This window comes from Streptomyces sp. UG1, from assembly GCF_049974585.1.
In the GTDB taxonomy this organism is placed as follows: domain Bacteria; phylum Actinomycetota; class Actinomycetes; order Streptomycetales; family Streptomycetaceae; genus Streptomyces.
Map to the genome: position 1 here is coordinate 57127 of NZ_JBNGGG010000017.1, position 55551 is coordinate 112677.

Below are 55551 nucleotides of genomic sequence, written 5' to 3' on the forward strand. Positions count from 1 at the left end.
GGGTCCGCCCCGACGCGCACATCGCCCAGACCCTGCGCCTGGGATGGCGCCCCTGGCGCTGGGCGGCCGGCCTGATGCTGGGTCTGGCCATCGGCACCAAGTGGAACGGCCTGTACTTCCTGGTCGCCTTCGGCCTGCTGACGGTGGTGTGGGACATCGGCGCCCGCCGGGTCGCCGGCGCCCGCCACCCGTACGAGGCGGTGCTCAGGCACGACCTGGGCCTGGCCTTCCTGGCGACGGTGCCGGTGGCGATCGTCACCTACATCGCGTCGTGGACCGGCTGGATCCTCTCCCCCACCGACGGCAGCGGCGGCTACTACCGCGACTGGGCGACCGCGAACGGCCGCACCAGCAGTTGGTCCTGGCTGTTCCCCGACTGGTGGCTGAGCCTGTGGCACTACGAGTCCCAGGTGTACGACTTCCATGTCGGCCTGTCGTCCCCGCACACCTACCAGTCCAACCCGTGGAGCTGGCTCGTCGTCGGCCGCCCGGTGTCGTACTTCTACGAGTCCCCCGCGCCCGGCAGGGACGGCTGCCCCGCCGACGCGGGCGAGAAGTGCGCCCGCGAGGTGCTGGCCCTGGGCACCCCGCTGCTGTGGTGGGTGGCCGCCTTCGCGGTGCTGTACATCCTGTGGCGCTGGCTCTTCCGCCGCGACTGGCGCGCCGGCGCCATCGCCTGCGCCGTCGTGGCCGGCTACCTCCCCTGGTTCCTCTACCAGGAACGCACCATCTTCTTCTTCTACGCCATCGTCTTCCTGCCCTTCCTCTGCCTGGCCGTCGCCATGCTCCTCGGCGCGATCATCGGCCCACCGGGCTCCAGTGACACCCGCCGGGTCGCGGGCGCGACGGGCGCGGGCGTGCTGGTGCTCCTGATCGCCTGGAACTTCATCTACTTCTGGCCCATCTACACGGGCACGGCGATCCCGATCGACGACTGGCGGTCACGGATGTGGCTGGACACCTGGGTGTAGGCCAAGAATCGGTCACACATTCGGACACCAAAAGGAAACAAGTCCCCCAGGTTTCCCTCATGTCACTTACAGTTCGGTGGACATAACGGGGAGGGGACATGTCCAAGGGGGTCAAGGCCGCCGTCATAGGCGGCGTGTTCGCGGTCATGGTGGGCGGTGCCGGATACGGCGCCTACAACATCATGTCCGCGCTGAACGGCGGAGGGGCGACGGGTGCCGCGGGGCCGGCGCCGGCCCGGACCGGTCCGCCGAGCGCCGACGAGGTCGAGGAGACCACGACCAAGTTCTTCACGGCCTGGGAGAAGGGCGAGGCCGCGCAGGCCTCGACGTACACGAACAACGACGCGGCCGCCGAGGCCGTGCTGTCCTCCTACAGCGAGAACGCCCACATCACCGGCGTGAAGATCACGCCCGGCAAGGCCAGTGGCGCCACCGTGCCCTACACGGTCAACGCCAAGGTGTCCCACGACGGCAAGTCCAAGGCGCTGTCCTACAAGAGCGAGCTGACCGTCGTACGCGGGAAGACCACCGGGCGGGCCCTCGTCGACTGGCAGCCGACCGTGATCCACCCGCAGCTCAGGCGGGGCGACACCCTCGTCACCGGCGAGGCGGCGAACCCGCCCATCGAGGCCGTCGACCGCGACGGCACCGTGCTGACGAAGGAGAAGTACCCCTCGCTCGGCCCGGTCCTGGACACGCTGCGCGAGAGATACGGCGACAAGGCCGGCGGCGAGCCCGGCATCGAGCTGTCGATCCGGCGCGCCGACGAGTCACCGGACACCTCGCTGCTGACCCTGGCCAAGGGCGAGCCGGGCAAGCTGAGGACGACGCTCAGCGCGAGCGTGCAGGCGGCGGCCGAGAAGGCCGTGAAGACGTACGCCGAGTCCTCCGTGGTGGCCCTCAAGCCGAGCACCGGCGAGGTGCTGGCCGTGGCCAACCACCGCAAGGACGCCTTCAACGCGGCCTTCGAGGGACGGGTCGCGCCCGGCTCCACGATGAAGATCATCACCGCGGCGATGCTCATCGACAACGGCGTGACCACGATGAACGGCCCGGCGCCCTGCCCGCCCACGGCCACCTGGCAGAGCCAGACCTTCAAGAACCTCACGGGCCTGCGGCCCGACGAGAGCGCGAACGCCACGCTGGCCAACGGCTTCCTGCGCTCCTGCAACACCGCCTTCATCAAGCTCGTCGACGAGAAACCGCTCACGGACGCCTCGCTGACGACGGAGGCCGAGGAGCGGTTCGGGCTGGGCCGCGGCGACTGGAAGACCGGTATCAGCTCCTTCGACGGCAGCGTCCCGCCATCGCCCGGCCCGGACCGCGCCGCCAACGCCATCGGCCAGGGCAAGGTCGAGATGAACCCGCTGAACATGGCGTCGGTCACCGCCACCGCGATCACCGGCGAGTTCCGCCAGCCGTATCTCGTCTCGCCCGACCTCGACGGCCGCCAACTGGCCACCGCCAAGGGGCTGCCGTCCAGCACCGCCGCCCAGCTCAAGCAGATGATGCGGCTGACCGCGACGCAGGGCACAGCGGCCCCGGCCATGTCCCGCCTCGGCGGTGACATCGGCGCCAAGACCGGTTCCGCCGAGGTCGACGGACAGGCCACCTCCGACAGTTGGTTCACCGGCTTCCGCGGCGATGTGGCGGCCGCGGCCATGACCGAGGAGGGCGGCCACGGCGGCGACGCGGCGGGGCCGATTGTCGCAGCCGTGCTACGAGCGTCCGGCTGAACTTATCCCCCGCGGCACGGGACTCTAGGGTGGTCGTCGTCGTTGGTATGCGAGAGGTCGGCGGGGCGGCGGGGGCCCCTGAATCGCGAGGGAACGGAAAGCAGTGGGCAACAGAAGGCGCGTCGCCGAGCGACGGAAGACCAACCCCGCCGTGCTCGGCGGGATGATCGCCGTGGTCCTCGGCGGCGCCGGGCTCGGCGGCTACGCCCTGCTCGGCAGCGGCGCGGCCGCCGAGAACACCGGGTCGTCGTCGAGCAGCGACCAGAAGGCCAAGGCGGTCAAGACCGGGCCGCTGTCCGCGACCGAGGTCACCACCGCGGCCCGGGACTTCCTCACCGCCTGGCAGCAGGGCAAGGTGACCGAGGCGGCCGCCGCCACGGACGACACGGCGGCCGCGCAGGCCCTGCTGACCGGCTACACCAAGGACGCCCACATCAAGGACGTCACCCTGACCGCCGGCACCCGCACCGGCGCGAAGGTCCCCTTCGCCGTGAAGGCGACGGTGTCGTACAAGGGCACCACCAAGCCGCTGGCGTACGACAGCTCCCTCACCGTCGTGCGGCGCGCCGAGGACGGGAAGCCGCTGGTCCAGTGGCACTCCGCGGTCGTCCACCCCGATCTGAAGGACGGCGACACCCTGGTCACCGGCGAGTCCGGCACCCCGCCGGTCAAGGCCCTCGACCGGGACGGCGGCGAGCTGACGGTGAAGGCGTACCCGTCGCTGGGCTCGGTCCTGGACAGCCTGCGCGAGAAGTACGGCGAGAAGGCCGGCGGCAAGGCGGGCGTCGAGCTCCAGGTGGTCCGGGGCGAGGAGTCCAAGAAGGCCGAGCTGTCCGACAAGACCCTGCTGGAGCTGAGCAAGGGCACCCCGGGCACCGTGAAGACGACGCTGAGCCCTGCGCTGCAGGCCGCCGCGGAGAAGCAGGTGGCGGCGAAGTCGAAGGCCTCGGTCGCCGTGGTGCGCCCCTCGACCGGCGAGATCCTGGCGGTCGCGAACTCCTCGCACGGCTTCAACACCGCGTTCCAGGGCTCCCTCGCGCCGGGCTCCACGATGAAGGTCGTCACCGCCTCGATGCTGATCGAGAAGGGCCTGGCGTCGGCGGACAAGCCGCACCCCTGCCCGAAGTACTTCACCTACGGGCACTGGAAGTTCCAGAACGACGACAAGTTCGAGATCAAGAACGGCACCTTCAAGGCCAGCTTCGCACGCTCCTGCAACACCGCCTTCATCAGCCAGGCGCCCGAGCTGGACGACGACAGCCTCACCAAGCAGGCCCAGCAGGTCTTCGGCCTCTCCCTGAACAACTGGTCCGTCGGCGTCTCCACCTTCGACGGCTCCGTCCCGGTCCAGTCGCAGGCCCAGATGGGGGCCTCGCTCATCGGGCAGGGCGGGGTGCGGATGAACCCGCTGAACATGGCGTCGGTCTCGGCGACCGTGAAGGCGGGCACCTTCAAGCAGCCGTACCTGGTCTCCCCCGAGGTCGACGGACGTCAGCTGGCGACGGCGTCCCGCACGATGTCCGCGTCCACGCTGTCCCAGCTGCGCGACCTGATGTCGTACACCGCCGCCTACGGCACGGCGGCCGAGGCGATGTCCGGGGTCACCGGCGACGTCGGCGCCAAGACCGGCTCGGCGGAGGTCGACGGCCAGAAGAAGCCCAACGGCTGGTTCACCGCGTACCGGGGCGACCTGGCGGCAGCGGGCGTGGTCCAGGCGGCCGGCCACGGCGGGGAGACCGCGGGCCCGATCGTCGCGGCGCTGCTGAAGATGGGCGGCTGAGGCTCAGCGGCCGACGGGTGCGGCGGCCAGGTATGTCCGCCGCAGGAACCTCATCAGGGCCTTCGACTCGAACTGCACCACCGAAACCCCCTGCGCGGAGTGGAACTCCACCACGGCCTGCACCCGGCCGCACGGCCACACCCGTATCTCCCCGCTCCCCGCGGGGGCCCGCAGACCCTGTTCCAGCAGGGAGCGGGAGAAGGTCCACTCGTGTGCCTCGCGCCCGGGCAGCCGGACCCGCACCGCGCGCGGATCGGTCTCGGGGTCGTACCGCAGGATCACCGGCACCGCGTCCTGTTCCTCGGCCAAGAGGTCGGCGTCCGTGACGATATGGGCTCGCGCGTACTGTTCGACTACAGACATCGGACGGCCCCTTACACTGCGTGACCTGAGCGAAGGCTGCGCCTCCGCTCCCCCTCCAATGTCGCATATCTTGCGAAAAGCGCCCATCGACTCACGGACAAGCTCCTCGCTCTTGCAAGTGGTTCGCATTAAGCCACTATCATCGAACGGTGCACGTACCTGACGGATTCATAGACGCCCCCACGTCGGTGGCGACCGGCGTGGTCGCCGCCGCCGCCATCGCCGTGAGCCTGCGCGGCGCGCGCCGTGAGCTCGACGAGCGGACGGCGCCGCTGGCCGGACTGGTGGCGGCGTTCATCTTCGCCGTGCAGATGCTGAACTTCCCCGTCGCGGCGGGGACCAGCGGCCATCTGCTCGGCGGGGCGCTCGCGGCGATACTCGTCGGCCCCTGCACAGGGGTGCTGTGCGTCTCGGTCGTCCTGCTCATGCAGGGCATCCTGTTCGCGGACGGCGGCCTGACCGCCCTCGGCGTGAACATCACCAACATGGCGATCGTCACGACGGTCGTCGCCTACGCCGCCTTCCGCGGCCTGGTGAAGATCCTGCCCCGCGGCCGCAGGTCGATCACCGTGGCCTCCTTCGTCGCCGCCGTGCTGTCCGTGCCGGCCGCCGCGCTGGCCTTCACCCTGATGTACGCGGTCGGCGGCACCACCGACGTCTCGATCGGCAAGGTCGCCACCGCCATGGTCGGCGTGCACATCCTGATCGGCATCGGCGAGGCCACCATCACCGCGCTGACCGTCGGCGCCGTCATCGCCGTACGCCCGGACCTCGTCTACGGCGCCCGTGATCTGCGGCAGCGGCTGAAGCTGCGAGTGGGCGGCGAGCTGGTCGACGCGCCCGCCGCCGAGCCGGCCGCCGCCCCGGTCGCCGCCCGCTCCTCCCGCAAGGTGTGGGCCGTGGGCCTGGTCACCTCCCTCGTCCTCGCCGGGTTCGTCAGCTTCTACGCCTCCGCCGACCCGGACGGCCTGGAGAAGGTCGCCGCCGACCACGGCATCGACAAGAAGACCGAGGAGCACGACGCGGCCGACTCCCCGCTCGCCGACTACGGCGTCAAGGACATCACCGACGCGCGCCTGTCCGGCGGCCTCGCGGGGGTGATCGGTGTGGGCGTGACCGTGGTCGCGGGCACCGGCGTCTTCTGGGCGGTGCGCAGGCGCCGTACGGCCGACGCGTCGCCCACCGCCGTAGAGAACGTCTGACGGCATGGGCGCCGGGCACGCGCACAGGCTCTACCGGCACGGGCACTCGCCCGTGCACGCCCTGCCGCCGCACACCAAGCTCGCCGCGACGTTCGCGTTCGTGGTGGTCGTGGTGTCGACGCCGCGCGAGGCGATGTGGGCGTTCGGCCTGTACGCCGTACTGCTCGCGTGCGTCGCGTACGTCGCCCGCGTGCCCGCCGGGTTCCTGCTCAAGCGGCTGCTGATCGAGGTGCCGTTCGTCGCGTTCGCGGTGCTGATGCCGTTCGTGGCGGAGGGCGAGCGGGTCGAGGTGCTGGGGCTGTCGCTGAGCGTCAGCGGACTGTGGGGCGCGTGGAACGTGCTCGCGAAGGGCACGCTCGGCGTCGCCGCCTCCGTCCTGCTCGCCTCCACCACCGAGCTGCGCGAACTGCTCCTCGGCCTCCAGCGGCTCAAGCTGCCGCCGCTGCTCGTGCAGATCGCGTCCTTCATGATCCGCTACGGCGATGTCATCGCCGACGAGATGCGGCGGATGCGCATCGCCCGGGAGTCGCGCGGCTTCGAGGCGAAGGGCGTGCGCCACTGGGGCGTGCTCGCGAAGTCGGCGGGGGCGCTGTTCATCCGGTCCTACGAGCGCGGCGAGCGGGTGCACCTTGCCATGATCAGCCGCGGGTACGCCGGTTCGATGCCGGTGATCGACGAGGTGACCGCGTCCCGGGCGCAGTGGTCGTACGCCCTCGCGCTCCCCTTCACCGCCCTTGTCGTCTGTCTGCTGGGATGGGTGCTGTGACTGCTTCCCTGGAGGTCTCCGGCCTCGCCTTCGCCTACCCCGACGGCCATCAGGCCCTGTTCGGCGTGGACTTCACGATCGCGCGCGGCGAACGGGTCGCGCTGCTCGGGCCGAACGGCGCCGGCAAGACGACGCTCGTGCTGCATCTCAACGGCATCCTGACCGGCGGCGCCGGCACGGTGAAGGTCGCCGGGCTGCCCGTCGGCAGGCAGCACATGGCCGAGGTCCGGCGCCGGGTCGGGATCGTGTTCCAGGACCCGGACGACCAGCTCTTCATGCCGACGGTCCGTGAGGACGTCGCGTTCGGGCCGGCGGCGGCCGGGCTGAAGGGCGCCGAACTTCAGGAGCGGGTCGACCGTGCACTCGCGCGGGTCGGCATGGCTCAGTTCAAGGACCGTCCGCCGCACCACCTCTCCTTCGGGCAGCGGCGCCGGGTCGCGGTGGCGACGGTGCTGGCGATGGAGCCGGAGATCCTGGTCCTGGACGAGCCGTCCTCCAACCTCGACCCCGCCTCCCGCCGTGAACTGGCCGACATCCTGCGCTCGTTGGACGTGACGGTCCTGATGGTCACGCACGACCTGCCGTACGCCCTCGAGCTGTGCCCGCGCTCCCTCGTCCTCAGCGAGGGCGTGATCGCGGCGGACGGCAAGACCGGCGAACTCCTCGCGGACGACGAGCTGATGCGCGCCCATCGGCTGGAGCTGCCGTTCGGCTTCGATCCGCGCTCCGTGACAATGGGCGCGTGACGGAACAAGAGGACGCAGGGTCGCTGTCTCTGGACGATCAGCTCTGCTTCGCGCTGTACGCCGCCCAGCGCGCGGTGACGGCCGCGTACCGCCCGCTTCTCGACGAGCTGGGCCTCACCTACCCGCAGTACCTCGTGCTGTTGGCCCTGTGGGAGCGCGGCGAGATGCCGGTCAAGGAGCTGGCGGCGGCCCTGCGGCTCGACTACGGCACCGTCTCCCCGCTGCTCAAACGGCTGGAGGCGGCGGGGCTGCTGCGGCGGGAGCGGTCGGCGCGGGACGAGCGGTCGGTGCTCGTCGCGGTCACCGGGGAGGGCGAGCGGCTGCGGGAGCGCGCGAAGTGCGTGCCGGGCGCGCTGCTCGCGGAGACCGGGCTCGACGAGCCGGAGGTCGCCCGGTTGCGCGAGGAGCTGTGGCGGCTGGCATACAGGGCGAGCACGGCGGCCGAGTGTTCATACACTCGTTCGACACTCCGCCCTGAAGCGTGGCAATGGTGCGCCTCCCGGGTACAGGGGCCCATAGATCGCAGCAACACGGCTAGAGTCGGCTTGTCCGACAACAGAGTTGTCGGAACTACCGCCGGACGGGCGGGAAGTCAAGCCTGTGGAGACCTTGTCAGACCGCCCTCGGGCGGCAGAGGCCGTTGGAGCAGGAACCCAAGGGGCACCGCGCTGCGGTGCTGTCCGGAATCGCCTGCGTTCACGCTGGCGAGGGCGTCAAAGCTCCTGCTTCCACAACGGCGGCGCGAGTGCTGGTGGACCGCCGGTCCGGCTACGGCCTGATCGGCGCCACTGTCGCCTAAAGGTCGGCCCCAACAAGCACCGCGGCTACGGCCTCGCGGTCGCCCTCAGCGTCTCGCTCCCGGTCCTGGACGCGGACATCGCGGCCAAGCTGGTGGACGCCGCGCACGAGGTGTGCCCGTACTCCAACGCGACCCGCGGGAACATCGACGTCACGATCCTGCTTGGGTAGAAGGGCACGCGCACGCGGCAGGACGAGGAGACGGACGTGGACGTGAACGGCACAGTCGCCGAGGGCTTCGAGCCGGTCAGGGAAGCGTTCGTGCGGAACTTCTCCGCGCTCGGGGAGCGGGGCGCCGCCGTCGCCGTGTACCGGGACGGGCACAAGGTCGTCGACCTGTGGGCCGGTACGAAGGACGTCGACGGCACGGACCCGTGGCTGCCCGGCACCGCGCAGGTCGTGCGCTCGGCGACCAAGGGCGTCGCCGCCGCCGTACCGCTCATCCTGCTCCGGCGTGGGGAGCTGGACCTGGACGCGCCGGTCGGGGAGTACTGGCCGGAGTTCAAGGCGCACGGCAAGGAGCGGCTGCTGGTGCGGCATGTGCTCGGCCACCGCGCCGGGCTCCCGGTGCTCGACCGCCCGCTCACGCCCGAGGAGGCGCTGGACCCGCACCGCGGGCCCGAGGCCGTGGCCGCGCAGGCGCCCGTGTGGGAGCCGGGCACCGACCACGGCTATCACGCGCTGACGTACGGCTGGCTGCTGGACGAGTTGGTGCGGCGGGTGACGGGCCGCTGGGTCGGCGAATGGCTGTCGACGGAGGTCGCGGGGCCGCTGGGCGCGGACCTGTGGCTGGGGCTGCCGGAGTCGGAGGCGGGCCGGGTGGGTCGCGTCGGCCGCGTCGAGGGGCCGGAACCCGCCGGCGGACTGCGCTCGCGCCCCAAGCGCTCGGTCACCGCGGCCTACGAGGACCCGGACTCCCTCACCCGCCGCGCGTTCGCCGCGATCACCCCCTTCCCCGACCAGAACGACCCCGCCTACCGCGCCGCCGCCCTGCCCGCGACGAACGGCATCGCGACGGCCGACGGCCTGGCCCGCGTCTACGCGGCGCTGATCGGCGAGGTCGACGGTGTACGGCTCTTCGACCCGGCGGCGGTGGAACTGGCCCGCGCCGAGGAGTCGTCCGGCCCCGACCGCGTCCTGGTCGTCGGCACCCGCTTCGGCCTCGGCTACATGCTGCACGGCACCGCCTCCCCGCTGCTCGGCCCGGGCTCCTTCGGCCACCCGGGACGCGGCGGCGCCCTCGGCTTCGCCGACCCGGAGACGGGGATCGCGTTCGGCTATGTGACGAACGGCTTCCGCAAGACGGTGACGGCGGACCCGAGGGCGCAGGGGTTGATACGGGCGGTACGGGCATCGCTCGCCTAGCGCGCGGGTCAGACGTGGATCGGGTGCGAGGTGCGCCCCGAAGCCGCGTCGATCTCCCCGTGCGCCTTGGTGAGCATCTGCATCGCAAGCTCGTTCAGGGCGCGGGCAGCGGCGATCTCCTCCCCGACCCGTGGCTGATTGGCGTCGGTGTGGTGCCGTGTGGCGTGTCCGTGGGCCCGCACCTCGGTGCCGTCGGGAAGCCGCACCAGCGCGGCCGCCCGCGTGTGCTGGTCGTCCTCGAGGAACTCCAGCTCTACATGCCATCCCACTGCGGTGTGCATCATGACGATCACCTCCGGAACAACTGCTTCCAGGGTGCTCCCTCGGGGGCACCCGCGCCTAGTCGGGTGCCCTCCTGAGCCGGGTTTTACCGGACGTCCGGGACGAAGGCCGCGACTCGGGATCAGGTGAGACTGGGCACACTCACGGCGCAGAGCGCTCGCGCCCTGCTTCCATGGAGATGTCATGCGCTGCTGCTTCTCCGCTCATCTCCCCGCTCTCGCAGCACTGTCGGCCTTCCCCGGCCCCTGCGAGGTGCTGCGCTCCGGCGCGCGCCTCGCCCCCGCCCTGCTGCGGTCGGCCTCGGCCGCCGTGCGCCGGGCGGCCTCCGCGCACCCCGACGACCTGACCGCCGTCAACCTGGAGCTGGTCACCCTCACCGAGGACCGCGCCATCATCACCTGGTACACCGGGATCCCGGGCACCAACGACGGCATGGGCCACCCCCTCCCCGCGATCACCGAGGGCGAGGTCGTCTACGGCACCCACCCCGCCCACCTCGACCGCACCGCCTCCGAGGGCCGCCCGACCGCCCACCACCAGGTCGAACTCACGGACCTGGAGCCGGGGCAGACGTACTACTACCAGGCGCGCTCCCGGGGCGTGGCCGCCACCCCCACCCCCCTGCACCTGGTGCGCGGCAACGCGGTGGGCACGTCGGCGTTCGGATTCGGCTCGGGCGGCGGGCCGTACTCCTTCACCACCCCGCAGCCCCCGCCCGGCCGGCATCTGCTGTCGGTCGCGCTCTGCAACGACCTGCACCTCGGCGAGACCACCGCGGGCCTCGTCGGCGGTCTGCCCCTGCTGCGCGGAGTGGTCCAGCAGCCGGGGCGCGCGCCCTACCCGGAGCTGATGGGCCGCGCCCTGGTCGAGGAGGCCCGGCGGCGCGGGGCGGACCTGCTGCTGGCCGGCGGTGACATCTCGGCCGGCGGGTCGGCGCACGACCTGGGCGAGGCCCGCCGCATTCTGGACGGTTTCGGCACGCACGGGCAGGACTACTTCGTCGTACGCGGCAACCACGACCGCTCCCGGGACAACACCTTCCGCACGGCCTTCCCGGTCGCCGACTCGCCGGGCTACTTCGCCCGTGACCTCGGCGGGCTGCGGATCATCGGCCTCGACACCTACGCCAAGTCCGGCAACGGCGCCGACGCGGGCGGGCTCGGGGCCGAGCAACTGTCCTGGTTCCGGGCGCGGTTGAGGGAGGCCCCGGACCAGCCGACGGTGGTGTTCGGCCACCATCCGCTGACCGTGCGCGACTCCGTCTTCCCGGTGACCCGCGGCCAGCAACTGGACCGCCGCCAGGCGCGCGCCCTCGTGGACGCCTACGCCGCCGCGCCCGGCGTCTTCCTGCACCATGCGGGCCACACCCACCGCAACAAGCGCACCGTGCTGGCGCGGGCCCCGCACGTCACCCACCAGGAAGTCGCCGCCGCCAAGGAGTACCCCGGCGGATTCACCCTGCTGCGCATCCACTCCGGCGGCTACGCCCTCAACCACTACAAGGCCGGCGACATGGCGGCCCGGCAGTGGGGCGAGCGCAGCCGCCGGGTGGCCGCGGGCCTGTGGCCCCACCACGCCCTGGGCCGCTCGGTCACCGACCGCAACAGCGTGCGGACACACGACCTCTCCGGAGTCACGATGCTCACCGGTCGTGAATAGCGCGTGACGCTACGCATTCGTAGCATCGAGGCATGGCGACTCTCTGGGACCTCATGCGGGACTGCATTCCCGACGACCACGCCCGGCAGGTCACCTCGCGCTACTACGTCGACGAGGTGATGGCCGCCCCGGACGCGCCCGGGCTGGTCGTCGACCTGGGGTGCGGTCGCGGCACATCGGCCGCGCTGTTCCGCAAGCACGCCCCCGAGGTGCGCTGGATCGGCGTAGACATCCGTGACTCACCGGAGGCGGGTCAGCGCACCCCCGGCGGCGACCTGGTGGTCCACTACGACGGCGTCCACCTCCCCCTCGGCTCGAACTCGCTCCCCCTCATCTACTCCCACCAGGTCTTCGAACACGTGGCCCGCCCACGCGAACTCCTGTCGGAAATCGCCCGAGTACTGACCCCCGGCGGCCATTTCATCGGATCAACATCCCAGTTCGAGCCGTACCACTCCTTCAGCCTGTGGAACTACACGCCATACGGCTTCCGAACGCTGGTCGAGGAAGCCGGATTGACGCTGCAGGAGATCCGTCCGTCCCTCGACGGGGTGGCGCTGATCATGCGCAGCTATCTCGGCCGGCCACCGGAGTACAGCCGCTACTGGGACGAACAGTCCCCGCTGAACACCGAGATCGACCAGTGGGCGAAGGCCGGCCGTCGCAGAACGGCCCTGGTGAACCTGCGCAAGCTGACGTACTGCGGCCAGTTCGCGTTCCGTGTGGGCAAACCGGTGCAGGATCACAAAACTCGGCGCGCCACGTGATTATTTGGGGCATTACCTACTTAACCTCCCTTAATCATAAGGAGTCGACGCCCTCGGTGCTCGGCCCCTCCCGTGTCGCATCCATCCACTCCACCGGAGATGACATGCACAAGCTTCGCAAGGCCGCCGTCCTGGTCGCCGCCGTCAGCACCGTCGGGCTCCTGGGCGCGGGCAGCGCCCACGCCGACGGCCGGGGCGACGGCCCCGGGGGCAACAACTACAGCGTCACGCAGAGCACCCAGTGCAAGTCCCACGACCTGAACCTCGACATCCTCGGCGTGGTCGGCATCCTCAACGGCGTGCTCGGCAACGGGCTCAACGGCGAGGGCAACACCGGCGCCCAGAGCACCCACCTCGGCTCGACGATGGGCTGCAGCAACACCGCGTTCTGATCGAGAGACAACAGGCGGTCGGCCCACGGCTGACCGCCTGTTGCCGTCAACCCGCGTGCAGCATCAGCCCGATGCCCACCACCAGCAACGCCGCCGCCGCGATCCGCCCGGCCCCGAACCGCTCCTTGAAGAACACCGCCCCGATCGCGGCGCCGACGATGATGGACGACTCCCGCAGCGCCGCGATCGGCGCCAGCTCCGCCTTCGTCTGCGCCCACAGCACCAGCGCGTACGCGGCGACCGACAGCGCGGCACCCAGCAGCCCCAGTCGGGCGAACGGCCTCAGCACGGTGAGGGTGTTGCGGCGCCAGCGCCGGACGGCGTAGAGGGGGATGACGAGGCCCTCGATCGCCATCAGCCAGGCGATGTACCCGAGGGACGAGCCCGAGGCCCGTACGCCGAGCCCGTCGAGGACGGTGTACGCCGCGATGGACAGGCCGGTCGCCAACGCGGCGCCGATCGCCGCCCAGTTGGGCCGGCGCCCGCGCAGACCCCAGAGGGCGACGCCGACGAGTCCCGCGCAGGAGAGGGCGATCCCGGCGGCCGCCCACCCGTCCGGCACCTCGTGCGCGAACACGGCGGCCAGCACGGCGACCACGAGCGGCGCGGTGCCGCGCGCGATCGGGTAGGCCTGCCCGAAGTCGCCCAGCCGGAAGGACTTCATCAGCAGCGCGAAGTAGGCGATGTGGACGGTGGCGGAGGCGAGGAGATACGGCCAGGCCTCCGCCGCCGGGAACGCCGCGAAGGGCGCGATGGCCAGCCCGATCAGCATCCCGCCGCCCGAGATGAGCGTGAACCCCACCAGCTTGTCGGTGATCTTGTGGGCGATGGCGTTCCAACTGGCGTGCGTGACGGCGGCGAGCAGAACGGCGGCCGTGACCAGCGGGGTCACGAAGCCGGCGACTGCTCGCGCACGTCCACGACCGTCGCCCCGGCGTGGGCGACGAGGTCCTTCGGTGCCATGGGGAAGACGGCGTGCGGGTTGCCCGCGGCAGCCCACACCACGTCGTGCTCCAGCAGCGACCGATCGGCGAGCACCCGCGTCTTCGTACGGTGCCCGAAGGGCGGCACGCCCCCGATGGCGTACCCGGTGGTCTCCCGTACGACGTCGGCCTTGGCCCGCGTGACCTTGCCGGCGCCGAGCGCCTCACGGACCAGCTCGACGTCGACCCGCGATGCCCCGTCCATCAGGACCAGCACCGGCACCCCGTCGGCGGCGAAGATCAGCGACTTGCAGATCTCACTCAGCCCACACCCGATCGCGGCGGCGGCCTCGGCGGCAGTACGGGTCGCGTCCGGGAAGCGGCGGATACGGCCGTGCAGGTCGTCGAGGCCCAGCTCACGCAGGGCTTCGGCGAAACGGGGATGGGCTGCGAAGCCCTCTTCCTCGGCGTCAGTGGCGGCTGTCGTCATGCAGGCACGCTAGCGGTAGCTGTACGGCGCATGCGACTGGGTTATCAGGGCACAGGCCCGTCGAGAAGTCGCCGTCGGGGCCGCCCGCTTCTTGGCCAGTGTCGTGCTTCCACGGCCCGAGTAAAGGGCGCTACGCGTCGCCTTCGGCGATGGCCCTGCGGGCCACCCTTGACTCGGTCCGCTCCAGCACGGGGAAGAAGCGAGCGAGCGGCCCGGAAAGGCGGGGGCCCAGGTTGGCGGCCCTTTCGGTTGGCCGAGGGGTGGGCCGGGGTCAGGGGGCGCGATCGCGCCTCGCATGCACGCCGGGCGGGCTTAGCGGCCATCGGCCGGTGGGGCGCGGGGCGCGGCGCACCGGCCGAGCGGCGGCACGCCGGGCCGGTTCGGCGACTTGCGGTGCGGGGTCCTGCTTGGCCCTTGGGGGTGCCCGGCGCGTGGATGGTGCGGGGAGGCTGGGTGGGTGGAGCCACTCGGCGACGCCGTGAGGCTGTAATTGGCCCCTTTGGGACAGGCCTGGCGGGAGTGGCCGGGCAATCATCCGGCTCTGGGAGGCCCAAAGGCTCCAACTCCCGGTCCCCGGACGTGTGAAGGCCCGGCGCGGACCTGTGAAGGCCCGGCGCGGCCCTTTGAAGGGCGGCTCGAGGAGGGAATGGCACCCACCGGCCGATGGCCGCTAAGCCGGCCCGGCGTGCATGCGAGGCGCGGCCACGCCCCCTCCGCCGGGCCACCACCCAGCCGACCTCGCCCCTCCCCACCTGGGGACCCCGCCTTTCCGGGCCGCTCGCTCGCTTCTTCCCCGTGCTGGAGCGGACCGAGTCAAGGGTGGCCCGCAGGGCCATCGCCGAAGGCGACGCGTAGCGCCCTTTACTCGGGCCGTGGAAGCACGACACTGGCCAAGAAGCGGGCGGCCCCGACGGTCACTTCACGGCGTACGTGACGAAGTCGGCCCAGGTGGCTGGAGCGACGGTCACATAGGGAGTGTCGGGGGTCTTGGAGTCGCGGATGTGGATGGTGGCGGGAGTGGTGGCGACCTCGACGCAGTCGTTGCCGTTACTGCTGTCGCTGTAGCTGCTCTTGAACCAGTGGAGTTCCGGGGTGCTCATAGTTCTCCCAGCGCTTGCTCGATGAAGGCCAGAGACTCCCCTGGCGTGAGCGCCTGAGCCCGGATAATGCCATACCGCAGGTCAAGGAGCCGAAGCTGCCTCGGGTTGGAGACCGGACGGCCTCCGAAGTCGCCATCGGTGCGCCCAGCTGCGGTTCCGTCACCGAACTTCAGTAGCTGGATCCGGCCTCCCGTCCCGGGGTGATTCGCGCGGGAGGTCGGCATCACCTGAAGCTCCACGAACGGCAACTGGGCCACCTCCAACAGATGTTCGAGCTGTCGGCGCAACACCATTGTGTCCCCGATCGGGCGGCGCAGCGTTACCTCTTCCTGGACAAAGCTGAGCTCCGGCGCCGGAGACCGGTCGAAGATGGACTTCCGAGCCATGCGCCCCGCCACCATTCGCTCAAGCACGTCGGGGGAGTAGGCCGGGCGCCATGTCGCAAGCAGCGCTCGCATGTACTCCTCGGTCTGCAACAACCCGTGGAGGTTGTGGTTGCCGTACATCAACAGCTCGACCGCACGCCCCTCCAAGTCCGCCAGCTCCCGCACCTTCTTCGGATACCGAGCCTTCTCCATGTCCTTCTTGAACGCCTTCAGATGCCCCTGCGCCCGCAGAACGTCGTCCGCCTTGTCCAGGAACTCCGGCCTCGGAATCCGCTGCCCCCGCTCCATTTTGCGGATCATGTCCTCGCCATAGTTCATGACCTCCCCGAAGTCGGCGGCCCGCATCCCCTCCGCCTCCCTGCACACTTTCAGCAACCGCCCCACCGCCTGCACCAACGGCTCGATCTCGTCGCCCGGCTCGACGTCCCAACCCGCTTCGTCCACACCGTCGTTCACGGTCACCCACCTCCGACGCGCACCCGTACCCCTACAACCCCCCAGACAGCCGAGACAGCACGAGACAACGGCGAGACAGTTCCCCTACGCCCCGGCATCACCGCAGCTCAAAGCAAACACGCTGGGCCACCCTGAGTGACATGAACCGCGAGATGACTGCCCCTGAAAACGAACTCGCCCACACCATCCGCAACTTCAGCGTGCTGCTGTCCCCCACGCCTCGCGGCGCCCGCCTCGCCCGCCTCCTCGCCACGGAACAACTCCGCACCTGGGGACTCCCGTTGGACCCGGCGGAGCTCATCGTCGCCGAGCTGGCCAACAACGCCGCGACCCACGGCCGCGTCCCCGGCCGCGACTTCCGCCTGACCCTCTACGTCGTCGCCGACACCCTCCGCATCGAGACCACGGACACGCGCGGCGACCGCCTGCCCCACCTCACCCCGCCCTCCGCTTCGGATGCCGAGTCCGGCCGGGGCCTGCTGCTGGTGGACGCGCTCGCCGACCGCTGGGGTGCGGCGTCGGGGGCGTATCCACGCAAGACGATCTGGGCCGAGGTGAAAGTGCAGACGCGTGAGCACATGTGTACACATGGGACATGATGTACTCTCGGTGCATGACCCAGATGCCCATAGAGTCCATCCGTGACGTACGCGCCCACCTGGCCGAGGTGGTCGAGCGGGCCGACCGCGATGACACGCCTACGGTCATCACCCGGCGCGGCAAGCAGGTGGCCGCAGTCGTGTCGATAGAGGTTCTTCGCAAGTACCAGGAATGGGAAGAGCGCGAGATCAACCGGATCATCGACGAGCGCATGGCGAATCCGGAAGTCGGCATCCCGATCGAGGACGTCATGAGGGAGACGCTGGAGCGCGGTGAGTAGCAAGTACCGCACTGTCTTCCGGTCGGAGGCTCAGGCAGAGCTTCGCAAGATCCCCCGGGACATGGCGCTCCGCATCCTGGTCAAGCTCACGGAACTGGAAACCGACCCGCTCGGCTTCAACACCACCGCGCTCGTCTCCCAGCCGGACCGGCGCCGACTCCGCGTCGGCGATTACCGCGTCATCTACACGATCGACAACGGAGAACTGGTGATCTGGGTCGTTCACGTCGGACACCGCTCCACGGTCTACGACACCTGATACTGACGAAAAAGCCGGTGAGGGCACCCCGTCCCCACGGAGCCCTCACCGGCTGGTCTACTTCAGTCGACCTTCTTCAATGGTGGCCGTTCAGGCGCGAACCAGCTCGCGCTCCCCGTCCGGGTCCGCGTCCTTCCCGGAAGACTCGGCCTCCGTGCGCAGGCCCTCGCCCTCCACGTCCACGTTCGGCAGGGCTCGGTCCAGCCACTTCGGCAGCCACCAGGCGCGACGGCCGAGCAGGGCCAGGACCGCCGGGACGATGGTCATGCGGACGATGAACGCGTCGAAGAAGACGGCGATCGCGAGGCCGAAGCCGATCATCTTCACCATCGACTCGCTGGCGCCGATGAAGCCCCCGAAGACCGCCATCATGATGATCGCCGCCGCTGTGACGACCCTCGCGCCGTGCTTGAAGCCCGTGACGACGGCCTGGGTGGGCCGCTCGCCGTGGACGTGGGCCTCGCGCATCCGGGTCACGAGGAACACCTCGTAGTCCATCGCCAGACCGAAGACGATGCCCACCATGAAGATCGGCATCATCGACATGACCGGGCCGGTCTCCTCCACGCCCAGCAGTCCGGACAGCCAGCCCCACTGGAAGACCGCGACCACGGCGCCCAGCGCCGCCATCACGCTCAGCAGGAAGCCCAGGGCCGCCTTCAGCGGGACCAGGATCGAGCGGAAGACCAGGATCAGGAGCAGGAAGGCCAGGCCCACGACCAGGATCAGGTACGGGACCAGCGCGTCGCTCATCTTCTGCGACACGTCGATGTTCATCGCGGTCGTACCGGTGACATAGACCTTCGCGTCGGTGTCCGCCGTGATCTGCGCGCCGGTGTCGCGGATGGTGTGCACCAGGTCCTCGGTGGTCGTCGAGGCCGGCTTGGCGTCGGGGACGACAGTGATCGTCGCGGTGTCGCCGGCCTTGTTGGGCACCGCCGGGGTCACCGTGACGACGTTGTTCAGGCCCTTGATCTTGTCGCCGACGTCGGTGAAGGCGGCCTGCGCATCGTCGCTGCCCTTGGCGTCGACCACGACCATCAGCGGGCCGTTGAAGCCGGGTCCGAAGCCCTCCGAGAGCAGGTCGTAGGCGCGGCGCTGGGTGGTGGAGGTGGGCTGGGAGCCGTCGTCCGGGAGGCCCAGTTCGAGCGAGGCCGCCGGGATCGCCGCGGCGCCCAGGCCGATCACGCCCGTGAGGAGGACGGCCACGGGGCGGCGTACGACGAAGCTCGCCCAGCGGGTGCCCATGTTCGGGCGGTCCGGCTGCTCGGCGGCCTTCCTGGCCGCGCGCCCGCCGCCGAGCAGCTTGCTCTTCTCGCCCGCCGGGCGCAGCCTGCGGCCCACGTAGCCGATCAGTGCCGGGACCATGGTCAGCGCGATCAGGACGGAGATGGCGACCGTGCCCGCCGCCGCGAGGCCCATCTTGGTCAGCATCGGGACGTTGACGACCGACAGACCGGCCAGGGCGATGACGACCGTGAGGCCGGCGAAGACCACCGCCGAGCCCGCCGTGCCGACGGCCCGTCCCACCGCCTCCTCGCGCTCGCGGCCCTCGGCCAGCTCGGCGCGGTAACGGGAGACGATGAACAGCGCGTAGTCGATGCCGACCGCCAGGCCGAGCATCAACGCCAGGGTGGACGTCGTGTCGCCGAGGTCGAGCGTGCTCGCCAGGGCGGTGATCGTCGAGACGCCGATGCCCACGCCGATGATCGCGGTCAGCAGCGGCAGGCCCGCCGCGAGCAGCGAACCGAGGGTGATGACGAGAACCACCGCGGCGATCGCGATGCCGATGATCTCCGAGGCGGCGCTCTCGGCCGGGGCCTGCAGCGCGTCACCGCCGACGTCGACGGTCAGCCCGGCGTCCCGCGCGTGCTGCGCGGCCTCCTTCAGGGCGTCCCGGGTGGATTCCTCCAGCTCGAAGCCGGAGACCTTGTACGACACCGACGCGTACGCGATCGTGCCGTCCTGGTTGACGGCGTTCGCGGTGTACGGGTCGGCGACGGCGGCGACCTCGGAGCCGTCCTTCAGCTCCCGCACGGTCTTCTCGACGATCGCCTTGTTGTCGGCGTCGGTCATCTTCTCGCCGCTCGGCGCCTTGAAGACGACCCGGGCGGTCCCGCCGTCGGCGGTCATGCCGGGGAAGCGCTCGTCCAGCAGGTCGAAGGCCTTCTGCGCCTCGGTGCCGGGGATGGAGAAGGAGGCGGAGCCGGCCGAGGGGGCACTGGCCGCGCCGACGCCCGCGAGCGTCAGAAGCGCGACCCATATCAGGGCGACGAAGTGTCGTCGCCGGAAGGAGAGTCTGCCGAGCTTGTAGAGGAAGGTGGCCACGGGGCGTCTCCCGGTCAGGTCGTGAGGCTTTCAGGGCAGGGGTGATCAGCCCGACGACGTGAGCGGTTACGTCAGGTGGAGGGCTTTCTCAGGGAACTCGCAGGGGAACGTGCAGGGGACTTGTCAGTTGACTGGCACGCCGAGGGCGGGGAGGACCACGGCGTCGATGTACGAGGTGAGGAAGGCCGGCGACGGCGGCCTGTCGTCGAGGATCGAGCAGGTGACGAACGCGCCGAGCATCATGTGCACCACGAAGTCCAGCGCCGGGCAGTCCGGACGGACCTCACCCCGGTCGACGGCTCGCTGCAGCATGCGGCGGAATTCCGCGATCTCCGGTTCGACCAACTGGCTCCGGAACTCCTGGTGCAGGTCCGGATTCGCGTGCATCGCCATGGCCAGTCCGCGCATCAACGCGCTGTTCTGTTCCATCTGGGCGTCGTCCGCATGCGCCATGAGGGCGTGGAAGTCGCCGCGGAGCGACCCGGTGTCGATCTCGCTCAGGTCCTTGCCCGGCTTGGTGTGCCGGAGGGCCTTCACGACCAGCTGGGCCTTGCCGCCCCACTGGCGGTAGAGGGTGGCCTTGCTGGACCGGGTGCGCGCGGCCACGGCGTCCATGGTCAGGGCGTCGTAGCCGACCTCGCGGAGCAGGTCGAGCACAGCCTCGTACAACTCGGCCTCGCGCTCGGGAGTGATACGACTGCGACGCGACGTTGCGACCTCAGCCATGACCCTCTCCGCCTTCCACTCCGACTTCCGCACCGAACGACACGGTTTCGTACACGACGAATGTAGCGCATCCGCCAGCGAAACGAAACTGTTTCGTTCGCACTCTCGGTCCAGACAGTCGCTATGTCACGACTTGCTCAGGTACGTCCACAGGAAAAGCATGGGGAGGTGACCTATCTGCGCCTGCCGCACCTCCATGACGACCTGCTCTGCTTCGTGGCCGAGGACGACCTGTGGCTGGCCCCTCTCGACGGCCCGGGCCGCGCCTGGCGGCTCACCGTGGACCGCACCAAGACCGGCCACCCGCGCTTCTCCCCCGACGGCCGCCACATCGCGTACACGAGCTGGCGCAGCCTCGCCCCCGAGATCCACCTGGTCCCGGTCGACGGCGGCCCCGGCAGCCGGCTCACCCACTGGGCCTCGGCGGACACCCAGGTGTGCGGCTGGACGCCGGACGGCGTGATCCTCGCCGTCGCCTCGCACGGCGAGCCCTTCTCGCACTACACCTGGGCCTACAAGGTCCGCCCCGACGGCGACCCCGGCCGCAAGCTCCCCTGGGGCCCGTGCTCCGACATCCAGGTCGCCGACCTCGACGGCGAGCGCAAGACGCTGCTCCTGACCGGGACCCCGCCGCACGAACCGGCCTCCTGGAAGCGCTACCGGGGCGGGGCCACGGGCCGCCTCTGGCTGCACGGCGAACGCCTGCTTGCGCATCTCAACGGCCATCTCGCCTGCCCCCTGTTCGTCGGCGGCCGTATCGCCTTCCTCTCCGACCACGAGGGCGTCGGCAACCTCTACTCGTGCGCCTACGACGGCTCCGACCTGCGCCGGCACACCGACCACGACGCCTTCTACGCCCGGCACGCGGCGAGCGACGGCACGCGGGTGGTGTACCAGTGCGCGGGCGACCTGTGGATCGTGGACGACCTGGCCTCGGACGACAGCAAGCCGCGCAGGCTCGACGTACGGCTCAGCGGTCCGCGCGCGGGCCGCCGCCCCTATCAGGTCCCCGCCGCCCAGCACGTCGACGGCGTCTCCGTCGACGAGACGGGCCGCGCGAGCGCCGTCGTCGTACGCGGCAGCCTGTACTGGCTGACCCACCGGGACGGCCCGGCCCGCACCATCACCGACACCCCGGGCGTACGGGTCCGGCTCCCGGAGATGCTCGGCTCGGTCGGCCAGGTCGCGTATGTGACGGACGCCCAGGGCGAGGACGCGATCGAAGTCGCCCAGCTGCCCCGGGCGACCGGCGACCGCGACGTGCGCCGACTGGCCTCGGGCGAGCTGGGCCGGGTCCTGGAGATGACCGCCGATCCGGAGGGCGAGCGCCTCGCCATCGCCTCGCACGACGGACGGCTGCTCCTGCTCGACGTGACGGAAGACTCGGGCGGCGAGGTCACCGAGCTGATCCGGTCGGTCAACGGCCCCGTGCGGGATCTGGCCTTCTCCCCGGACGGAAGCTGGCTGACGTGGTCGCACCCGGGGATCGGCCGCTCCCTGCGCCAGATCAAACTGGCCCGCACAAAGGACGGCCTGATCGTCGACGTCACCAACGGCCGTTTCGAGGACGAGAACCCGGTGTTCACGAGGGACGGCCGCTACCTGGCCTTCCTCTCCTGGCGGGGCTTCGACCCGGTGTACGACGTCCACACCGGCGATCTCTCCTTCCCGCTCGGCTGCCGCCCCTACCTGGTCCCCCTGTCCTCGGCCACCCCCTCCCCCTTCGCCCTCAACCCCGAGGGCCGCCCGGCCGCCGGTGGCCTGGACCCGGTGGAGGACGAGGACGGCGGCAACGGCGGTGCGACGATCGTCGAGGTCGAGGGGCTGGAGAGCCGGGTCACCCCCTTCCCGGTCGCCGCCTCCAAGTACTCGGAGCTGTCCCCGGTCTCCGGCGGCGGGCTGGTCTGGCTGCGCTGGCCGATCTCGGGCGCGCTCGGCGAGACGTTCGCCAACCCGGACGACACGACCGGGCGGCCGACCCTGGAGCACTTCAACATCAGCAAGGGGAAGAAGTCCGAACTCGTCGACCATCTCGACTGGTTCACGGTGAGCGGCGACGGCACCCGCCTGGTCCTGCTCGACGAGGGCGACCTCAGGGCGGTCCCCGCCACGGAGTCCGGCGACAGCGACACGACGGTGTGGATCGACGCCCGCCGCATCCTGCACGTGGTGGATCCGGCGGCGGAGTGGCGGCAGTCGTACGCCGAGGCGGGCCGGCTGATCCGGGCGTACTTCTGGGACCCGGGGATGTGCGGCATCGACTGGGACGCGGTCCTCGACCAGTACCGCCCCCTGGTCGAACGGGTCGCCACCCCCGACGAGTTCGCCGACCTCCTGCGCGAGGTCCTGGGCGAACTCGGCACCTCCCACGCCTACGTCACGGCCGCCCGCCGCAACGAGGGCCCACCGCACTACCAGCGCTGGCAGGGCCTGCTCGGCGCCAACTTCGTACGCCGCGACGCCGGCTGGATGGTCAAGCGCATCCTCCCCGGCGAGTCCTCCGACTCCAAGGCCCGTTCCCCGCTGGCGGGCGCGGGCATCCGGGAGGGTGCGATCCTGACCCACGTCGACGGCCGCCCGGTGGACCCTGTGTCCGGTCCCTATCCCCTGCTCGCCGGGGCAGGCGGTACGACGGTGGAGCTGACGTTCACCCCGGCGGAGGGCGAGACGGGCCGGGCTGCCCGCCGGGTGGCGGTGGTCCCCCTCATCGACGAACGCCCCCTGCGCTACCAGGACTGGGTCGCCAAACGCCGCGCGGTCGTACGGGAGTTGAGCGGCGGCCGCTGCGGCTATCTGCACATCCCCGACATGGGCGGCTCGGGCTGGGCCCAGTTCAACCGGGACCTGCGCATGGAGATGTCCCGGCCCGCGCTGATCGTCGACGTCCGCGGCAACGCGGGCGGTCACATCAGCGAGCTGGTGGTGGAGAAGCTGACCCGCACGATCCTCGGCTGGGACCTGACGAGAAACGCCCAGCCGGTGTCGTACGCCTCCAACGCGCCCCGCGGCCCGGTGGTCGCCCTGGCCGACGAGGCGACGTCCTCGGACGGCGACATGATCACGGCCGCCTTCAAGCTCCTCAAGCTGGGCCCGGTCGTCGGCCAGCGCACCTGGGGCGGAGTGGTCGGCATGACCGGCCGCCACCGCCTCGGGGACGGCACGGTGATCACGGTGCCGATGAACGCGGCGTGGTTCGACGCGTACGGGTGGAGCGTCGAGAACAAGGGCGTGACCCCGGATGTGGAGGTCCTGCGCACACCGCTGGACTGGGCGGAGGGCCGCCACGCCCAGCTCGCGGACGCGGTGGAACTGGCGTTGGAGCTGCTGGAGACGAACCCACCTGCGACGCCTCCGGATTACGCGCATGTTCCGGACCGGTCGAGGCCGAAGCTTCCGCCTCGTTCTTGAGAACACGCTCTTGAGAACACAAACGCGGGGCACCCCCAAAACAGGGGGCACCCCACGTCTCAGCGCGCCGACTTACCGGTCGTAGTCCTGGTCGAAGCGCTCCTCGTCCTCACGCTCACGCATCCGCTCGGACTCCTCGTCCCGCTGCGGCCGCTGCTGGCGCCCGCGCTCCTTGGCCTGCTCCTTGGCCTGCTTGGCGCGCTGCTGGAGCTGCTCGGACTTCTCCTGGAACTGGTCCTTCATGCCCATGTGGGTTCACTCCCGTAGTGGGTGGGGGGTTGGCCCCTCGCTGGGGCCTCGACCAGATTCACACGGGCGATAACCCCCCGCATGTCGATCAGTTACGCGGCGTAGTCCGCGCAGCCCGCGCGGCCCGCTCCCGCTCGTCGGCGGAGCCGCCCGCCCCGACCAGCCCGGTCCGCATCCCCTCCAGCCGACCCGCGAACCGCCGCATCTCCCGTTGCCCCACGGTTCCGATGATCCCCGGCAGATACCCGCGCACACCCTGCATCCCGCGCAGCCACCACTGCCCGTACACATGGCTGGAGCGCCGCTCGATCCCGGCCACGATCCGCTCGACCGCCGGCCCCAGCGGGTAGGTCTTGTTGGACGGCCACGGCAGCCGCTGCCTCAACTCCCGCATGACGTCGTCCTGGTCGGCCCCGCGCACCATGTCGGTGTCGGTCCAGGACAGATACCCGACGCCGACCCGCACGCCCTGGTGGCCGACCTCGGCCCGCAGGCTGTGCGCGTACGCCTCCACACCGGACTTGGACGCGCAGTACGCGGTCATCATCGGCGCCGGAGTGATCGCCGCGAGCGAGGCGATCTGCAGCAGGTACCCCCGGCTCTCCTTCAGCACCGGCAGGAACGCCCGGGCGGTCACCGCCGACCCGATGAGATTGACCTCGATGACCCGCCGCCAGGCCTGAGGATCGGAGTCCACGAAGGGCCCGCCGGTCGCGACACCCGCGTTGGCGACGACGATGTCGACCTTCCCGAATCGTTCCTTCACCTCCTGTGCGACCCGCGCCATCGCCTCGTGATCGGTGACGTCGGCGTGCCAGTGGTCGCTGTCGCCGTGCAGCCGTTCCGAGACCTGCTTGAGGGCGTCCGGCTCCAGGCCGACGAGCGCCACGCTCGCACCGCGCGCGGAGAGCTTGCGCGCGAGCAGCTCGCCGACGCCGCGCGCCGCCCCCGTGACGACGGCGACCTGTCCGTCGAGGCTCACCCTGCTCATGCGCCCTCCTTGACCTGCGGGTATGCCGCGGCCCGCGTGTATGTCGTGACGAGTTCCCGGATGCGTCCGGTCACCAGCTCGGGTGCCTCGATCGGCGTCATGTGCCCGAGGCCGGGCAGTTCGGTGACGCCGAGTCCCTTGGGCAGCGCGGCGGCGAGGGAGTGCGCGTGCACCGGCGGGGTCAGCCGGTCGGCCGTGCCGACGACGACCGCGGTCGGCACGGTCAACTCCCGTATTCGATGGTCGAGATCGAGCAGGTCGAGCACCTGCGACCAGGCGTACCGCACCTTGCGCGGGCACGCGTGCACGATCCGCGCGCACGCCTCGACCATGTGCGGGGCCGAACCGGGGCCCATCGTTCCGTACTTGAGGATCGCCCTGGCGATCGGCGTGACCGGCCCGAGCGGCGCCCGGGAGCCGAGGATGCGTCTGGTCAGCCAGGTGCGCAGCTTGCCGGCGCGGATGGGTATGACGGTCGACTCGGCGACCAGCCGCGAGGCGCCGGTGCTGCACAGCAGGACGGCGCCGGCGTGCTCGCACAGTGCGGGGCGATCGGCGGCGGCCATCACCGTCATGCCGCCCATGGAGTGCCCGGCGATCACGGCCTTCTCGCCGGGCGCGAGGGTCGCCTTCAGTACGGCTTCGAGGTCGTCGGCGAGTGCGTCGGTGCCGCAGTCGGGGCTCGCCGGGCTGCGTCCGTGGCCGCGCTGGTCGTAGGCGATGACCCGGTGGTCGACGGCCAGTTCGCGGATCTGCGCGGCCCAGAAGGCGGTGGAGCAGGCCCAGCCGTGCGCAAGGACGACGGGGGGCGCGCTGTCGGGCCCGTGCACCTCTATGTGCAGCCGGGCGCCGTCGGCGGACACGGCCGTCAGCTCACGGGCGGGGACGGGAGGGGCGTACGGCCCGGAGGCGACGTTCATGAGGCGGCTCACGCGGTCACCTCCGCGGCGTCCTTGACGCAGGCCCGGACGACGGCGTACTCCGCGAGATCGACGCGCCGTGTGGCCCGCCGGAACTCGCTCGTCGTACCAGGCCAGACGGTGGTGTTACGGCCGTTGGCATCCAGGTACCAGCTGGTGCACCCGCCGGTGTTCCACACGGTCCGCTTCATGCGGTCCTGAACCCTCCGGTTCCACGCCTGCACGGCGCCGGGCCGCGCGTCGAGGGCGACCCGACCGCCGAGGACGTCCAGTTGCCGTACGAAGTCGGCCATGTAGTTGAGCTGGGACTCGATCATCAGGATCATGGACGAGTTCCCGAGGCCGGTGTTGGGCCCGATGACGGTCATCCAGTTCGGGAACCCGGCGGCCGAGGCGCCCCGCAGGGCCTCCATCCCGCCCTTCCAGGCCTCGGCGAGCGTCTTGCCGTCGGCGCCCACCACGCGCTCGGCGATGGGCATGTCGGTGACATGGAACCCGGTACCGAAGATGATCGCGTCGACCTCGGCCGCGCTGCCGTCGGCGGCGACGACGGTCGAGCCACGGATCTCGGTGAGTCCACTGGCGACGACGTCCACGTTGGGCCGGGCCAGCGCCGGATAGTACTCACTGCTCAGCAGGATCCGCTTGCAGCCGATGCGGTAGTCGGGGGTGAGCTTGGCGCGCAGGGCGGGGTCCTTGATGGACCGGGCCATGTTCCGCTTGGCCAACTGCTCGACGAACCCGAGCTCCCCCGGGTGCTTGGTGAACGCCTGGACCTGCAACTCCCGGATGCCCCACAGCAGTCCGCGGCGCAGCTGGGCGGTGAAGGGCAGGGCCCGGTGCACGGAGCGCTCGGCGCCGCTGATGGCGCGGTCGACGCGGGGCATGACCCAGGGCGGGGTGCGCTGGAAGAGGGTGAGCCGTTCGACCTCGGGCTGGATGGCGGGCACGATCTGAATGGCGGAGGCCCCGGTCCCCACCATCGCGACGCGCTTGCCGCGCAGGTCGTAGTCGTGGTCCCAGCGGGCCGAGTGGAAGACCTTGCCGGGGAAGGAGTCCAGCCCCGGGATGTCCGGGATCTTCGGGTCGGACAGCGGCCCGGTGGCGGAGACGACGAAGTCGGCCGACAGGTTCCCGCCGCTGGTCTCGATGTCCCAGCACAGCCGCTCGCCGTTCCAGGCCATCCGCTTCACCTCCGAGTCGAAGCGGATGTGGGGACGCAGCCGGAAGACATCCGTCACATGCTCCAGGTAGGCCCGGATGTGCTCCTGCCCGGAGAAGGTGCGCGGCCAGTCGGGGTTGGGCGCGAAGGAGAAGGAATACAGATGGGACGGCACATCGCACGCACACCCCGGATAACTGTTGTCCCGCCAGGTGCCGCCGACGCTGTCGGCCCGCTCCAGGACGAAGAAGTCGGTCACCCCCTCGCGCCTGAGCCGTACGGCGGCCCCCAGCCCGCCGAACCCGGACCCGACCACCGCGACCCGCACATGCTCGCGTTCGGCCATGCCTGTGCCTCCACACTTCAGCCCTCACCGGAACCACGCCAGTGAACACTGGCGCAATGGGAGAGTAGAGCAGGTCCGTACTGACCGGTAGGGGTGGGGCGAGGAAAGTTACCGCCGGTACGAACTAAGGTTCCCGGGTGACCGAGAAGCGTGAATACCGCATGGAGGAGCTCGCCCGCCTGGCCGGCGTCACGGTGCGCACCCTGCGCTTCTACCGAGAACGCAAGCTGATCCCGCCACCGCGCCGCGAGGGCCGTATCGCCTGGTACGACGACCATCACCTGGCCCGCCTGCGCACGATCGCGGCGCTGCTGGAGCGCGGCCACACCCTGACCGGCATCGCGGAACTGGCCGAGGCGCTCGACCACGGCCGCGATGTCGCCGACGTCCTCGGCGTCCCCCCGACCGAGGAGGAGCCGGTCCGCCTCACCCCCGAGGAACTCGCCGCCCGCTTCGAGGGCCAGGCCACCCCGGAGAACCTCGCCGCCGCCCTGGACCTCGGCTACCTCGGCACCGACGGCGACGAGATCGTCCACATCAGCCGCCGCCTGCTGGACGTCTCCTCGGCCCTGGTCCGCGAGGGCATCCCGCTCGCGGAGGTACTGGCGGCCGGCAAGCGGGTCCGCGAGCACATGGACGACCTGGCGGAGATGTTCGCCGCCCTGCTCCTGCGCCACACCGACGAGGCGGACCTACAACGCCTGCGCCCGCTCGCCCGGAGCGTGGTGGAGGCGGAGCTGTCGCTGGCACTGGATCGGCGGCTGCGGAAGCAGAGCGAGAGGGACTAACGGTCGTAGACGACCGTCACCGGCGCATGATCCGACCACCGCTCGGCATGCGTGGCGGCACGCTCGACGTACCCCTTGAGCGCCTTGGCGGCCAGCCCCGGCGTCGCCACGTGGTAGTCGATGCGCCATCCGGTGTCGTTGTCGAAGGCGCGCCCGCGGTACGACCACCAGGAGTACGGCCCGTCGACGTCCGGGTGCAGCGACCGTACGACATCGACATAGCCACCGGCCTCAGGGTCGAACACCCGGCTGAGCCACTCGCGCTCCTCCGGCAGGAACCCGGAGGCCTTCTGGTTGCCGCGCCAGTTCTTCAGGTCGGCCTTCTCGTGGGCGATGTTCCAGTCGCCGCAGACGAGGACCTCGCGGCCGTCGGCGGCGGCGCGCTCGCGCAGGGCCTTCAGGTAGGCCAGGAACTCGCCCATGAAGCGGACCTTCTCGTCCTGCCGGTCGGTGCCGACCTCGCCGGAGGGGAGGTAGAGGGAGGCGACCGTCACACCGGGCAGGTCGGCCTCGACATAGCGCCCGCTGCCGTCGAACTCGCTCGACCCGAAACCGACCTGGACGCGGTCGGGCTCGCGGCGGGTGTACAGGGAGACGCCGGCGCGACCCTTGGCTGCGGCGGGCGCGTGCACGACATGCCAGCCGTCGGGCGTGCGCACATGCTCGGGCAGTTGCTCCGGCTCGGCGCGCACCTCCTGAAGGCACAGCACATCGGCGGCGGTGCCGGCGAGCCACTCCACGAAGCCCTTCTTCGTGGCGGCCCGCAAGCCGTTCACATTCACAGAGGTCACAGTGAGCACCCCGGCACCCTACCGGCACACTGGACGGTGTCCGGTTCTGGAACCTCTTGATCTTGAATTGATATACGGTGGCTGGCATGCATATACGTCCCGTCTCCTTCGACCACCCTGACGCCGTCAAGCTCAACGACCAGGTCCAGGCCGAATACGCCGTCCGCTACGGCGACGACGGCGACGCCACCCCCCTCGCCCCGGCCGACTTCGAGCCCCCGAAGGGCCTGTACCTGATCGCGTACGACGCGCTCGGCGTGCCCGTCGCCTCCGGCGGCTGGCGGGCGCAGGAGGAGAACGGCGAGGGCTACCAGGACGGGGACGCCGAGCTCAAGCGGATGTATGTGGTCGAGGCGATGCGCGGGCGGGGCCTGGCCAGACGCATCCTGGCAGCGCTGGAGGAGGACGCACGGGCGGCGGGCCGGGTCCGCATGGTGCTGGAGACCGGCGCCAAGCAGCCGGAGGCGGTGGCGCTGTACACGTCCAGCGGGTACGAGCCGTGCGGGAAGTTCGGCTACTACCGCTTCCACGAGCTGAGCCTGTGTTACGCCAAGGCACTGTAAGCGGTCAGCGGTCAGTCCCGCGCCGCGTTGATGCGGTACACGTCCCGCACGCACAGGTTCAGGACGACGGCGGCCACGACCAGCCCGGCGCATGCCACCAGCACCGTCCGGTTGCTCCACGCGCCCACCGCGAGGCCGGTGAGCAGATAGCCGAGCGGAATCGCCACCCGCTCCCCCACGTCGTTGAACGCGCTCATGCGCCCCAACTCCCCCTGCGGCACATGCTGCTGGAACGCGGTCGTCCACGTGACGATCGCCACATCCAGCGCGATGCCCGCGAGCACTGTGGCCAACAGCACCCAGGGCAGCGGCAGTCCCCACCCCAGGGCGAGCAACGGCGCGGCGAGGGGCGCCCCGCCGACGACGGCCACGGTCAGCAGCCGGTACGGCCGCCAGCGCAGGCACACCACCGTCCCGGCCAGCAGCCCCGCCGCGAACGCGCCCTGCACCAGCCCCCAGTCACGCGCCCCCGCGTACTCCTGTGCCGCGACGACGGGCCCGAGGAGCTGGAACCCGGCCAGCCACGCGGCGACGAGGACGGTTCCGGCGACCGTGTAGGTCCACAGCCAGGTCCGTGACCGGAAGCCGGTCCAGCCTTCTCGCAGATCGGCCAACGCGCTGCTGACGGTCACGGGCGCGTCCAGGCGCAGCCCGAGCAGCAGGAGCGCGGCGACGGCGAAGCTGAGCGCGTCCCAGGCCAGCGCCCACGCCGGTCCGCTCGCCGCGACGACGACGCCGCCGATGGCCGGCCCGAGCACCTTGACCGCGTTGCTCGGCAGCCTGATCAGGGCGTTGGCCTGCTGCAACTGCCCAGCGGGCACGATCTGGGCCACGGCGCCCCGGGTGGCGGGCACGGTGAGGGCCACGGCCGTCCCGGAGAGGAAGCCGCAGACCGCGATGGAGGTGGTCGTGGCGTGCCCGGTGGCGACGGTGGCCGCGAGCGCCCCCTGAGCGAGGGCCGCCAGAAGATTGCCGAGGAAGAGCAGCCGACTGCGGGACACCCGGTCCGCGAGCACCCCGCCCACGAGGAGGAAGGCGACGGTCGGAACGGTGTTGGTGGCGAGCACCACACCGAGGGCACCGGCTCCCCCGCCCTGTTCGATCACGGAGTACGCGAGCGCGAGCGGCGCGATCGCGGAACCGGTGGCGGAGATGAGACTGGCGGTCGCGAACCGCCGGAAGGCCGCGCTGCGCAACGGTGCCGCAGGCTTCGCCGGTAACGCCGTCTCCACGATCCCCCTCACGGACACGGCCGATGGCCGCAGTCGATGGGCACAACGAAAGATCCCGCCCGATCAACCGATCGGACGGGATCTCGCCAACTCCCCAAGTTCCCTTGGAAAGTCGTTGCTGTGGACCCCACCCGACCCCACTGGAACGTAAAAGCCCAGGTAGACGCCTTGGAGGCGCTGCTACGTAAGCTACCAGACCCCTCCAGCCCAGCCATGCAACGCAAGCGGCGTGCCACTCCCCGAACTGCCAAGCAGATCAAAGGCGATCAGGCTCAGGAGCTCATTGCCGCGTACAAGGCCGGAGCTTCCGTTTACGAGCTGGGTCGACGCTTCGGCATCAACCGCCGCACCGTCGGCGACATCCTCAAGCGCCACAGCGTGAAGACCCGTTATCGCAAGCTCACTGCCGAACAAGTCGACACAGCAGCTCGCCTCTACGAGCAGGGTCTCTCGCTGGCGCGAGTCGGCGAACGCCTCGACGTGACCGCCGACACCATCCGGAACAACCTCCTCAAGCGAGGCGTGAAGATGCGAGACCGGCACGGGCGGGAACAGTAGTCGTGGAGGGTGGACTAGCTACCCTGTCTCACAACTCAGCTTGTACTCCCTTCGGTTGAAGAGGGGAACTGGTGTGTTGTGCGAAGGGCAGTCCCTGCGACTCCCCGAAGCTCTTGAACAAGCCGTTTCATCTCAGTCTCGCTGACACTGAGATCCGTGTCTGTCTTCGGGTGCCACAGTGCCAACTCTGGGTCCAGAAGATGATCGGTCAGCCGCAGCACTTCGACAGCGTGCACCAGACGGTTGCGCTCCCACAGAGCTTTGGACATGCGCTGCTCCAGGCGCACGAGGTCCTTGTAGAGCTGGTCGTTCTTCCCCTTTGCGACGCGAGTCTCCTCGCAGAGCTTCAGAAGCTCCTGACGAGCGCCACCAACACGCTTGAGTGTGGCTGCCACTTGAGCCTTATCTTCACCTCGCGCAACGGTGACCAGGTAGGCCACGCAATACTCAAGTGCCGACGCTTCAGCGGTGATCTCCCCGAGGGCCTGGAGGAACTTGTTATCTGCCACACCGTCATAGTGTCAGATGATCCCACTGAGGTGTGAGCCATCAGCGAGGTTGCGACACCTCCGGCATGCCGCATTACTACGCTGCTTGGTCGTAGTCGATGTTCAACTTGCGTGAGGCTCGTTCAATCCAGTCTTCGTGACGGCCGAGCTGGTGAGCTATGACTGTGCGCTCGTCACGCTCTACTTCGAGCATGCCGTGAACTTCGTCAACGCTGGATTGGAGCCGGTCAATCTTCTGGTCGACCTTCTCGAAGCGGTCGTCAAACTTCTTTTCCAGGTCATCGAAGCGCTGGTTGAAGTATTTTGCGAGCGATAGAGCGAACTCGTCGAATTTTTTATCTAACTCATCACGGTTTTGTGTTGCCATATTTCCATTATGCGCCCACCGCAACATGAAATCAAGGTAGAAAGTCAAGTCATTGACTCAATCCGATGGGAGGTTTTAAATAAGACTGGATACTCACTAAAAACCAAAGGAGGGTTACTCAATGAGTGAACAGCAACAACCAGAGGGCCAGGGCGAAGAAGCCGAAAAGAAGGTCTTTGCACCACGGATCAGCCAGGAGTTACGTGCCCAGATAGAGGCATTGAGAGGCATCACAGGGCACACGATCAACCAACTTGGCGAAGAGGCACTACGAGACTGGACCGAGAAGATACTCGGAGATCCAGAAGTCCGTAGCAAAGCTATGGCTGGAATCGAGGAACAACAACGCCAGCTTCAAGAGCAACGTGCTGCTATCGAGAAGGTGCTCGGTACGTCAGCGACAACCGCTCCAAGCGAGGCGCCGGCGGAAACAGGATCGAGTCGTGGACGTCGGGGCAAGTCGTCAGAAGGATAGAGAGCTTTCGCCTCGGTTGCCAAGTAGCGCTCAAGGAATCACAAACGTAACACTGTATTTGGCGCGTGTCACTGCCACGTAAAACTTCGCCTGCTCGTTGAGCTGATTGAAATCACGGGTCCGGTAGTAGGCGATCATGGGCTTCGTCGGGAAGATGAGTACGCGGTCATAGGTGCTGCCCTTCGAAGCACCCATGTTCATCGCTTCGAGGCCGCAGGTAGGCGTTCGACGGTCCCAACGCAGCATGACCGGAGAATACTTCTCCACGTACTCTGGTACGTCTGTCTTCTTGATATCGAAGATGCCATCGTGCCCCGTGATTTCGGCGTTCTTCGAGATCGTGCGAGGAAGCTTCGGGTAGAGGTCATCCGCGAAGTCGCAGATCGCCTGGTTGCAGCGATAGCTCTCCACGCGGTTGTCAATGGCGCAGAGATCACTGCGCTCACTGAACCAGTCAACGATGCGGCTGCCCTTGTACTGCTTGTTCCTCACTGCGGTGTTCGTCGAGAAAGTGGCTTGGCGAGGATCACCGACCATTGTGAGGGCGATTGGCGACTTCATCAGGGAGTCAAGCAGGTCAAGGTCGTAGCCCGCCATGTCCTGAATCTCGTCGACGTAGATGTGGTCGTACATCCCCCCAAGCCGATCAACGACCTTGCCGCCGCTTCGCTCGTTCGCTTCATGGGCAAGGGCAGCAACCTCGTTCCGATAGACCGCCTTGCTTTTGTCGAGGTAGTAGTGCATGGGTCTACTCTTCGGAATGCTCCAGTGTCGCTTTCCGAGGAAATTGAGAGCACCCATTACCCCAGTCTCACCCAGGACATAGCTCTGGTAGGGCCGTGCGCACTGATTCATCAGGAACGTGAACCACCCCATGACCGTGACGTGGCTCGGAAGAATCCCCGTGCCAGCACTCAGCCGGTTCACAATCTGGTTTAGGTTCTCGTTGGTATACGTCGTCACCAGGACGCGCTTCGAAGGGTCTCCGAGAACTTGGTCGATGATGTGCTGAGTCTTACGCGAGCCGGCCGCCGCTATGATGGCTCTGTTGTTAGGAGACTGCATCTACCGCTTCCTTGATGTACTCCGGTATGGTGATGCTCTGGTCGCTTTCGAAGATGGCTAGCGCGCAAGTCGTCTTGTTCTTCTTCATGTAGTCGAGCAGATTGTCGTCCGTCGTGAAGTTCTGCCCGAGAACCGTGTTCAACGTGGCACGGCCGTTCGCCTTGAAAAGTTGAGGCTCTAGCGTCTTGAAATTCACATCCTCGCCCACGTGTACCGAAATATTAGGAGAGGAAGCGTAGGCGTCGTAGCTCTTCTTGACGTCGGCCGCGTCTCTACCGTCGTTATCTGTGACGACTGTGACGCGGTTTTCCGGAAGCAGTGATGCGATGTCAAGGAAGCGTTTAAAGGAGAGTCCGCGGACGTTGATAACGTCGATTCCGTCTTCTGCGGGAAGCCTGCCACCGTGCGCGTCCATGTAGGCTCGCTGAACCACCAGTTCATCCGATGGACCTTCGACGAGGATCGACCGCTTCGCCAGGACCAGGCGCAGAGTGTCATATCCTGACAACTTTTTGAAGTAGACCTGTGTGCTTGCTGGAAGGCGGTCGAGACGGAACCCCTCGGCCGAAGACAGCAGGACGAGCTTTTCAAGGCCCAGCTTGTTTAGGACGTACGAGCTGTGCGTGGCAATGAAGACCTGCTTTTCCTTGCACTTGTCACTGATCTTCCGTACCAGCTTCCCCAGGTTTGGGAATGACAGGTGGTTTTCCGGCTCCTCGACGAGGATGGTGTGAGCCATCTCAGCATCTTGACTCAAGGCGAGCAGAATCTTTAGTGCACTCTGCTCGCCCTTACCGACGAACTGGAAGGGGAGGTCATCGAGGTGGGGAACGATGCCGCTTTCCCAACTTGTCTTCTGTGATACGTCGATGTTCAGCGTCAGTTCACGGTCACTCATACCGCTCGGAGTGCTTCGCAGCTCGCGGTTGATTTTCACGATCGACTCGTCTTCTGCGAACGTCTCGCGCAGGCTGCGGTATGCACGTGTCAGCTTCACCCGATCGTCGGGTTGGAGTTTTGAATTGAGAATCTGCTTCATGTGGTAGTCAACACCACTTTGGAGATGGATGTTCGCAGCGTCAATGAGTGAAGAAGAAGCTGGGATGCTGTTGCGAGTTACCCCATTGCCAGAGAAGGCCATCCAATCAACTCTGTAATACTCCGTCGGAACCAACCGCACATGGTCCGGCTCCTTGACGAACTCCTTGTATTCCGCGTTATAGTCGGGGTTTAGTGAGACACGAATCCGCACACCAGGTTCGTCAATCTTCTGGAGGTTGTTCGTTCCTTTAAGAGCGGCTGTTTCAGACGTCGACTCAAGAAAGAGTTCGATGACGATTTCCGGCGGTGTGAGAGCTTGGCCGCTGTGCAAGGAGGCAACCCACTCGTCGACCGCGTCCTTGTGGAAAAGGTACGGAGACAGATCTTGATAGAGCGGGCGTCCATGAAGCTTGCCGGTCAAGGCGAGGCCGATCGCCTCCAGGATCGTGGACTTCCCTGCGTCGTTGTCGCCGACCAAGATGTTCATCTTGGGGTCGAACTCAAGCTTGAAGTTACGAAACGTTCGGTAGTTCTGAATAATGATCTTGGTGAGCACGTCGCCTCCTTGTTGCTCTTAAGTTTTAGTGATCTTGATTCGGGGCGTGCTCGCCTCGATGAGGATTCGCCAGGAACGCTGTAGTCATCTCTCGCACAACGCAGCAGCCCTGACACATCGGCAACTTCAGTCGAACGGGCCACACACAGTAGCGGATGTAGACGAGATCAATTGACGCCGTGTTACATGACCACGTCAGGTGATCTTCCAACGGAGATCAAATTTGACCGAACCCGATCACTTCCCGCGCTCACCCGACACGGCCCGTTCTTGCATCTCCCCCTCCAACACCCACACGAACGCCACGCCTCCCTTGGGGAACGTCCAGCCCTCGTAAGCGACTTCGACGCTCGGTGACGGGTCCGACGCGGAGAGATGGGTGTACCGCGGCTGCCGTGGCCCGGAGAGGTAGTCCAAGACGTTCATGCGGCGGATACCGCAATCGCCGTACCAAAGCTCAGCCCTGAAGTCCTTGGTCGGCTGGGCGAGATCGAGGTGCAGGACGTGTCCGTGCTGCTGTACCAACACGCGGTAGGTGTATGACACGGTGATCTCTTCGTCGGTCTTCACTTCGCCGAGGTTGCAGGCGAAGACCTGCCCCTCCTTGCGCACGCTGCGACGTACCTTCTGGGGCTTGCCGTTGACGGCGATCTGCACCAGCTCGAAGACCTCGGGCGACGAGGCGTCGAGACCATCTACGGGCGGGAGGTACCACTCTGCTGCGGAAGTCGGATCGGCCAACAGTTCGCGGTACGCGTCCAGGTCGGACACACAGGAGAAGCGCAGTACCGGGCTCGACGGTACGAAGCGGTACTCCCAACGGATGGTGGCGACGAACATCGCGCCTTGGCCTTCAGCCGGCCCTTTGGTCCAGGGTGCGAGCGCTACGGCGACGTGGGCATCCTCCCAGCGTTGCCGGGCTCCAATGATCTGCTCCTTCAAGTCACGGTAGGCATCGGCGGCGAGCTCCTGGTCTCCGAGCTGGATGCTCAACGTGTTCTCGACGATGCGGTCGAGCGTCTTCTTGGAAGCCACGTTCGTCAGGGACTCCGGCGCGAAGGCGAAGCCGTCGACCACAGCGTCCCGGATGGCTGGTGCCTCTTCGGAGAGCACCTTACGGAGACGCTGGTTGGCACGGGCCTCGGCGTCCGCCTGGTCGATGTACTCGAAGAAGATGGCAATGAGCCCAGTCGTGAAGAGGGCCGAGCCGACCTCCATCACGGGGAGACTGTCCAGCCAGGCGCCGGCCGTGTTGCCGCTCACCCAGTGGGCGAGGAGCATCAGAGCTATACCAACCACCGTGACGACGGTCGCGAGGAGTGCGAGTTTGGTCTGGTATAGGCGCTCGAGCGGACTTGACATATACAAGATCAATTATAACAAACGTGCAGCTCAGAGCAATGGTTGACATGAGGAAAGGCCCCGAGCCGCTAGGTACGACTCGGGGCCCCTCTGGCCTGGCTCACACGGGCGCTCAGCGCTTCGTGCCGCCGCTGCCTCCACTGGTGCGCAGCATGGCCATCACCCCCTCCCAAGTGCCGGGGACCTTGGATCCCGACTATAGGACACAAAGTCATGGGATGCAGAGTCTTGGGATACAAGGTCTCTGGATTTTAACGCTTGGGACTTATGTAGTTGGGCGTTGTTATGGCAAAACAGCCCATCTCAGACGCTGCCCAGACCTTTGGGGCTCGGGTACGCACCCGCAGGAACGAGCTCGGCAAGAGCCAAGAACGCCTTGCCGACGACAGCGGTATGCACTGGACTTTCATCGGGCAGGTCGAACGAGGCCAGCGCAACGTCAGCCTGCACAACATCCTGAAGATTGCCGAGGCGCTCGGTATCGACCCAGGAGAGCTGGTGCGGGGGCTGAAGGCGCCGGAGGATGCTCACAGCAGCAGCGACGGAGCCTCCGCTTCATAGAAAACTCATTGGCATCCCGCCACCCTCGACGCAGTAGAATTTCTGCGGGTCGTTCCTTCGGACGACCAAGAGCCCACGCACCAGTCTTGAGGTGGCCGTGATCTTCAGATCGGTAACTCCCGAGTATCTCCTGGCTCTGGCCACCGAGTTCTACGTGCAGTCACACGACTTCAACGGCCTACCGGTGCGAGCCCTTGAAATGGAACCGGACGACCTCCGAGTGCTCCTCCGGCCGCTGGTCGAAGCGGGCAGCCTTTACGTAAACTACGGCGACCGGCACCCCAACCCCCATATCTTGGCGTTCGAGCCGGAGTCACGAGAGCAGCAGCTTGAAAAGCTGGCAACCAACGACCTGGCTAGCGCGTGTCTCTATCCCACGATTGGTCACCTTGAGTCGGTTGTGGACCGCGACACATACCGAGGCCGGCCGTACAGCCTCGAACTTGCCCTCGGGTATCCCGCCCTCGGATACCACTTCTTCGATCTTTCGATCCTGGAGTCATACCGCAACGATCCTCGCTACTACTACAGCTTCGACATCAGCGGCAGGATCAGCATCCACGATGAACACTTCGGGCAGTCAACCATGCCCGAGCGGGATCAGGTCCTGCTTGAGTCGTTCGGCCTGGCGCTACAAAAGGACGACGGATGGGGCGTTGTCGTGTTTCGGCGATACCTGTCTTCACTTTCTCCTGAGCATCAGCAGATCTGGAAGGCCAAGCAGGAGGACGACAGAGAAAAGTTTGTTCCACACCCCGACTACTGGCGGTCGAGTATTTTGGGAGACTGGCACGAGAAGCTCTCCCTGTTCAGGGCGTTCTTGGAAGAGATGGAACAGATCAACGCCCTCGCACAGCACATCGGGCGACCGCCACTCTTCCGGAACGTCTACAGTGAGAATTGGCCCAATGACTTCGGTTACCTGATCCGCCCGACGGGTCGCGAGCTGGCCAACTTCGCAGGTGTCCTCGACAAGATGCTCTCAGACAATATCAACCGTGACTTTTTCCAGAACGAGGTCCCGTACGAAGATGAGCGGACCGACAGGCATAACCGCATTGTTGTCACACAGCGGGGGACCATCCGAATCCTTGACGAGTGGATCAAGGCGAAGGTCCGGTGTGAGAATCCTGAGCTGATCGAGCACGCCATCAAGACGCTGAAGGATGTCCGCAAGAAGCGGAACCCAAACGCTCACACGATCAGGCCCGACGAGTACAACGTCGCGCTGTTCAAGGAACAGGTCAAGCTTATGCGTGATGCCTACCGGGCTTTGGTGACATTGCGGCAGATCCTTCAACTTCATCCGGCAGCGCGCGACTACGTGGTGCCGGACGTTTTGGAGAACCAGGAGGTTTGGGAAATTTAGAAAGCGTCATAGTTCCCTTGGTTAAATTCCTCTACCCATGCTGGAGGAAGAGTTCCATCTGTCGCTCGTTGGTGACACTCCTCCTTTGCTTCGCTCAATCGATCTTCGTGCTGCTGTGCATAGTTCATAGGTAACCGCCCATCAGTACGGCCAAGATAGTTCACGTCGGCATCCCAGTTTTCCTTATAAACTTCGTATGCATCATTCAGGCAAGTGTCAAGCCTTGACTGCTTATCAAGCACTTCCTGTTGCTCGATTTCCTTTTGTTTTCGGGCGGCCTCCATCTGCGCTCGCGCCTCTGCGCGAACCTCTTCTTGATGGTTTTGATAGATGAAGTAGTAGCCAACCCCATATAGGGCTGCCACTGCAACCGACAGCACCACCGCAATTATTCCAGCCCTCTTAACCTTCTGGCTCTTGTTGGCCAAGGATTCACTGTCAACTATCGAAGCCTTGCCGATAGCGATCATTCCAAAAATTAGCCCGAGCAATGGGATGACACAGCCCACCATACCCCAGGCCGCAAAGCTCATACCCTTACTTAATTCCTTCCTCTCGTAAAGCTCGCTCTCTCTATCCATTGATCAATCCAGTTTAATTATCTTTCATGATATAGCTTTCTGATCATTAATGCAAGGTTTCGCTTTCCTGTCTCAGATAGTCGATCCAGGGGTTTACGCCGCGTGCGCCTCCTGAGCTGATCGCGCGGCAGGTAGCCAAGTGGCCTAGTGGTCATACCCGTTGGATAGTAGGCTCCGCCCATGTCGAATCCTGCTGTCTGTGAGATCAACCAGTGCGGCGTACTGGCCATCGGACGCTGCCACAACTGCGGGCTCGCCTTCTGCGGTTCTCATCAGGCCAGTGGCTACGCAGGCACGCCCCTATATTCGAACGAGTGCGCGCCTTGCAACGTCAAGCTCGGCCCTCCTATGGACAGGATGCTCAGGGCAGGCCAGAAATTCCGCGAGAGTGCGGGCGCGACTACACCTGAGACGGCTGACGAGAGCGATAGCTCATTCGAGGATCTACTTAGCGCTCAGCGATCTAAGCGAAGTAGCGAAAATAGCCAGGAGCAGCAACAACAAGCTGAGATAGCTGCCTCGGTGGCCCGTCGCGAGCAAGAGAAGCGCGAAGCAATTGCAGCTGCTCGTGACCTGATGCCGGAACTCGATCAAGCTATCACTCACCTGCGGAAATATGCGCCGGAGCAGGTCTTTCGCGCGAGATACCCCGGGCAGATCCCAAAGGGACTATATGGAGTACGCACCTGGTATCGCTGGTACAAAGCTGCTGGTTGGGCAATTACAGCCAGCCGTCCAGAGAACCGAATCGGAACCAGCCTCAAGAGTCAGCATCTCCTGATCGAGCTCCGCATCCCGTTCGACGAAAATCGGGAAGCGTCTGTCAAATCACCACACTCAGGCAAGTACGGCATCCCGGGTACCAACTGGGGTGGTTCACCCTACGAGTTGCTTCTTGACGAGTTCCCCGACGAGGGGATCTATGAAGCAGCCGTAACGATGTGGGACTTCGACAACCCGACTCACACCACTCAGTCACTTTATGCTGACGAAGCGCTGCGGATAGCTATTGACGCAATCGCCGAACGAATCAGCATATACGAACAGCGACTCAAAGCTGGGAAAGACGTCTACCTCGATCGATAGACGTTCGGCTCCGCTTCAAGGGCCACGGCGACCACGAGGTACAAACGGACGAGTGACCACCCACCCCGCCGGCCCACTAGCCGAGCCCCGAACCGCCACCGGCATGCAATCAGCTCCACCTGGCCACCACCACCCCACACTCCCTACGCTGGTCGCCATGCCTTCAACTGACGTGAGCGTCCGCACCCTCGACGGCCTCCTCTTGGCGGGCACCTTGGTTACGCCGGAGCAACCAACCTCCCGAGTCGTGGTGCTCGTCCATGGTGGAGGTGTCACTCGCGAAGAAGGCGGCTTCTTCACACGGCTGGCGACCGGGCTGGCCGAGGCCGGTGTGGCCTCGCTGCGCTTCGACCTCCGCGGGCACGGGCAGAGCGAGGGTCGCCAGGAAGACCTCACGCTCTCCGCCATCCTCAACGACATTCGGGTTGTGCTGACATACGTCCGCGAGGCAACCGGAGCCGTAGACGTCACACTGCTTGGAGCCAGCTTCGGCGGCGGTATCTGTGCCTACTACGCCGCCCAGCGTCCGGACGAGCTCTCCCGCCTGGTCCTCTTCAACCCCCAGCTCGACTACAAAAAACGCACCATCGACAGTCGGCCGTTCTGGGAGAACGACTACCTCCAGGAGGAGGCAGCACGGCAGTTGGCCTCGGAGGGCTTCATCCAGTTCACGCCGACGCTCAAGCACGGGCGGCCCATCTTCAACGAAGTCTTCTGGTTGCGTCCCCATGAAGCCCTCGGTGACGTCAAGGCTCCAACCCTCATCGTGCACGGCACCAAGGACACCCTCGTACCGTTCGAATCGTCCAAGTCGGCTGTCTCCCAGTTCCGGGCACCGTGCCAACTGGTCGAGATCGAGGGCGCACAGCACGGCTTCGCTGTCCACGACGACCCGCAGTACCTCAATCCTCAGAGCCAGGAGTGGCAAGCCTTCGTGATTCGGACGGTGGCGGAGTGGGTGACCACCCCTCTATAACTCTCACGTAGCTCGCAGAGCTTCGCGGAAGTCTCGTACCGCAGGCCGGCTACTCCAGCGATCCAAGGTGTGTAGGACTTCACCGAGTACCCGCAGGGTCCGCTCTGACTTCATGGTGTGGGCTACCTCAGCAGAGACCCGGCCGAGTTCGGCGGCCTCGTCGGGCTCACCGCAGAGCGCCACAGCAGCCGCCCGCCGCGCATTGAAGAACCCTGTATCCCGCCGTGACAGCGTCCCGGAGGAGATTGCCTCCCCGAACAGCTCCACAGCCATGCTCGGCTTCCCGGCTTCGGTGTACGTCACGGCGTTGCGGAGCATCAGGGTGTCCTCGGCGAAGTACGCCCCGAGGGGGTTCGGGTCATCGCCGGGCACCTCGGTCAGAAGACTGCGTGACTCGTCGAGCTTCTGCCTGACGGCGTCCAACGGTTCGCCGGTCATGGCCAGGCCGAGGGCCTCTTGCTGGGTGACCTCGGCATGGACCCGTGTTGGCAACTGCCACCGGTCGTGCCGAGCGGCCTGGGCCAGGGTGAGCACTCGCAGGGCATCACGGTCATCGTAGGCCATTTGTGACTTTTTGAGCAGAACGTACCCCTGCATGGCTGCGTCGTCGGCTTCTTGAGCCCACTCCATGGCCCGGTCATACCAGAAGCCGGCCTGTCCGGGCTGGTGGATGTCGCGGTACAGCCATCCGGCGAACTCGGCTCCGTCCGCCCCGACCGACAGCAGCTCGCGGCGAGCCTTGGGCTTGATGTTGCGGGCGTGCTGCTCAATGGCCCCCAGCAGCCCGAGGACGACCGGCAGGATCTTCTTGGGACCCAAGCGCCCGTCGTCGCGCTTGGCGTGATCCAGCTGGGTGCGGAAGTAGTCGGCGACCGGGCCGCCCTGGTAGCGGGGGGAATCGTCCAGGGCGTTGGCTACGCGCTGGAGCTCTTCCAGGCCCAGACCCGGGAGGGCGGCAGCGGCAATGCCGCTGAGCAGGGTTCTACGGTGAAGCGGACTCATGGCCTCGTGTTCTGCGCTCGTGGTGCTGTCGGCTGGGATTGCCGACAGGCTGCCGAGGCCGCTGGTCGCCAGCGTGGAGGCGTCGATGGGTACGAAGACGGTCTGTCCGTCGACCACGACGGGGAGCAGCGTTGAGCCCTGGGTCTGGGACGACTGCTCTGGCTTGGGGTGGTCGGTCTCTTCCGGCTGTTTCGGAGTGGGAGCGGCGAACTGACTTTCGCTGCCTCGGAGCTTGAACCAAAGTAGATCGGCCGGAACGCCGAGGCTATGCGCCCAACTCATGAGCTTGGAGAGGTCCTGAGGGGCAGGACCATTCTCGATGCGGCTGAGCTGCGCCTGGGTCAAGCCGAGCCAGTTGGCGACGGCTCCCTGGGAGATGGGGCGCTCGTGGTGCGGGTGGGTGCGGTAGGCGTACAGCACCTTCCCGAAGTGCCAGCTCTCCAGGGCCTCGCGCATCTGCGGGTGCTGCCAGAACTCGGCAGGGAGAACGGGTGGTTGGCCGGCTGAACCGCGCTCCTGGCGGGCGCAGGCCCCACACCGATCTCCGGCGTTATCCCTGGCCAGGCGGGTACCGCACTGGCAATAGCGGGCTGGTGGTTGTGGTGCCATGCCGCTGTACTCCCGCCCCTGTTGCCACTGGTTTTACCCAACCCAGCGTATTGCCATACGGGGCCCGTGGGCGGCAATACGCCGGAGGTATACCGGCGTATGTACGGCCGTAGTTGGCGCAGGTGGGAGACCTAAGCAGGCTCGGTAACCCCCGTTTTTCTACCCGTCCAGCGGACGGGGCAAGGAGCCGACCATGCGACCTGCTTCACCCCGACTTGCCTACGGCTATCTCCGCATGCTGCCGGGGCTCGGCATCGACGACGTTCTACGTCTCCAACGAGACCTGGTGGTCTTCGCCGAGAACAACGGACTGGTTCTCGCAGATGTGTTCGTCGAGGCCCAGTGGCAGCAGCTCAAGGCGTGGCAAGAAGTTGTAGCGCACAGCCGCATGAAGAACGTGACCCACGTCGTCATGCCCTCGCCCGAACACCTGCACCAGATTCCCGTGTTGGCGGAGATCATGCGGGACGAGGTAGAGCGCGAGATTGGCGGCCAGCTCTGGTTGGTCGAGCCGTTCGAAGAGACCGCCCCTCAGAGCCAGGAGGCGGGCCGTGAGTAACCCACGACTGGTCAGCCGGCTGGAGCTTGCCGCACAGCGTGACGCCTCGCCCTGGGCTCGTCGCCACACCCGTGATGTCCTCAGTGCCTGGGGCTTGGTGCCGGAGCGGATCGACACGGTGGAGCTGTGCGTCAGCGAGCTGGTCACGAACGCAGTGCTCATTACCGAGGAGACTCTGGGCGCTCTGGTGGCGCGCATCTCGCTGACGCTGATCTACCTGCCCGGCGAGCTGGTAGTTGAGGTAGCAGACGGCTTCTACCAGCCGCCTGTGCGTAAGGGGACCGTCAGCTCTCAGGCCGAGAACGGCCGGGGGCTGATCATTGTGGAGAGTCTCGCCAAGGAGTGGGGATTCTTCCAGCCGCCGAGCGGCGGCAAGGTGGTGTGGTGTCGGGTGGGGTTGGGGTAGGCAGTTCACCAACCGGGGTACACAAGCCCTGGGCAGTTGAGCCCCTCGTACTGGGCCAGTTCGGACGGCCAGCCGTCCTTGAAGTCGGCAGCCGGATAAGTCAGTTCGTCCTGGCTGACTTCGGCGAACGCACCCCGATCGTCAGCGCGGTAGAATGTCGTGGCACCTCGAAAAAGATCTTCCTTGGAACGGCTATCCCAGTCGCGGCTCAACGTAACAAACACAATCTCCGGGCGCCCGTTTCGCTCCCGGCATGTGATGCCTGTCGAGTTCCCCCATGTGCCGTGATTGAACCAGGAAGCGTCTCCCAAGCCGCGCAGTGGCTTGAGTTCACCGCTTTGGTACTCGAAGTGCCAAACAAGGATCGAGCGACCACCGGCAAGCCCAACAACGAAGAGATCGTCCTGGTCGTCTTCGTTTAGGTCGACTGGCTCTCTCCAGTTAAGCCATTTTGGCTCTGTGAGCTGGTGAGCGCTGTACTCTTTCTTGTCGACGATAATTTGAGAACGGCTACCACCATTACCGAATGACACATTGATACTCAGTTCTCCGGTTCCGTCGCCGCTTCCTTTCAAGAGCAATGCTGCTCTATCTTTCTTGTCGTCGCCGTCAAAGTCTCCTTCCCGGATCCCCAAACAATCGTCCTGACGGTGCTCACAAGGGTTGGGGAGGTCCTCTCCACGGCTAAAAAACCACCAGCCAAAACTCCCTGCTACCAAGATGAGAAGGAGCGCTGGCAGTAGTCGATTCCTAGATGCCAATGCGCTCTCCCACCTATGAATTTCCACGAGCACAGTTCGTGGCAGCAGTCGTATACTTCCCAGGATAATGGGCAAGCATGCTCTCTGACTCTCCACCCGCTAGCTCACGTCGCGAGGGGATCCACAGCTCGCCGTACCTGATGCCCTGCACGGCTTCTAGATCAGCTTTGGAAGGGTAACCGTAGAGCTTTTCTTGCGCCGGCGTAGCATGAGGACATGGATCGGCTGTCAGCTTGAATGTCTCTGGACCGTTTTCGTCGGTGACATAGGTTCTGTACTGGCTGCCGCCTGCTTCGTAGTCCACAGCAATCTTGAAGGTGTACGCACCCTGAAAGGCAAAGAAGGCTAGACTAAAAACTTCCTCATCTCCTTGGAAGTTGAGAGTCTTACGTTGTTCCTGGAAGTAAGGGGTGCCGGCATCGTCATCGTCGGCCGGATAGACAGCCTCCATAGCTGGAGTTCCCATATAGAACTCAGCCTCGCTGACCCAGTCACTATCCTTACTGGGCGGCATCAGAAAGGCAGCACCTGTAGGCATGAGTTGCTTCTTGATGTCTACAGGGCGAACCTCGATAATCTCGATGTCCTTCTTGTCATCGTCTAGTCGTTTGACAGCAAACTGGATGCGCAACTCGCCGAGCAGGTAGCCATGTTCTTCAAGTGAGTTCCGGAAGCCCGCAGGGAGCTTATCTACCCCGATAGAGTTGTAGCCCTGCAACGGCTTGGTTACCAGATCAACTTTGTTATCGGGAACGGCCGCGCTCCATGCACCGTTCATGCCCGTCACGGAGTATGCGTTTACGTTGAGCGCATCACCGATGGGGAGCTTCGCCGGCGGCTTTGGCGAAGAGTTGAGTGTGTCGCCGGGCCACTCTTCTCCAGTCCCCTCTGTGTCGTTAGGCCACGACAGGAACGTAAAAGGCAATGTCACAGCGAGAGCAAGAGAAACGAAAGCCTGCCGAATGAGGAAGGTCCTTGTAGATTCCTTGCGCTCTGGCAGTGGCTCTGGCGAGTCCGGCTCGTTGCGTTGTGGCTCCTCGGACAGCGTCAACGAGGCGTCTGATTGAATAGATATGTCGGTGAAAACAGGTTGGTCGATTAGCGCTGGCTCACCGGCTGTTGGTTCTTGGAGAGGCTTGGTGACTGCCTGTTCGGGGATGATGGCTGCTTCGACGCTGGAGGAAGGAGCACCCTCCTGTACATGAGTACGGCTATCCGTTGTCGGCGCTTCTACTGGAACAGTTATTTGTTCCGAATCGGTTGAAGCTCGAGATGAGAGTCTCTGTCGTCCAGGCTCCAATCTCTCCGCAGCATATCTAGCAAACTCTACTACGTAAAGATCAATAGATTCAGTGGAGCCGCGACTGTTTTCCCCAGGCCATTTTCCCCTATTGATACGCTTAAGAAACCACTTCTGGCGCTCGATCTTAGTGCCCCCCGAAGGGCGCGAGCCGTCGTTAAGGGGAATCCCGTAACTAGCCCGCAGGGACTCAAAATATTCATCTCGCGTGAACGCTACGAGCTCCTTGGACAGGGGTAGTTCTTTGATCAAAAGATTTAACTGACTGGTGACTTTTCTCCGTATATCACGCACGTCATCACTTGACGAGATTTCCCACAAGCGACACAACTCTTCGCCTAGTGCTTTAAGTAGGGTATCCCGTGGAGCCTGGATACCAGCGCGATTACTAAGCGCCTGTAGCGTGCTCTTTAGTGGATACGTTGACTTATTTCCCAAGCTACATCCCTACCCCAATCAGCAAAATTATATCACTCGACACAAGAAGCTATTGCATTTGTTTTGGATTTATGCCATAAATGACATAATGAAAGAAGAATTACCGGAACAGCAATCAGAACAGGAGTCCAGAGAAGAGTATTCCCTTTACGATGCCATGGACGCACTTGCGCCGCAGGACTTCTTGGCGCTCTATCGAATAGCCGCCGAGCGTGAGTATATAAATCCTGACGCGAGTTCGGAGCTCATTGAGTTTGAAGATAGTCACGATGACCTAGCTCTGATCATACAGATGCATAATTACCTCGAAACTATCTCTACTCGCGATGTGCAAAGAGCTAGAGACGTACTCACTTTTTTTGCCGGTAGTCCACTTGCCAAAGACCGCTGGCATGTAGTCCGCTACGGACGATCACTTGCACAAGTGGACCACGATTCAGGCCTTGACCTATGGTGTCAATTTCTTCGAGATCCTGACGCAGAAGTGAGGGCTAAAGCCTTTGATCTGCTTGATGATTCGGTCGAAGACCCTGAGCTAACACCCGCCGACATCCTCCGCCTCACCAACGCCTACTACGAAGCCGAACGAGGCGAAAACCTCCATGACCCCGTGCGCCATGCCGGGGAGCTTGCTCTACGACGTCTGGTGAGCCTCATGGAGCCGGAAAACGAGTCGTAGGCCCGGCCATTACCACTCTCCACTGGTAACAGGATCCTGTTACCAGTGTCTCTGACCTGCACTTTTGCTGCTTCCAGCGGCAAGGGCAGTTGTCCTGCCGGACTCTCCCTGCCAGCTTTTAGCCATCGCCACAGAGCGACAGCCAAAAGGGCCCAACTGGGCCCTCAGACTCAAAAATCAACAGCGGAAAGGAAACTCACCAATGAGTGAACTCATGCGCAGGCCGGCAGGCATGCCGGTCTCCCGACAAGTACGGAACGAGCTCCGGCAGGTGGCCGGAGAGCTCCACGTCGAGCAGATGCGCACACGGGCCATCTCAACCGTGGCCGAGCACGCGATGGGAGAGGTCGCTCTCCTCAAGCGTACGCAAATGGACCTTGAGAAGGCCTGCCCCGACGCCGCCGAGGCCCTGGCTCTCATCGCCAACACGGCAGCCGGGGCAATCGCGAAGCAGGTTCACCGCTTCGGGAACGACCTGGCCTGACAGATGTCCACCTTCATCGGGCTGTGCCTGGTGCTGCTGGGTGTCGGTCTGGATCGTGTCTGGCTCTACATCCGAGAGCTCGACCGCCAGACCTACATCCAGCTCATCGAGACGGAAGCCAAGCAAGAGATCAGCGCCCAAGTACGTGAAGCCGAGAGGCGGATGCGTCGAGCGGCATTCCGGAGGAGCACGTGAGCGGTCTGGAAATCGTGGCGATCATCGCGGTCGCCTACGTCATTGGCCGCATCCGGCAATGGCAGAAGAACCGCGACGCCATCAAGACGGCGGAGGGCTTGGAGCGCATCGCCGACATCATGCGAAAGAAAGAGAAAGGAAGCAAGGAGTGAACCGTACTCCCGCCACAGCGGTCGCTGTACCGCTGGAACTGCTCAAGTCGAGGACCATCCGGGTTCTGACGGACTCATTCCAGGAGGCATTCACGGCCGCCTACGACGAGGAACGGGCTCGTAAGGAAGCTGCCAAGCGTCGGCTGTTGGCCGAGCTGCTGCGGGCTGACGAGTTCGCCAACTCGACAGCCTACGAAGACTACCAGCCGTGAACAACGGCTTCGAAGGCATGGCGGCGACCGCCCTCCGGACGGTCGCCCTCTTGCTGGCAATCGCCATCGGGGCTCGGTTGGTCTACGAGATTCTCGTTCCCCTAATCCCGGTGTTGGCGCCCCTGGCGATCCTGAGTGGGATAGGTGGAGCCATCCTCCACTGGCGCGGCCGGCGTTGGTAGGACCGTGGCTCGCTATCCGGGCGAGTCATGGTCCCCGTAGACCATTCCACAACAAGAAAGTTCGTTGCAGACCCGCGTACCAGAAACGCGGAGCCAACAGAGAGGCACAGGCGTTTCTTCGCCTGTGTCTTCGTGCGATCTTTCGCCCGAACCAACACCTTTTCATTTCAGACGAGTTCTGTAATAGCTAGAAGTGTGCCCGGGTGCAATAGGTGCATCGGGACATCGAAGAAAGGAGGGAAAGTAAGAACGTGACAAACCATCAAGTGCAGGAGGACGGAGGGTCGTCGGACGTACCGCGCCGGTTCCGGACCATCCTGGCGGATCCCCCGTGGGAGACGCACCAGCAGGGCGCCAAGGGTGCTGAACGGCATTACCGGCTCATGAGCCGGGAGCGCATCATCGAGCTGCCGGTATCCGAACTGGCGGAACAAGACGCCCACCTGTGGCTCTGGACCACAAACGCCACACTGCGCGACGGCTTCGACGTCGCCGAGGCGTGGGGCTTCACGGTCCGCTCGCCGCTGACCTGGGTCAAGTTTCGGTTGGGGCTTGGCAACTACCTGCGCAATGCCACTGAAACGCTGCTTTTCGCTACGAAAGGTAACGCACCGGTCAGGTTCCGCAGCCAGCCAACGTGGATCAATGCGCCGGTACAGGAGCACTCCAGGAAGCCCGACGAGCAGTACGCCGTGATTGAGCGGATTTCAGAGGGTCCGTTCTGCGAGCTCTTTGCCCGACGCCGTCCACCGAGCAACCGCGACTGGAGCGTCTGGGGAGACCAGATCGAGAGCGATGTTGTTCTCCCCGGCTTCCCAGTGCCGAGTGACCGGTAACACAACCATTAAGCGAAGTAACAGAAGGGAGATATATGGCAAAACGAAGCAAACGAAGTCCCAAGCCCGAGCGCCGGTTCGTGGTGCGAGGCGTCCAGCGCAAAGAGGTTGACCTACGCAAGCTGGGCCGGGCACTCATCGCACTGGCTCAGGCCGAGGCCGAGAAGCAAGCCGCCGAAGCCCACCAGGACGACGACCAACCCGAGGGGAAGGCTCGACATGGCCAACCACAGGGGTAACGAGCTGCTGTTCTCGGAACTGCACTTGCCTCGCCCACTCAGTGAGGCATCTGTGCTGGTGCTGCTGGGCCGTCTGGCCGCCGAACGCACCGCCTCTCGGCTGGTGTTGGAGGCAAGGAGCGAACGCGGCTCTGTCCGCTACTTGCTGGGCTGTCGCTCGGCAGAAGTGCCCCAACTGCGGTGCCTGTTCGCAGATTTCCTACCGGGCTCTCTGCTCATGCAGTCCGACAACGGACGGCCTCCGGCTCGACCTCGGGTCGACGTGGCCGGACGCCTACGGCTTCGCCCGGCAGGGATGCCGCTACGTAGCGACGTTGCCGAGGCCACCTCGCGGGCGCTGCTTTCCGCCTTGACGACGCCACTCCAGTCCGACGAGGCCCTGGCGATACAGATCGTCTTGGGTCCGCGGCGAGAGCCCCGGACCATGGCCAAGGATGTTCCGGACCCCGGAGCTTCCTTGGTGCAGAAGCTGGTAGCGGGCGAAGTCCGGGCCAGTACCGACACCCGGGCTCGGCTCAGGGAACGCCAGTCACAAGCCGGGGCCGCAGCCACCATCCGGCTCGGTGTAGCTGGACCAGATACGCGCCGGCGCCGAAACCGAATCCTGAGCCTGCTCAGCGCTATCACGGTGGCCCAAGGTGCAGGCGTGAAGATAGACCTGGTGCGCGAATCGGCCGACCGCCTCAACGACGTGCGTCTGCCTTGGCTGTGGCCCTTGACGCTCGGTGTCTCCGAGCTGGTTGGTCTGCTCGGCTGGCCGCTCGGTGAAGGCGACTTGCCCGGCAACCCGCTGCACCCACGACCGTTGCGCGCGGCGGCTCACGTGCACCGTGGGCCTCGGGTCTTCGCCCGAAGCGCGGCGCCGGGAGATGACCGCCTGCTGGGCATATCACCAAAGGACCAGACCTTTCATGGAATCGCTTACGGCCCGAGTGGTTCCGGGAAAACCACAGCCTTGCTCCACCTCATTTTGGCGGACATCCAGGCTGGTCGTCCGGTGGTCGTTCTCGATCCAAAGCAGCAGCTCATCGACGACATCTTGGCGAGAATGCCAGAGCATCGAGTGAACGACGTGGTAGAGCTCAATGCTGCCGACGAAGCACCGGTTGGCTTCAACCCTTTGGACGTCACCGGCCGTGACCCCGACGTGGTTGTCGACGGCATCTTGTCGGTCTTCAAGAGTGTCTTTGCGGACGGTTGGGGTCCTCGTACAGCCGATATTTACAGTGCCTCCCTGCGCACCTTGGCTCGGGGCAGCAACTCGAAGCATCCGGTAACGCTGGTGGACTTGCCGCGCCTGCTGGCTGACGCTGGTTTCCGACGTCAGTTTGTTGGCTGGGTACAGAGCGACGTCGGCTTGGCTCAGTTTTGGGCCTGGTACGAGAGTCAGTCGCCAGCAGCTCAAGCCAATATTATCGCGGCTCCCATGAACAAACTAAGACAATTCCTACTTCGACCAGCCATGGTCAAGATGTTGGATCAGCGAGAGGGACGCTTCCGGCTACGGGATGTCTTTCGAGACAACAAGGTCTTGCTGGTGCCCCTCAACGAAGGGCTCATTGGGCCGGGGACAGCTTCTCTGCTCGGCAGCCTGGTAATTGCTGAGTTTTGGCAAGCCACCCAGGAACGCGCCAATGAGCCATACGCCAGTGAGCGACCGGGCACGGTATACGTCGATGAGGCCCCCCGATTTCTGCACCTGCCCATGTCGCTGGCCGACGCCTTGGCGGTTTCGCGCTCGCTGTCGGTCGGCTGGTTCTTGGCCGCGCAGTTCCGCGACCAGTTTCCGGCATCCCTACGAACCGCAGTCGACGTCAATGCTCGCAGCAAGATTGTTTTCGCTAGCGAGTACGAAGATGCCCGCGATATGGCGAAGCTGGCTCCAGGACTGGAAGCCAAGGACTTCGTGGCCCTGCCGAGGTATCACGCGTATGCGAACTTGGTGGCAGACGGAGCGCCTTCTGGTTGGGCATTGGTCAAGACTCTGCCGCCACCGCCAGTTACGGCGGATGTTGAGGAAGTGCGGGCAGTAAGCCGGGCCAATTACGCCAGCCCAGCAAAGCCGAAACCTGAGAGCTCGGAAACGGCTAGCTCGGAGGAATCCTCCGCAGCAGTGCCACCGACACCAGAGGCACCAACCGCGATTGGGCGTAAGCGGCGAAGAGGTACGCAATGAGCGCTCGGGTAACGCACGGGAAGCGCTGTCCAGACCGTGTCACCGGTGCTGTCTTCGCTACTAAGTTCGCGACGGAGGTAGCTGAGGAGTTTGCCCAGCTCAGGCGGCAGTTCGGGCACGAGGCAGGAAGGGACTGACCCGCATCTCTGCTCATCTTCACCATCCCGCTGGCGGCCCTCACTACCTCGTCCACATCCATACAAACAAGCCCAAGATCTCAACGAGGATTTTGGAAGGGAGGAAAGAACATGGAAAAGAAAACAAGAGACATAGTTTGTGTGAAGTCAACGCTCTCGGAGCGTGATCTTGGCATCCTGGGATCGCTGCGAAAATTCCGACTGCTGACCACGGCATTGATTCGGCGGCTGCATTTTCCGAGTGGTGGTCAGAGCACACCGCGGGGCACTTCAGAGGAAGGATCGACGCCCAAGCGGCACGCTACCGTAGCGGCTGCCTCGGTGGCCACCATGCGAGTGCTCTCGCGGCTGGAGTCGCATGATTTGGTCGCCCGGCTGCATCGACGGATTGGCGGTGTCCGGGCTGGCTCGACCGGCGTCATCTGGCAATTGACCAGTGCTGGTGACCGCCTGATCCGACAGGGCGGCGACGAAGGTAAGCGGCGTCGTTATCTCGAACCGTCGGCAGCCTTCACGTTCCATACGCTAGCTACGGCTGAGCTCGCGGTGGAGCTTCACGAACTGGCCGACAACGGCGCCGTTGAGTTGGTCAACCTTGAGAGTGAGCCGGACTGCTGGAGGACGTTCTTGGCTCCACACGGGGCTAAGCAGTGGCTCAAGCCGGACTTGTTCGCCATTACCGCCGGCGGAGACTTTGAGGACCACTGGTTTCTTGAGGCAGACCTCGGCACCGAGCACACCCCGGTCATTGTCCGCAAGGCCACGACTTACCAGCAGTATGCGGCCACGGGAGTCCACCAGAGTGAGCACGAGGTATTCCCGGTCGTGGCCTTCGTGGTGCCGGACGAACGACGCAAGGGAACGATTGAAGCGGCCCTAAAAACGGAGTCCACCACACGAAAGTCGTTCGCTACGGGCATGTTTCGTGTGGTCACGAAAGACAAATTTTCCAGGTTCGTCGCCGAGGGTGGCGCCTAAACGGACCCACCCTAGCTAGTAACCGCAAAGTCACTGTACGTAATTAGCAATAACGGAGGTAAAATGGAAGTGGTAAGGCAAATAAAGAAAATGGTGACCAGCGAATCGGCAGGGATCACCGAAGCAGAAGGAGGTAATACATGGCAGGAGTAAAGAATCCAGCCGACCGCGTCACCGGGAACGACTACGTCGCGTACCTGCGGGTGTCTACCAAGGATCAGGTGAACACCGACTATAACCCCGAAGGGATCTCCATCCCCGCGCAGCGGGAGAAGGTGGAAGAGCGCGGTCACGAGCTCGACTCAAGAAAAGCGGCGGAGTTCATCGATCCGGGGCGCAGCGCCAAGAGTATTGACCAGCGCCTTGAGTTTCAGCAGATGATCGCCTACATCCGGGAGCACCCGAATGTCCGCTACGTCATCGTCTACATGCTCAGTCGCTTCGCGCGGAACCGGCTGGACGACGCGATCATGGTGGCCACGCTGGAGAAGCTGGGCGTCAAGCTGGTCTCGGCCGTCGAGAAGAACATCGACGACACTCCAACCGGGCGCATGCTGCACGGCATGCTGGCGGTCATCAATGAGTACGCCTCCAGCCAGTCCGGCGCAGACATCGCCTACAAGATGGAACAGAAGGCCAAGAACGGCGGCACCCTGGGGCGGGCACCCGTGGGGTACCTCAACGTCATCGAACGGGGCGACGGCCGCGAGATCCGCACCGTAGTCGTGGACCCGGAGCGCGGCCCGCTCGTCAAGCTGGCCTTCGAGCTATACGCCACTGGTGACTACACCTTGGCCGATCTCTCCGACGAGCTATACGACCGCGGGCTCAGGATGAGGACCAACGGCCGGTACACGCAGACGCAGATCTCGATCAGCAAGCTGTCCGACCTACTGCGGGATCGGTACTACATCGGGTTCGTACGGTTCAAAGGCCAGGAGTACAAGGGACGGCACGAGCACCTCATCGACGACGAGCTATTCGAGCGGGTGCAGGGCATCCTTGAGTCGCGCAGCGTGGCCGACGAGCGGCGTCGGGTGCACCACCACTACCTCAAGGGCTCGTTGTTCTGCGGACGGTGCAAGCACCTCAGCGGCACCAAGAGCCGCATGATCCTCTCGCACGCCAAGAACCGTCACGGCAACGTCTACACCTACTTCTTCTGCACCGGGCGCTACAGCCACACCTGCGAGCTGCCGTACGTCAACGTCGGCCGCCTGGAGGAAGCCGTGGAGGACCACTACGCGAGCGTGCGCTTCAGCCCGCAGTTCGTCGCTGACGTACGGTCCCACCTAGCGGAGGCTGTTGGTGAGGAGAAGGCGTCGGCCAAGCTGTTGCACCAGCAGCTCTCACGGGAACTGCGCGAGCTGGACACACGCGAGAACAACCTGCTCGACCTGGCGGCCGACGGAACCCTGCCACAAGCCAAGATCCGCAGCCGCCTGCACGACATCGAGAGGCAGCGCCAACGACTTCAGCAGCGGCTCGGCGAGACAGACAACGACCTCGGCGAGGCGGCTCGTCTCATTGAGGTGAGCTTGCAGCTCCTTGAAGACCCGCATGCGCTGTACCTGCGGTGCAACGACGAGCAGCGCCGGATGCTCAACCAAGCCATCTTCGAGGGGCTGTACGTCGAGGAGGACGAAGACGGAGTCTCGGGGCGGCTGTCTCTGGAGCACGAACTGAAAGAGCCGTTCGCGCGGCTACACGCCACGCAGCAGGAGCGAACTCGGCGGCCGGCTGACGCGGCCAGCCCGAGCGCTGAGGGCACCGACAGCGCCCAGCTCGGCCGACAACGGCCTCGAAACGATGAGGCGGCCACCACACCAGGTGCCTCGGAGACTGTGCCCCAGAACGGCGAAAGCGCCCTCCCCCATCAGGGGAAGGGCGCTGCCTTGGGCACCTTGGACGTGCTACTGGGTGGCATACGGTTGGCCGTATGTTCCAATAGCTCGTCCATGGTGGACCTGAGGGGATTTGAACCCCTGGCCCCCTCGATGCGAACGAGGTGCGCTACCGGACTGCGCCACAGGCCCTTGCAACGAGTGAAACTTTAGCACCCCGATCGGGCTGCTCGGAAATCCGTTGCTGGTCGGCCGTCCTGTCCGGGGCAGGCGCGGCTGTCCGGCCGAAGGCGCGGCTACTCGTTGGCCGCGCGCGGCCGGTCGCCGTCCTCGTACTGGTCGAACAGCGGCGTACGGCCCCGCTCGCGCGCCCGGCGGGCGGAGACGGCCCGGCGGCGGGCGTCGCCGCGGCCCTCGCCATCGGCCCGGTCCTCGCTTCTGTCCTCGCTCCTGTCCTCGCTCCTGTCCTCGCCGCGAGCCGCCCGGCCCGCTTCCGCGTCCCGGCCTGCCGAGGCGGCCTCGGCGCCCGTCTCCCGGTCCCGGGCGACGGAGCTCGACCGCGCCGAGCTCCAGGCGTCCGGCGCCCCGAGGTCCACCTCGGCGGAGGCGCGCGGGGCGACCGGCGCGGTGACGTACGTCGGCAGCGGTACCGGGACCGGGTCCCAGCTCTCGCCGTGGCCCGGCCGCCGCTGCCGCTCGCGCTGCTGGTCGACCCACTCGGCGTGATCGGTCTGCTCCACGAGGGCGCGCCGGTCGGCGGCGAGGGCGGACAGCCCGGTGTCGGTGCCTGGTTCGGCCCCCTCGTCGGGCTCGTCGGCGCCGGGCCCGGCGTCGGCGCTCCCGCGTCGGCGGGACTGGCGGGCGTGCTCGCGCAGCCGCTGGGCCGCCACCTCGGCGCGGCGCCGGTCCATCTGGTAGGCGAAGCGGCGGCGCTCCTGGGAGCGCAGATACGCGATGTACCCGCTCAGCAGCAGGGCCGGAACGCCGGGAGCCCACAGGAAGGCGAGTCCTCCGACGGCGGCGACGATCGC

57 protein-coding genes, 1 tRNA gene and 3 pseudogenes (2 of these 61 cut by a window edge) are annotated in these 55551 nt (G+C 66.0%); 35 read left to right on the top strand and 26 right to left on the bottom strand.

Annotated features, from left to right (window positions below):
• From ACP4J3_RS20205 to ACP4J3_RS20215, 3 genes are all read left to right on the top strand, one after another.
• Positions 1–971, top strand: the 3' portion of a protein-coding gene (locus ACP4J3_RS20205; RefSeq protein ID WP_426536302.1) for a dolichyl-phosphate-mannose--protein mannosyltransferase. It extends 781 nt beyond the left edge of the window; 971 of the gene's 1752 nt are visible here — the last part of the coding sequence; its start codon lies beyond the left edge, outside the window; its stop codon occupies positions 969–971.
• Positions 972–1069: 98 nt separating this feature from the next.
• Complete coding sequence (locus ACP4J3_RS20210; RefSeq protein WP_426536304.1) at positions 1070–2707, top strand: penicillin-binding transpeptidase domain-containing protein; 1638 nt, start codon at positions 1070–1072, stop codon at positions 2705–2707.
• Positions 2708–2810: 103 nt separating this feature from the next.
• Positions 2811–4487: a penicillin-binding transpeptidase domain-containing protein gene (locus ACP4J3_RS20215; protein ID WP_426536306.1), complete on the top strand. Its 1677-nt coding sequence runs from the start codon at positions 2811–2813 to the stop codon at positions 4485–4487.
• Between the two features lie 3 nt (positions 4488–4490).
• Here ACP4J3_RS20215 and ACP4J3_RS20220 read toward each other — a convergent pair whose 3' ends face one another.
• On the bottom strand, positions 4491–4850 hold the full coding sequence (locus ACP4J3_RS20220) for an SsgA family sporulation/cell division regulator (RefSeq protein WP_426536308.1): 360 nt from the start codon (positions 4848–4850) through the stop codon (positions 4491–4493).
• Positions 4851–4999: 149 nt separating this feature from the next.
• Between ACP4J3_RS20220 and ACP4J3_RS20225 the strand changes: the two genes are divergently transcribed.
• The 6 genes and pseudogenes from ACP4J3_RS20225 to ACP4J3_RS20250 all read left to right on the top strand — a co-directional run bounded on the left by ACP4J3_RS20225 (position 5000) and on the right by ACP4J3_RS20250 (position 9727).
• Positions 5000–6052 (top strand): energy-coupling factor ABC transporter permease, encoded by a 1053-nt coding sequence (locus ACP4J3_RS20225; protein WP_426536310.1) that lies wholly within the window; start codon positions 5000–5002, stop codon positions 6050–6052.
• Positions 6053–6056: 4 nt separating this feature from the next.
• Positions 6057–6818 carry a cobalt ECF transporter T component CbiQ gene (gene cbiQ / locus ACP4J3_RS20230; RefSeq protein ID WP_426536312.1) on the top strand — a complete coding sequence of 254 codons (762 nt, stop codon included), beginning with the start codon at positions 6057–6059 and terminating at the stop codon, positions 6816–6818.
• Positions 6806–7564 carry an energy-coupling factor ABC transporter ATP-binding protein gene (locus ACP4J3_RS20235; protein WP_426536314.1) on the top strand — a complete coding sequence of 253 codons (759 nt, stop codon included), beginning with the start codon at positions 6806–6808 and terminating at the stop codon, positions 7562–7564. The genes cbiQ and ACP4J3_RS20235 overlap by 13 nt, the downstream gene beginning before the upstream one ends.
• A pseudogene (locus ACP4J3_RS20240) lies at positions 7561–8007 on the top strand (MarR family winged helix-turn-helix transcriptional regulator); the annotation flags it as partial. The gene ACP4J3_RS20235 and the pseudogene ACP4J3_RS20240, both read left to right, overlap by 4 nt.
• Positions 8008–8281: 274 nt before the next feature.
• Positions 8282–8533 (top strand): annotated as a pseudogene (locus tag ACP4J3_RS20245) (organic hydroperoxide resistance protein); the annotation flags it as partial.
• 36 nt (positions 8534–8569) lie between these two features.
• On the top strand, positions 8570–9727 hold the full coding sequence (locus ACP4J3_RS20250) for a serine hydrolase domain-containing protein (protein ID WP_426536316.1): 1158 nt from the start codon (positions 8570–8572) through the stop codon (positions 9725–9727).
• 8 nt (positions 9728–9735) lie between these two features.
• On the opposite strand, the gene ACP4J3_RS20255 is transcribed toward ACP4J3_RS20250, so the two are convergent.
• The gene (locus tag ACP4J3_RS20255) at positions 9736–10011 is read right to left on the bottom strand and encodes a DUF1876 domain-containing protein (RefSeq protein ID WP_426536318.1); all 276 of its coding nucleotides are present in this window, start codon (positions 10009–10011) and stop codon (positions 9736–9738) included.
• A gap of 181 nt (positions 10012–10192) precedes the next feature.
• Between ACP4J3_RS20255 and ACP4J3_RS20260 the strand changes: the two genes are divergently transcribed.
• From ACP4J3_RS20260 to ACP4J3_RS20270, 3 genes are all read left to right on the top strand, one after another.
• Positions 10193–11668, top strand: a complete 1476-nt coding sequence (locus ACP4J3_RS20260) for a metallophosphoesterase (protein ID WP_426536320.1) — start codon at positions 10193–10195, stop codon at positions 11666–11668.
• A gap of 32 nt (positions 11669–11700) precedes the next feature.
• Positions 11701–12435, top strand: coding sequence for a class I SAM-dependent methyltransferase (locus tag ACP4J3_RS20265; protein WP_426536322.1), 735 nt, complete (start codon positions 11701–11703; stop codon positions 12433–12435).
• Positions 12436–12539: 104 nt separating this feature from the next.
• Complete coding sequence (locus tag ACP4J3_RS20270) at positions 12540–12827, top strand: hypothetical protein (protein WP_426536324.1); 288 nt, start codon at positions 12540–12542, stop codon at positions 12825–12827.
• 46 nt (positions 12828–12873) lie between these two features.
• Here ACP4J3_RS20270 and ACP4J3_RS20275 read toward each other — a convergent pair whose 3' ends face one another.
• The 4 genes from ACP4J3_RS20275 to ACP4J3_RS20290 form a co-directional block, all read right to left on the bottom strand.
• The gene (locus ACP4J3_RS20275) at positions 12874–13719 is read right to left on the bottom strand and encodes an EamA family transporter (protein ID WP_426536326.1); all 846 of its coding nucleotides are present in this window, start codon (positions 13717–13719) and stop codon (positions 12874–12876) included.
• Positions 13716–14240, bottom strand: coding sequence for a YbaK/EbsC family protein (locus ACP4J3_RS20280; protein ID WP_426536328.1), 525 nt, complete (start codon positions 14238–14240; stop codon positions 13716–13718). The genes ACP4J3_RS20275 and ACP4J3_RS20280 overlap by 4 nt, the downstream gene beginning before the upstream one ends.
• Before the next feature lie 914 nt (positions 14241–15154).
• Positions 15155–15340 carry a DUF397 domain-containing protein gene (locus tag ACP4J3_RS20285; RefSeq protein WP_426536330.1) on the bottom strand — a complete coding sequence of 62 codons (186 nt, stop codon included), beginning with the start codon at positions 15338–15340 and terminating at the stop codon, positions 15155–15157.
• Positions 15337–16182: a helix-turn-helix domain-containing protein gene (locus tag ACP4J3_RS20290; protein ID WP_426536332.1), complete on the bottom strand. Its 846-nt coding sequence runs from the start codon at positions 16180–16182 to the stop codon at positions 15337–15339. Before ACP4J3_RS20290 ends, ACP4J3_RS20285 begins: the two co-directional genes overlap by 4 nt.
• A 140-nt stretch (positions 16183–16322) precedes the next feature.
• On the opposite strand from ACP4J3_RS20290, the gene ACP4J3_RS20295 reads away from it, so the two are divergent.
• The 3 genes from ACP4J3_RS20295 to ACP4J3_RS20305 are packed head-to-tail and all read left to right on the top strand — an operon-like array spanning position 16323 to position 17321.
• Entirely contained in the window at positions 16323–16781 is a 459-nt protein-coding gene (locus ACP4J3_RS20295; protein ID WP_426536334.1) for an ATP-binding protein, read from the top strand.
• 14 nt (positions 16782–16795) lie between these two features.
• On the top strand, positions 16796–17062 hold the full coding sequence (locus ACP4J3_RS20300) for a type II toxin-antitoxin system Phd/YefM family antitoxin (RefSeq protein ID WP_426536336.1): 267 nt from the start codon (positions 16796–16798) through the stop codon (positions 17060–17062).
• Entirely contained in the window at positions 17055–17321 is a 267-nt protein-coding gene (locus tag ACP4J3_RS20305; protein WP_426536338.1) for a type II toxin-antitoxin system RelE family toxin, read from the top strand. Before ACP4J3_RS20300 ends, ACP4J3_RS20305 begins: the two co-directional genes overlap by 8 nt.
• Positions 17322–17411: 90 nt before the next feature.
• On the opposite strand, the gene ACP4J3_RS20310 is transcribed toward ACP4J3_RS20305, so the two are convergent.
• The gene (locus tag ACP4J3_RS20310; protein WP_426536340.1) at positions 17412–19649 is read right to left on the bottom strand and encodes an MMPL family transporter; all 2238 of its coding nucleotides are present in this window, start codon (positions 19647–19649) and stop codon (positions 17412–17414) included.
• A 123-nt stretch (positions 19650–19772) separates the two neighbouring features.
• Positions 19773–20375 (bottom strand): TetR/AcrR family transcriptional regulator, encoded by a 603-nt coding sequence (locus tag ACP4J3_RS20315; RefSeq protein ID WP_426536342.1) that lies wholly within the window; start codon positions 20373–20375, stop codon positions 19773–19775.
• A 168-nt stretch (positions 20376–20543) separates the two neighbouring features.
• On the opposite strand from ACP4J3_RS20315, the gene ACP4J3_RS20320 reads away from it, so the two are divergent.
• The gene (locus ACP4J3_RS20320; protein WP_426536344.1) at positions 20544–23783 is read left to right on the top strand and encodes a S41 family peptidase; all 3240 of its coding nucleotides are present in this window, start codon (positions 20544–20546) and stop codon (positions 23781–23783) included.
• A gap of 72 nt (positions 23784–23855) precedes the next feature.
• Here ACP4J3_RS20320 and ACP4J3_RS20325 read toward each other — a convergent pair whose 3' ends face one another.
• From ACP4J3_RS20325 to ACP4J3_RS20340, 4 genes are all read right to left on the bottom strand, one after another.
• Positions 23856–24032, bottom strand: coding sequence for a hypothetical protein (locus ACP4J3_RS20325; RefSeq protein WP_194045141.1), 177 nt, complete (start codon positions 24030–24032; stop codon positions 23856–23858).
• Between the two features lie 88 nt (positions 24033–24120).
• Positions 24121–25023, bottom strand: a complete 903-nt coding sequence (locus ACP4J3_RS20330; RefSeq protein ID WP_426536346.1) for an SDR family oxidoreductase — start codon at positions 25021–25023, stop codon at positions 24121–24123.
• Positions 25020–25955, bottom strand: coding sequence for an alpha/beta fold hydrolase (locus ACP4J3_RS20335; RefSeq protein ID WP_426536348.1), 936 nt, complete (start codon positions 25953–25955; stop codon positions 25020–25022). Before ACP4J3_RS20335 ends, ACP4J3_RS20330 begins: the two co-directional genes overlap by 4 nt.
• Positions 25952–27451: a flavin-containing monooxygenase gene (locus tag ACP4J3_RS20340; RefSeq protein ID WP_426536350.1), complete on the bottom strand. Its 1500-nt coding sequence runs from the start codon at positions 27449–27451 to the stop codon at positions 25952–25954. The genes ACP4J3_RS20335 and ACP4J3_RS20340 overlap by 4 nt, the downstream gene beginning before the upstream one ends.
• 161 nt (positions 27452–27612) lie before the next feature.
• On the opposite strand from ACP4J3_RS20340, the gene ACP4J3_RS20345 reads away from it, so the two are divergent.
• The gene (locus tag ACP4J3_RS20345) at positions 27613–28239 is read left to right on the top strand and encodes a MerR family transcriptional regulator (protein WP_426536534.1); all 627 of its coding nucleotides are present in this window, start codon (positions 27613–27615) and stop codon (positions 28237–28239) included.
• Here ACP4J3_RS20345 and ACP4J3_RS20350 read toward each other — a convergent pair.
• On the bottom strand, positions 28236–29039 hold the full coding sequence (locus ACP4J3_RS20350; RefSeq protein WP_426536352.1) for an exodeoxyribonuclease III: 804 nt from the start codon (positions 29037–29039) through the stop codon (positions 28236–28238). The genes ACP4J3_RS20345 and ACP4J3_RS20350 overlap by 4 nt on opposite strands.
• A 77-nt stretch (positions 29040–29116) precedes the next feature.
• Between ACP4J3_RS20350 and ACP4J3_RS20355 the strand changes: the two genes are divergently transcribed.
• Positions 29117–29593 carry a GNAT family N-acetyltransferase gene (locus ACP4J3_RS20355; RefSeq protein WP_426536354.1) on the top strand — a complete coding sequence of 159 codons (477 nt, stop codon included), beginning with the start codon at positions 29117–29119 and terminating at the stop codon, positions 29591–29593.
• An 11-nt stretch (positions 29594–29604) separates the two neighbouring features.
• Here ACP4J3_RS20355 and ACP4J3_RS20360 read toward each other — a convergent pair whose 3' ends face one another.
• On the bottom strand, positions 29605–30825 hold the full coding sequence (locus ACP4J3_RS20360; protein ID WP_426536356.1) for an MFS transporter: 1221 nt from the start codon (positions 30823–30825) through the stop codon (positions 29605–29607).
• 213 nt (positions 30826–31038) lie between these two features.
• Here ACP4J3_RS20360 and ACP4J3_RS20365 point away from each other — a divergent pair, with 213 nt between their 5' ends.
• Positions 31039–31383 carry a helix-turn-helix domain-containing protein gene (locus ACP4J3_RS20365; RefSeq protein WP_426536358.1) on the top strand — a complete coding sequence of 115 codons (345 nt, stop codon included), beginning with the start codon at positions 31039–31041 and terminating at the stop codon, positions 31381–31383.
• Positions 31384–31418: 35 nt separating this feature from the next.
• Here the strand turns inward: ACP4J3_RS20365 and ACP4J3_RS20370 are convergent, their stop codons facing one another.
• Positions 31419–31892, bottom strand: coding sequence for a hypothetical protein (locus ACP4J3_RS20370; protein WP_426536360.1), 474 nt, complete (start codon positions 31890–31892; stop codon positions 31419–31421).
• A gap of 76 nt (positions 31893–31968) precedes the next feature.
• Positions 31969–32259, bottom strand: a complete 291-nt coding sequence (locus ACP4J3_RS20375) for a hypothetical protein (RefSeq protein ID WP_426536362.1) — start codon at positions 32257–32259, stop codon at positions 31969–31971.
• 121 nt (positions 32260–32380) lie between these two features.
• Here ACP4J3_RS20375 and ACP4J3_RS20380 point away from each other — a divergent pair, with 121 nt between their 5' ends.
• A complete protein-coding gene (locus ACP4J3_RS20380; RefSeq protein ID WP_426536364.1) occupies positions 32381–32734 on the top strand; it encodes a hypothetical protein in 354 nt (117 codons plus the stop codon).
• Positions 32735–32764: 30 nt separating this feature from the next.
• Here the strand turns inward: ACP4J3_RS20380 and ACP4J3_RS20385 are convergent, their stop codons facing one another.
• The 3 genes from ACP4J3_RS20385 to ACP4J3_RS20395 all read right to left on the bottom strand — a co-directional run bounded on the left by ACP4J3_RS20385 (position 32765) and on the right by ACP4J3_RS20395 (position 36758).
• Positions 32765–33799 (bottom strand): UvrD-helicase domain-containing protein, encoded by a 1035-nt coding sequence (locus tag ACP4J3_RS20385; RefSeq protein ID WP_426536366.1) that lies wholly within the window; start codon positions 33797–33799, stop codon positions 32765–32767.
• Positions 33786–35396 carry an ATP-dependent nuclease gene (locus tag ACP4J3_RS20390; RefSeq protein ID WP_426536368.1) on the bottom strand — a complete coding sequence of 537 codons (1611 nt, stop codon included), beginning with the start codon at positions 35394–35396 and terminating at the stop codon, positions 33786–33788. Before ACP4J3_RS20390 ends, ACP4J3_RS20385 begins: the two co-directional genes overlap by 14 nt.
• A gap of 237 nt (positions 35397–35633) precedes the next feature.
• On the bottom strand, positions 35634–36758 hold the full coding sequence (locus tag ACP4J3_RS20395) for a hypothetical protein (RefSeq protein ID WP_426536370.1): 1125 nt from the start codon (positions 36756–36758) through the stop codon (positions 35634–35636).
• A gap of 285 nt (positions 36759–37043) precedes the next feature.
• On the opposite strand from ACP4J3_RS20395, the gene ACP4J3_RS20400 reads away from it, so the two are divergent.
• Together ACP4J3_RS20400 and ACP4J3_RS20405 are read left to right on the top strand one after the other, a co-directional pair.
• Positions 37044–37319 carry a helix-turn-helix domain-containing protein gene (locus tag ACP4J3_RS20400; protein WP_426536372.1) on the top strand — a complete coding sequence of 92 codons (276 nt, stop codon included), beginning with the start codon at positions 37044–37046 and terminating at the stop codon, positions 37317–37319.
• Between the two features lie 91 nt (positions 37320–37410).
• Positions 37411–38688, top strand: a complete 1278-nt coding sequence (locus tag ACP4J3_RS20405) for a hypothetical protein (RefSeq protein WP_426536374.1) — start codon at positions 37411–37413, stop codon at positions 38686–38688.
• On the opposite strand, the gene ACP4J3_RS20410 is transcribed toward ACP4J3_RS20405, so the two are convergent.
• The gene (locus ACP4J3_RS20410) at positions 38685–39269 is read right to left on the bottom strand and encodes a hypothetical protein (protein ID WP_426536376.1); all 585 of its coding nucleotides are present in this window, start codon (positions 39267–39269) and stop codon (positions 38685–38687) included. The genes ACP4J3_RS20405 and ACP4J3_RS20410 overlap by 4 nt on opposite strands.
• A 180-nt stretch (positions 39270–39449) precedes the next feature.
• Between ACP4J3_RS20410 and ACP4J3_RS20415 the strand changes: the two genes are divergently transcribed.
• Complete coding sequence (locus ACP4J3_RS20415; RefSeq protein ID WP_426536378.1) at positions 39450–40355, top strand: hypothetical protein; 906 nt, start codon at positions 39450–39452, stop codon at positions 40353–40355.
• 172 nt (positions 40356–40527) lie between these two features.
• On the top strand, positions 40528–41331 hold the full coding sequence (locus tag ACP4J3_RS20420) for an alpha/beta hydrolase (RefSeq protein WP_426536380.1): 804 nt from the start codon (positions 40528–40530) through the stop codon (positions 41329–41331).
• 3 nt (positions 41332–41334) lie between these two features.
• On the opposite strand, the gene ACP4J3_RS20425 is transcribed toward ACP4J3_RS20420, so the two are convergent.
• Positions 41335–42789 carry a helix-turn-helix domain-containing protein gene (locus ACP4J3_RS20425; protein WP_426536382.1) on the bottom strand — a complete coding sequence of 485 codons (1455 nt, stop codon included), beginning with the start codon at positions 42787–42789 and terminating at the stop codon, positions 41335–41337.
• 346 nt (positions 42790–43135) lie between these two features.
• On the opposite strand from ACP4J3_RS20425, the gene ACP4J3_RS20430 reads away from it, so the two are divergent.
• Together ACP4J3_RS20430 and ACP4J3_RS20435 are read left to right on the top strand one after the other, a co-directional pair.
• Positions 43136–43501, top strand: coding sequence for a hypothetical protein (locus tag ACP4J3_RS20430; protein ID WP_426536384.1), 366 nt, complete (start codon positions 43136–43138; stop codon positions 43499–43501).
• Positions 43494–43907 carry an ATP-binding protein gene (locus tag ACP4J3_RS20435; RefSeq protein WP_426536386.1) on the top strand — a complete coding sequence of 138 codons (414 nt, stop codon included), beginning with the start codon at positions 43494–43496 and terminating at the stop codon, positions 43905–43907. The genes ACP4J3_RS20430 and ACP4J3_RS20435 overlap by 8 nt, the downstream gene beginning before the upstream one ends.
• Before the next feature lie 5 nt (positions 43908–43912).
• On the opposite strand, the gene ACP4J3_RS20440 is transcribed toward ACP4J3_RS20435, so the two are convergent.
• Positions 43913–44542 (bottom strand): hypothetical protein, encoded by a 630-nt coding sequence (locus ACP4J3_RS20440; protein WP_426536388.1) that lies wholly within the window; start codon positions 44540–44542, stop codon positions 43913–43915.
• Positions 44543–44681: 139 nt separating this feature from the next.
• On the bottom strand, positions 44682–46262 hold the full coding sequence (locus tag ACP4J3_RS20445; RefSeq protein ID WP_426536390.1) for a hypothetical protein: 1581 nt from the start codon (positions 46260–46262) through the stop codon (positions 44682–44684).
• 232 nt (positions 46263–46494) lie between these two features.
• Between ACP4J3_RS20445 and ACP4J3_RS20450 the strand changes: the two genes are divergently transcribed.
• The 9 genes and pseudogenes from ACP4J3_RS20450 to ACP4J3_RS20490 form a co-directional block, all read left to right on the top strand.
• Positions 46495–47085, top strand: a complete 591-nt coding sequence (locus ACP4J3_RS20450) for a hypothetical protein (protein ID WP_426536392.1) — start codon at positions 46495–46497, stop codon at positions 47083–47085.
• Positions 47086–47287: 202 nt separating this feature from the next.
• Positions 47288–47569 carry a hypothetical protein gene (locus tag ACP4J3_RS20455; protein ID WP_426536394.1) on the top strand — a complete coding sequence of 94 codons (282 nt, stop codon included), beginning with the start codon at positions 47288–47290 and terminating at the stop codon, positions 47567–47569.
• Positions 47570–47572: 3 nt separating this feature from the next.
• On the top strand, positions 47573–47764 hold the full coding sequence (locus ACP4J3_RS20460; protein ID WP_426536396.1) for a hypothetical protein: 192 nt from the start codon (positions 47573–47575) through the stop codon (positions 47762–47764).
• Positions 47761–47916, top strand: coding sequence for a hypothetical protein (locus tag ACP4J3_RS20465; protein WP_426536398.1), 156 nt, complete (start codon positions 47761–47763; stop codon positions 47914–47916). The genes ACP4J3_RS20460 and ACP4J3_RS20465 overlap by 4 nt, the downstream gene beginning before the upstream one ends.
• Positions 47913–48128 (top strand): hypothetical protein, encoded by a 216-nt coding sequence (locus tag ACP4J3_RS20470; protein ID WP_426536400.1) that lies wholly within the window; start codon positions 47913–47915, stop codon positions 48126–48128. Before ACP4J3_RS20465 ends, ACP4J3_RS20470 begins: the two co-directional genes overlap by 4 nt.
• A gap of 394 nt (positions 48129–48522) precedes the next feature.
• Entirely contained in the window at positions 48523–49146 is a 624-nt protein-coding gene (locus ACP4J3_RS20475) for an MT-A70 family methyltransferase (RefSeq protein WP_426536402.1), read from the top strand.
• Between the two features lie 885 nt (positions 49147–50031).
• A complete protein-coding gene (locus ACP4J3_RS20480; protein ID WP_426536404.1) occupies positions 50032–51561 on the top strand; it encodes a type IV secretory system conjugative DNA transfer family protein in 1530 nt (509 codons plus the stop codon).
• Between the two features lie 248 nt (positions 51562–51809).
• On the top strand, positions 51810–52676 hold the full coding sequence (locus ACP4J3_RS20485; RefSeq protein WP_426536406.1) for a replication-relaxation family protein: 867 nt from the start codon (positions 51810–51812) through the stop codon (positions 52674–52676).
• A 140-nt stretch (positions 52677–52816) separates the two neighbouring features.
• A pseudogene (locus ACP4J3_RS20490) lies at positions 52817–53677 on the top strand (recombinase family protein); the annotation flags it as partial.
• 348 nt (positions 53678–54025) lie between these two features.
• Here the strand turns inward: ACP4J3_RS20490 and ACP4J3_RS20495 are convergent.
• The 3 genes from ACP4J3_RS20495 to glpR all read right to left on the bottom strand — a co-directional run.
• Positions 54026–54286 carry a hypothetical protein gene (locus ACP4J3_RS20495; protein ID WP_426536408.1) on the bottom strand — a complete coding sequence of 87 codons (261 nt, stop codon included), beginning with the start codon at positions 54284–54286 and terminating at the stop codon, positions 54026–54028.
• A 349-nt stretch (positions 54287–54635) separates the two neighbouring features.
• Positions 54636–54712: transfer RNA gene (locus ACP4J3_RS20500), tRNA-Ala, on the bottom strand.
• A gap of 104 nt (positions 54713–54816) precedes the next feature.
• Positions 54817–55551, bottom strand: the 3' portion of a protein-coding gene (gene glpR, locus ACP4J3_RS20505) for a gephyrin-like molybdotransferase receptor GlpR (protein WP_426536410.1). 570 nt of this gene lie beyond the right edge of the window; 735 of the gene's 1305 nt are visible here — the last part of the coding sequence; the start codon falls outside the window, past its right edge; its stop codon occupies positions 54817–54819.

Coding starts and splice junctions, on each gene's coding strand:
- ACP4J3_RS20280 (WP_426536328.1), bottom strand. CDS start 14,240: ATGACGACAGCCGCCACTGACGCCGAGGAAGAGGGCTTCGCAGCCCAT.
- ACP4J3_RS20365 (WP_426536358.1), top strand. CDS start 31,039: ATGCAACGCAAGCGGCGTGCCACTCCCCGAACTGCCAAGCAGATCAAA.
- ACP4J3_RS20285 (WP_426536330.1), bottom strand. CDS start 15,340: ATGAGCACCCCGGAACTCCACTGGTTCAAGAGCAGCTACAGCGACAGC.
- ACP4J3_RS20315 (WP_426536342.1), bottom strand. CDS start 20,375: ATGGCTGAGGTCGCAACGTCGCGTCGCAGTCGTATCACTCCCGAGCGC.
- ACP4J3_RS20455 (WP_426536394.1), top strand. CDS start 47,288: ATGAGTGAACTCATGCGCAGGCCGGCAGGCATGCCGGTCTCCCGACAA.
- ACP4J3_RS20265 (WP_426536322.1), top strand. CDS start 11,701: ATGGCGACTCTCTGGGACCTCATGCGGGACTGCATTCCCGACGACCAC.
- ACP4J3_RS20375 (WP_426536362.1), bottom strand. CDS start 32,259: ATGGCAACACAAAACCGTGATGAGTTAGATAAAAAATTCGACGAGTTC.
- ACP4J3_RS20270 (WP_426536324.1), top strand. CDS start 12,540: ATGCACAAGCTTCGCAAGGCCGCCGTCCTGGTCGCCGCCGTCAGCACC.
- ACP4J3_RS20255 (WP_426536318.1), bottom strand. CDS start 10,011: ATGATGCACACCGCAGTGGGATGGCATGTAGAGCTGGAGTTCCTCGAG.
- ACP4J3_RS20210 (WP_426536304.1), top strand. CDS start 1,070: ATGTCCAAGGGGGTCAAGGCCGCCGTCATAGGCGGCGTGTTCGCGGTC.
- ACP4J3_RS20260 (WP_426536320.1), top strand. CDS start 10,193: ATGCGCTGCTGCTTCTCCGCTCATCTCCCCGCTCTCGCAGCACTGTCG.
- ACP4J3_RS20400 (WP_426536372.1), top strand. CDS start 37,044: ATGGCAAAACAGCCCATCTCAGACGCTGCCCAGACCTTTGGGGCTCGG.
- ACP4J3_RS20380 (WP_426536364.1), top strand. CDS start 32,381: ATGAGTGAACAGCAACAACCAGAGGGCCAGGGCGAAGAAGCCGAAAAG.
- ACP4J3_RS20295 (WP_426536334.1), top strand. CDS start 16,323: ATGAACCGCGAGATGACTGCCCCTGAAAACGAACTCGCCCACACCATC.
- cbiQ (WP_426536312.1), top strand. CDS start 6,057: ATGGGCGCCGGGCACGCGCACAGGCTCTACCGGCACGGGCACTCGCCC.
- ACP4J3_RS20425 (WP_426536382.1), bottom strand. CDS start 42,789: ATGCGCGAGGCCCTGGAGAGCTGGCACTTCGGGAAGGTGCTGTACGCC.
- ACP4J3_RS20395 (WP_426536370.1), bottom strand. CDS start 36,758: ATGTCAAGTCCGCTCGAGCGCCTATACCAGACCAAACTCGCACTCCTC.
- ACP4J3_RS20385 (WP_426536366.1), bottom strand. CDS start 33,799: ATGCAGTCTCCTAACAACAGAGCCATCATAGCGGCGGCCGGCTCGCGT.
- ACP4J3_RS20485 (WP_426536406.1), top strand. CDS start 51,810: ATGGAAAAGAAAACAAGAGACATAGTTTGTGTGAAGTCAACGCTCTCG.
- ACP4J3_RS20450 (WP_426536392.1), top strand. CDS start 46,495: ATGAAAGAAGAATTACCGGAACAGCAATCAGAACAGGAGTCCAGAGAA.
- ACP4J3_RS20355 (WP_426536354.1), top strand. CDS start 29,117: ATGCATATACGTCCCGTCTCCTTCGACCACCCTGACGCCGTCAAGCTC.
- ACP4J3_RS20235 (WP_426536314.1), top strand. CDS start 6,806: ATGGGTGCTGTGACTGCTTCCCTGGAGGTCTCCGGCCTCGCCTTCGCC.
- ACP4J3_RS20460 (WP_426536396.1), top strand. CDS start 47,573: ATGTCCACCTTCATCGGGCTGTGCCTGGTGCTGCTGGGTGTCGGTCTG.
- ACP4J3_RS20410 (WP_426536376.1), bottom strand. CDS start 39,269: ATGGATAGAGAGAGCGAGCTTTACGAGAGGAAGGAATTAAGTAAGGGT.
- ACP4J3_RS20220 (WP_426536308.1), bottom strand. CDS start 4,850: ATGTCTGTAGTCGAACAGTACGCGCGAGCCCATATCGTCACGGACGCC.
- ACP4J3_RS20340 (WP_426536350.1), bottom strand. CDS start 27,451: ATGGCCGAACGCGAGCATGTGCGGGTCGCGGTGGTCGGGTCCGGGTTC.
- ACP4J3_RS20345 (WP_426536534.1), top strand. CDS start 27,613: ATGGAGGAGCTCGCCCGCCTGGCCGGCGTCACGGTGCGCACCCTGCGC.
- ACP4J3_RS20430 (WP_426536384.1), top strand. CDS start 43,136: ATGCGACCTGCTTCACCCCGACTTGCCTACGGCTATCTCCGCATGCTG.
- ACP4J3_RS20300 (WP_426536336.1), top strand. CDS start 16,796: ATGACCCAGATGCCCATAGAGTCCATCCGTGACGTACGCGCCCACCTG.
- ACP4J3_RS20330 (WP_426536346.1), bottom strand. CDS start 25,023: ATGAGCAGGGTGAGCCTCGACGGACAGGTCGCCGTCGTCACGGGGGCG.
- ACP4J3_RS20415 (WP_426536378.1), top strand. CDS start 39,450: ATGTCGAATCCTGCTGTCTGTGAGATCAACCAGTGCGGCGTACTGGCC.
- ACP4J3_RS20325 (WP_194045141.1), bottom strand. CDS start 24,032: ATGGGCATGAAGGACCAGTTCCAGGAGAAGTCCGAGCAGCTCCAGCAG.